Raw genomic sequence first — 44,688 nt, forward strand, 5'->3', positions numbered from 1 at the left:
AGTCGAGCACCAGCAGGTCGCAGGGATGGGCGCGGCACCACGCCAGCGCGTCGCGCGCCGACTGGAAGGCCACCGTCTCGACATCGGGGAGCTTGTCCATCAGGCGCGACATCAGTACCAGGTTGATGTGCGTGTCGTCGACGATGACTACCTTCATCGGGGCTCCCGCGCGGCTCAGGCCAGGCGCCCGGCGTAGGTCGCCAGGAACTTGCTGACCTTGGGGGCCACGACCAGGGCGCAATAGCCTTGCAGCGGATTGCGGCTGAAGTAATTCTGGTGCTCGTCCTCGGCCTTGTACCAGCTTGTCGCCGGCTCCACGGCGGTGACGATGGGCGCGTCCCAGACGCAGGCCATCTGGGCGATCACCTGGCGCGCGGTCGCTTCCTGCTCGGGCGAATCGACGAAAATGACCGAGCGGTACTGAGGGCCGGCATCGTTGCCCTGGCGGTTCAAGGTGGTCGGATCGTGGATCGTGAAGAACACTTCGAGCAGGTCGTGGTACTCGATGGCGCCCGGATCGAACACGATGCGCACCACTTCGACGTGGCCGGTGGCGCCGGCGCTGACCTGTTCGTAGGTCGGATGTTCCTCTGGTCCGCCCATGTAGCCGCACTCGACCTTGAGCACGCCGCGCGCTTCCAGAAAGACCGCTTCCAGGCACCAGAAGCAGCCGCCGCCCAGAATGGCCACCTGGGTCGCAGATTGGTTTTTCATTGCTCGCTCCGGTTACGGATAGATATAAGAATCACTGTAACGCAAAGCGTGCCCGCATGCACCTGCAATCGATGCGGCCGGCTGCGCGGGAAAAGCCGGAGGGCGCCAAAATTTGGCATAATGTCATAAACCACAGGGCAACAATGAACACTAGCTCACCCCGCGCCGATACGCGCGCATTCGACACGGCGCAGTTTCGCCAGGCACTGTCGCAGTTTGCCACCGGCGTGACCGTGATCACGACGCGCCTGGCCGACGGCACTTTCCGTGGCCTGACGGCCAGCTCCTTCAATTCGGTCTCGCTCGACCCGCCGCTGGTGTTGTGGAGCCTCGGCAACGTTGCCAACAGCTTGCCTATCTTCAGCGGCAACTCGCACTACGTCATCAACGTGCTGGGCGCCGACCAGGCGCACCTGGCGCAGCGCTTCGCCAGGCGCAGCGAAAACCCGTTCGGCGACATCGAATACGAGCTCTCGCGCACCGGCCAGCCGATTCTCAAGGGCGTCTCGGCATGGTTCGAGTGCCACAACCGCAGCCGCTATCCCGAGGGCGACCACGTGATTTTCGTGGGCGAAGTCGAAGAGTGCGCGGTGCATCCGCAAGCCTCGCTCATTTTTCACGCAGGGCAATTCGGCAGCACCCAAACGCGGTAAAATCCGGATCACCCAAAAAGCAGTCTATACAAGTTTGGTTTGTCCAGCCATTCCCACCATTCGCCAATACTAAAACAGAGACAGGAACCGCCATGACCCGATCCGATGCGCCGAGCAAAGCCAAATTTCACTGGGACGACCCGCTGCTGCTCAATCTCCAACTGAGCGACGATGAACGCATGGTGCGCGACGCCGCAGCCGCGTACTGCCAGGACAAGCTGGCGCCGCGCATCCTCGAGGCCTTCCGCCACGAGCGCATGGACACGAGCATCTTCCGCGAAATGGGCGAACTGGGCCTGCTCGGCCCGACCATTCCGGAACAGTACGGCGGCCCGGGCCTGAACTACGTCGCCTACGGCCTGATCGCGCGCGAAGTCGAGCGCATCGATTCGGGCTACCGCTCGATGATGAGCGTGCAGTCGTCGCTGGTGATGGTGCCGATCTATGAATTCGGCACCGAAGAACAGCGCCAGAAATACCTGCCGAAACTGGCCACCGGCGAATGGATCGGCTGCTTCGGCCTGACCGAGCCGAACCACGGTTCGGACCCGGGCTCGATGATCACGCGCGCCAGGAAGGTTCCAGGCGGCTACGCCCTGACCGGCTCGAAGATGTGGATCACCAATTCGCCCGTGGCCGACGTGTTCGTGGTCTGGGCCAAGGACGATGAAGGCGCGATCCGCGGCTTCGTGCTCGACAAGGGCATGGCCGGTTTGTCGGCGCCTGCGATCCACGGCAAGTTCGGCCTGCGCGCTTCGGTCACCGGCGAAATCGTCATGGACAATGTGTTTTGCCCGGAAGAAAACGCCTTCCCGGACGTGCGCGGCCTGAAGGGTCCGTTCACCTGCCTGAACTCGGCCCGCTACGGCATCGCCTGGGGCGCGCTGGGCGCGGCCGAAGCCTGCTGGCACATCGCGCGCCAGTACACCATGGACCGCGTGCAGTTCGGCCGTCCGCTGGCCGCCAATCAGCTGGTGCAAAAGAAGCTGGCCGACATGCAGACCGAAATCACGCTCGGCCTGCAAGGCTGCCTGCAATTGGGCCGCATGAAAGATGCCGGCACGGCGGCGGTGGAAATCACCTCGATGATGAAGCGCAATTCCTGCGGCAAGTCGCTGGACATCGCCCGCGTGGCGCGCGACATGCTGGGCGGTAACGGCATTTCGGACGAGTTCGGCGTGATCCGCCACATGGTCAATCTCGAAGTGGTCAACACCTATGAAGGCACGCATGACATTCATGCGCTGATCCTGGGACGCGCGCAGACCGGCATCCAGGCCTTCCAGTAACTTCTCGCTCGCAGTGCCGACGCGCCGGACAGGCAGCGTCGGCGTTATCGCAGGCCGCCCGCGGCCCGTGACGCCCTTCCCCGCCTACGCGAACATCACCATTGTCCCCATCAGGACGATGACCGCCACCACCACAATCAGGATTCCCAAGATACCGCGCTGCCAGCCCTGCAGGCTGTCCCATTGCGTCGACACCTGCTGGAACGGCGCGCCGGTAATCACTTCGATCAGGCCGGCCAGCAGGAAAGCGCCCGGAACGGCCAGTGCCATCACCCTGAGGCGGGATCCCTGCCCCCCATCGCCCACCCCGTTCTTGAGGAGGGTCGCGTACAGAATGAGAAAGCCGATCAAGCCTCCCACCAGTTTCAACAGGGCTTTTGTGCGAACGTTCATCTCCCTCTTCCTTCATTCAAGCAGGGCAAAACCGCGCATGCTATCTGACGGCATATTTACGAGGCAATTGAAATATTCCATAAGCAACATTTTGCCAGAACACCGTCCGCATCGCTGCGGACCTTCGTCGTCTGGTCCAAGCGGTCCATGTGGACAGAGCGTGACGCAGATTAAGCGCTCGATGTCGTGCGTTTCTATGATTTGCTATCAGGGCCGGATCTGCCGGCCTGAACATTCCAATGGAGACGATATGGACACGATCATTGCCAAAAAAGATGCCCTGGAACGCTTGCAAGGCCTGCGCTTCGACGAGAAACACCTGACCATCTGGGTCACGTCGACCGGGTGCACCGGCAAGGAAGACTTCGAGATACGCGTGAGCAAGGGCACGACGGGGAAAATCACCTTGAGCATGGACATCTTGCGGATCACGCCGGATCTGTGCAAGACGACCACGCACGTCGTCGAACTCAATTTTTCGTGGGAAGAGATTGGCCTTGACCCGGCGCTGCTCAAGAATGCGTCGGTCAAGGTGGCGAACCCGTTTGGCGTCTTGAGGTAAGAACGGCCATGCCAGAAAAAACCCGCCGAAGCGGGTTTTTTTACATCAGAACTTGTAGCCAATCCCCACACTGATCACCTGCGGATCGAGCGTGATGTCCTGCGTCTGGCCGGACGAGAAGTCGACCTTGGTCTTCAGGAAGCTCTTGATGTACGCCACGTCAGCGAACCAGCGCTCGTTGATGTTGTACACCAGGCCGGCCTGCAGGCTGGTGGCCAGCTTGTTCTTGACCTTGAAGGTGGTCGCCGGACCGCCGATGTCGCTGATCGCGGTCAGGCGGCCGGAACCGGTCTCCTTGGCGAAATACGCGTACGTCACGCCCGCGCCCACGTAGGGACGCAGCATCGCTTCCGGCTTGAAGAAGCGGTACTGCACCAGAAAGGTCGGCGGCAGCGCCTTGACCGTGCCCAGCTTGCCCGTGCCCTTGATGGCGCCGTCGCCGTACAAGGTGTGCTTGAACGGCATGCCCAGGTCGAGTTCGGCCGAGACGTTATCGGTCAGGCTGTACGCGAATGAAAAGACCGGCTTGGTATCGGAACCGATGGCGGCCTTGGTGCCCGGCAGCGCGGGAGCGCTGACGTCGCCGCTCTTGACCTTGGGCGTGATTTCGGCGACGCCGACCTTGGCCGTCCACTGGCCGGCCGACTGCGCCGATGCGCCCGACGCGACTGCCATCACGGCCGCCGCGGCAACTGCCTTGCCGACACTACTCATACGTAATTTCATTTTTTCTCCAGATTCTTATTATGGGTGCGTGCGGCTTACAGCCAGCCTTTGACGATCATCTGCTCGGCCACGTATTTCGCGATCAGCGAATTTTCGAACGGGGTCGGATGGACGTCGTCGGCGAACATGTAGCGGCTGACATCGCCAGCGATCGTGTTGCTGCCGGTGCATGCCAGCGAGGTGTGGCCGAGGGCGTTGTCGCCGCAGGCCGCCTTGCCGGTTTCGCTCAGGCCGTACGGGGCCGGATTGGTGATCTGGTCGTGGCTGATGGCCCACAGATCCACGTACAGGATCTTGGCTTCGCCGGCCACGCCCGCCTTCAGCTGGGCGTTGAACTTGTCGACCATGGCGATCACCAGCGCCTGCGGCACGCCTTCCTTCTTCGAAGCAGGCGCATGGCCCAGGTCCGGCAGGTTGTTGACGACGACGTAATTGGCGCCTTTGCCCACCACCTGGGTTTTTGCCAGTGCCGCCATTTCGTCGCCGGCCACGCCCATCGCGGCAATCATTCTCGGTCCCTGGGCGGTGACGTACGCGGCGCCCGCCTTGGCGCCTTCGATTTTCGCGGCAGCCAGGGCCTTGGCGACCATCGGGCCGTACACGGCTTGCTGGCCGACCATCTGGTTGCCCGGCTGGGTAGCGGCGGCCTGCACGGCAGCGCCGACGATGCTTTCCTGGGTCGAACCGGTGCGCTGCGATTCCATCATGATGGCGCCGCCGATGGCTTGCGCGGCGGTGGCCGGATTGGTCGCGCCAGCGGCGAGCTGGGCGGTCAAATTGCCGGCGAAAAACTTGTTGCCTTCCGCCGTGGCGTAGGCCGACAACTCGCCCATCATGGCCAGCGCATCGTTGCCGCCGCCAATCATCAGCACCACTTCATCGCCCTTGAACTTGCCGCCGTTGCGCGCCAGGTGATTAGCGACCTGGGTCGTGATCGGCACGGTCAGCTGGCCGATGGCCGAACCGGTCAGTTTGTTGCCGGGTCCGACAGGATTGGTCACGCGCGCGCCGCCCTGGGCATAGCCCAGGCAAGCGTTGTTGTTGACCACGGGTACCGAGAAGCCTTTGCCGGCGTCGCCGTCCAGGCCGGTCTGGGCCGGGCACGGTGCGGGCAGGCCGAACTGGGCAGCCATGAATTCGGTCCAGTTCTTGCCGGTCAGGGCCGGGTTCTTGGCGGTGTTGTCGCCATTGATCGTGAACTTGCCGCCGCCCAATGTCTTGACCATGCCGACGTTGTAGGTACCCACGTCCGCCAGGCTGTCGCCGAACGAAACCTGGGAAGAGAATTTGGTTTTGAGGTCTTGATTGCCGGTCTCGCTGCCGCCGCAGGCAGTCAGGACGGCTGCGGTGAGCAAAGTCAGCGCAAAATTGATGTGACGCATTGTGTCTCCTGGTGAAATATAGTTTTTATAAACGAACGGCCGTGCTATTCCCTACCCAACTAATATGCCAGTCTTCCCACTACTTGTATAGGAAAACACCTTGGCAAAATGTCAGTTGAACGCAACAGATCGCGCCATAAAAAAGTTGCCGGATTATATCAATCGTATCCGGCAAGCGTGCGGCATTTTATGGTGGCCGCGATCAAGGCGCGAGGGCGGCGTTGAAGAAGCCGCGCACGGCGCTCAGGCAGAACGGCGGCACCAGGCCGGCGTGGTAGGTGTCGGCCACGGCGCGGTCGCCCGAGTCGCCGCTCTTGATGGCGTTGAGCTTGACGGCCAGCTTGGCGGCGGCGAAGTTGGTCTTGACCGAGCGGTAAGGATCGGTGCTGCCCGGGGTGTCGTCGACGTCGACTTCGGTCACCAGCGCACTGCCGCTGCCGGCGCGGAAGTAATCGACGGCGGCGCGCGTGTTGCTGTACGCGACGGTGCGGTCTTCATGGCCGCCGCACAGCAGCAGCGGCGCGCTCGGCACGAAGGTGCGCAGGTCGTTCTTGACGAACAGTTTGCGCAGCGGATGCCCGGGTGCGCAAACCAGCGGCGATGCGGCCGTGACGTTGCACGGACGGGCTTTGAGGTCGGCCAGGTAATTGTTGCGGTAGCTGGTCTTGAACAGGTTGCCGGCGCCGAAATAGTCGCCGTAGCCGTCCACCTGCGGCTGCGAATCCTTGGCGAACAGGGCGTTGTCGGGCCAGCCCGGGGTGTTCAGCAAGTCTTCCACGGTGATGGCGCCGCTGGCGAATTTGTCCACGGCGGCGGCGAACGGGGCTTCGTACAGCTCGCTTGACGCGGCATACACGCCGGCGTTGGCGCGCTGGCCGGCGTTGATCAGCGCCGGCAGGAAGCCGCTGGCGCCCTTGCCTGGCTTGCCGTTGAACATCTCGTCGCCGAACTGGGCCAGGGCGTACGGTCCGGACATGCCGGCCACGGCGCTCACTTTGAACTCGCCGGCCAGGCCCTGCATGGCGCGCTGGGTGGCCACGGCCACGTAACCGCCCTGCGAGTAGCCAGTCAGGAACAGCTTGCCGGAATCGGCCGTCTTGATGGCGCCGAACACGCTGCGCGCGGCGCGCAGGCCGTCGATCATGTCGTTCGATTGCTGGGCAGCATCAAGGTAAGGATGGTAGGCCAGCGAGGAATTGGCATAGCCGGCGTAGTTCGGGGCCACCACGACGTAGCCGCGCGCGGCGAACATGGCGGCGATCAGGCGCGATTCGGTGTTGGCCAGGGTCGACATGTCGTAGTTGCGTTCGGACGAGGTACCGTGCGCGTACAGCAGCACCGGGCGCGGTCCGCTGCATTCCGGGTCGCTGCCCGAAGGCACCATGATGGCGGCGCTGGCGTCGGTCGCTTCGTTGGCGCCGCCGACGGTGTTGTAGCGCACCTTCCAGGTCGTCACCGAGCACTTGAGCTCGCCCGTCAGGGCGGTGGTGCCGGTCTGGAGCGAGTCGAGCAGCTTGCCGAACACGGCCGGGTCGAGGGTGGTGACGTTGGCGCCGTTGGCGCTGACCGGCATGACGGCCGCGCCGCCGCCGATCACGCTGCCGCGCGCCGCCGGGGTCGGCGTCGGGGTCGGAACCGGCGTGGGGGTCGGGGTCGGGACTGGCGTCGGGGTCGGCGTGGGCGTCGGGGCGGGCGCGTCGTCGCTGCCTCCACAAGCCGTTAATGATAGGGTGAGGAGGGCGGCGAAAGCGAGGCGCATGGTGTAGTCCGTCAGGAAAAGGGTTCGTGGTTGAGCAGGCCGTGCACGATGCCGGTCGATCCATGCGCGGCGCGGCGCAAACGGTCGTTTACGCCCAGCCAGGCATGATCCCGCGGCGGCGCCTCGACCAGAATCAGGTCGGCACCGGCCGCATCCATCGCGCGCAACGCCGCATACAGTGCGTGTGCGAAACCTTCCGGGCTTGTGGGTAACTGACTCTCAGCGAACACATCCGGGAAGTGCGAGTAGTGTATCAAAGCCACTTTCTTTCCCGCATTCTTCAATCGTGCGAGGGTCTCGCCAATCTCGGCGCTGGCCTGCATCGCCACCGGCGTGTGCGGCGCGTAGTGCGATTCCAGGGTGCCGGAAGCGCGCGGCGCGGCCGCGTCGGGAGCGGCCGGCATGGCGTCGATGACGGCGGCGATCGCTTCGGCGCTGATGTGGCCGGGGCGCAGCAATACCGGGCCGTGGGTTGCCAGGCGCGACAGGTCGACGATGGTCGATTCGATCCCGACCGCGCTCTGTCCCCCGTCGAGCACGGCGTCCACCGTGCCGTCGGCGCCGAACTCGTCGATGACGTGCCGGGCCGTGGTCGGGCTGACGTGGCCGAATTTGTTGGCCGAAGGCGCCGCCACCCCTCCCCTGCCGCCCTTGAACGACCGCAAGAGCGCAATAGCGACCGGATGCGAGGGGCAGCGCAGGCCGACCGTATCCTGGCCGCCCGAGACGGCGTCCGGAATGTTGGCGGCGCGCTTGAGGATCATGGTCAGGGGGCCGGGCCAGAAGGCGGCCGCCAGTTGCCCGGCTTCGGCGGGGATGGCCGTCGCCCAGTAGCCGAGGTCGGCGTCCGGCGCCACATGCACGATCACCGGGTGGTCTTGCGGACGGCCCTTGGCCTGGTAGATGCGGGCCACGGCGTCCGGGTTTTCGGCGTCGGCGCCGAGGCCATAGACGGTCTCGGTCGGCAAGGCCACCAGGCGGCCCTGCTCCAGCAGGCGGGCGGCCGCCTCGATGGCGGCCAGGTCGAGCGGGGCCTGGTCGAGCGCAACCCCGCTCATGCCGCGATCCCGAGAATGGCGCAGGCGGCGGCCAATTGGCTTTGCGCTTGCGCCAGGGTCGGGGCGATGAAGGTCACGTGGCCCATCTTGCGGCCGCGCCGCGCCGCTTCCTTGCCGTACAGGTGCAGGCAGGCGCCCGGCAGCGCCAGCAGCTCGGCCCAGGCGGGTTCCGCCGGGGTGTCCGAACCATCGGCGAACCAGATGTCGCCGAGCAAGTTGAGCATGACGGCCGGCGAATGCTGGCGCACCTCGCCCAGCGGCAGGCGCGCCATGGCGCGTACCTGCTGCGCGAACTGGCTGGTGACGCAGGCATCCATCGTGTAGTGGCCGCTGTTGTGCGGACGCGGCGCCATTTCGTTGACCACCAGCGAACCGTCGGTCAGCACGAAAAATTCGATGCACAGCACGCCGACATAGGCGAGCTGGTCGACGATGACCCTGGCGGCCTGCTGCGCTTTGGCGGCGCTATCAAGCGACACGTTCGGGCCGGGAACGGTGGTGGTGAACAGGATGCCGTCGCGGTGCACGTTTTCGGCGATCTGGTAGACCACCGACTCGCCATCGGCGCCGCGCGCGGTCAGGACCGACACTTCGTAGGCCAGCGGCAGCATTTTTTCGAGCAGGCAAGTAACGCCACCCATGGCATTGAATGCCGCGCGCACATCGTCGCGCGAACGGACCACGGCCTGGCCCTTGCCGTCGTAGCCCATGCGCACCGTCTTGAGGATGCCCGGCAGCAGCAGGTCGTCGATGCTGTCGATGTCGATCAGGGTGGCGATGGTCTTGTGCGGCGCCGGAGGAACCCCGGAACGCGCCGCGCAGCCGGCCAGGAAGCGCTTTTCGGCGATCCGGTCCTGGGCAATCGCCACGCAGTCGGCGCCGGGGGCGACAAAGGCGTGGGTGGCCAGCAGGCGCAGGCTGTCGGCGGGCACGTTTTCGAATTCGGTGGTGACAGCCACGCAGGACTGGCCGAGCTGGGCCAGCGCCTGGGGATCGCTGTAATCGGCCGCGATCAGGCTGTCGGCGGCGTGCCCGGCAGGACTGTCGGGCGCCGCTTCCAGCACGGCCACCTTGAAACCCATGGCCTGGGCGGCATGCACGAACATGCGGCCGAGCTGGCCGCCACCCATGACGCCGAGCCGGGCCGGAGGCAAAAATGCGCCTTGCGACGGAGAATGCTGTTGCGTCATACCGGCAATACCGAAGCCTTGGCGGCGGCCGTCTGGCGCGCGCGGAATTGTTCGAGCTGCGCGGCCAGGGCGTCGTCGGTGCAAGCCAGCATGGCAACGGCGGCCAGCGCCGCGTTGGCCGCGCCCGCTTCACCGATAGCGAAAGTGGCGACTGGAATGCCCTTCGGCATCTGCACGATGGACAGCAGGGAATCCTTGCCCGACAGATAGCGCGACGGCACCGGCACGCCGAGCACCGGCACGATGGTCTTGGCCGCGATCATGCCCGGCAAGTGAGCAGCACCGCCGGCGCCGGCGATGATGGCGCGCAGGCCGCGCGCACGGGCGCTGTCGGCATACGAGAACATCTCATCGGGCATGCGGTGGGCCGAGACGACCTGGGCTTCGAAGGGCACGCCGAAGTCCTTGAGCATGTTGACGGCGTGCTGCATGACTTCCCAGTCCGACGAGGAACCCATGACGATGCCGACCAGCGGCTTGGTTTCTTGAGTGCTCATCATCAAGCCTTCAAGGTGTCGCCGGTCAGGCGCTCGAGCGCTTCGACGTATTTGGCGCGGGTGTTGGCGATGACCTCATCCGGCACGGCCGGGGCCGGTGCGGCCTTGTTCCAGTCGGTCAGGGTTTCCAGGTAGTCGCGCACGAACTGCTTGTCGTACGACGGCGGCGACATGCCGACCTGGTAGCTCGACATCGGCCAGAAGCGCGAGGAGTCCGGCGTGAGGATTTCGTCGATCAGGTGCACGGTGCCGTGCTGGTCCAGGCCGAATTCGAACTTGGTGTCGGCGATGATGATGCCGCGCGTGGCCGCGTATTCGGCGGCGGCGGTGTAGAGCGCGATCGCATAGTCGCGCACCTGGGTGGCGATGTCGGCGCCGACGATGTTCTGGGCTTCTTCGAAGGAAATGTTCTCGTCATGGGCGCCGGCCGGGGCCTTGGTCGATGGCGTGAACAGCACGCTCGGCAATTTTTGCGCTTCCCGCAGGCCGGCCGGCAGGTCGATGCCGCAGACCTTGCCGGTCTTCTGGTAATCCTTCCAGCCGGAACCGATCAGGTAGCCGCGCACGATGGCTTCGATGCCCAGCGGCGTCATTTTTTTCACCACGATGGCGCGCCCTTCGACCTGCGCGCGCTCGTCAAGCGAGACCAGCGAAACCGGATCGATGCCGGTGTCGTGGTTGGGCATCAGGTCCTTGTACTTGGCGAACCAGAAATTGGACATGGCCGTCAGGATCTTGCCCTTTTCGGGGATCGGCTCATTCAAAATGACGTCGAAGGCGGACAGGCGGTCGGTCTGGATGACCAGCAGTTTGTCGTCGCCGACGGCGTAAATGTCGCGTACTTTCCCACGGTGCAGGAAAGGCAGGGACTTCAGGTTTGTTTCGAGAACGCCAGACATGTGAATCCTTGAGGTGGTTAGGGCAGCCAGCCCGGCTTGCTATCGGTGTGCAATTCATGCGTCACCCGGCCTTCGTAGGGCGTGTCGAAGGTGCCGAGGGTGACGGCGATACGGTCGCTGTGCTCCGCCATCCGCCAGGTCAGGTTGGACCCGCACACGCCGCAGAACGCGCGCTCGACACCGGGCGAGGACGCGTAGCGCGTGATCGCCTCGGGCCCGGCGACGATGCGCAGGGCGCCTGATGCCACGTTCGCATACGGGCCGTTGGCGGCGCCGTGCTGCTTCTGGCACATGGAGCACCAGCAGAGACTGGTACGATCGACGTCGCCGTGGATTTCGTAGCGGACCGCGCCGCAGAGGCAGCTGCCTGTGTACATGATGAAAGATGGTCAAAAAAACAGCAATAATGACAGGGCAAAAACACGCGCGCCCAAAAGGCGCGTGCGGGTACTACCTTGGTTCGGCCTACAGTTTACTTGTTTACTTCACGATCTGTGCCAGCTCGCCTTTTTTGTAACGCTCGGCCATCTGGTCCATGGTCATGACCTTGATCTTGGCGGCCTGGCCTTCGCAGCCGAACGACAGGAAGCGCGCCTTGCAAATCTCGGTCGCCGCTTCGCGGGCAGGCTTGAGGAAGTCGCGCGGGTCGAACTTGGACGGGTTCTCGAACATGTACTTGCGCACGGCGGCAGTCATGGCCAGGCGGATGTCGGTGTCGATGTTGATCTTGCGAACGCCGTGACGGATGCCTTCCTGGATTTCTTCAATCGGCACGCCGTAGGTTTCTTTCATGTCGCCGCCGAATTCGCGGATGATCGCCAGCAATTCCTGCGGCACCGACGAGGAACCGTGCATCACCAGGTGGGTGTTCGGGATGCGCGCGTGAATTTCCTTGATGCGGTCGATGGCCAGGATGTCGCCGGTCGGCTTGCGCGTGAACTTGTAGGCGCCGTGCGAGGTGCCGATGGCGATCGCCAGCGCGTCGCACTGGGTGCGCTGCACGAAGTCGGCGGCCTGGGCCACGTCGGTCAGCAGCTGTTCGCGGGTCATCAGGCCGTCGGCGCCGTGGCCGTCTTCCTTGTCGCCCTTCATGGTCTCGAGCGAACCGAGCACGCCCAGTTCGGCTTCGACGGTCACGCCGATCGAGTGCGCGAACTTGACCACTTCACGCGAGACATCGACGTTGTATTCGTAGGAAGCGACGCTCTTGCCGTCGGCTTCGAGCGAGCCGTCCATCATCACCGAGGTGAAGCCGGAGCGGATCGCGGTCATGCAGACCGCCGGCGACTGGCCATGATCCTGGTGCATGACGACCGGAATGTGCGGGTAAGCTTCGACAGCGGCGTCGATCAGGTGGCGCAGGAAGGCTTCGCCGGCATACTTGCGGGCGCCAGCGGACGCTTGCATGATGACCGGGGAACCGACCGCGTCGGCGGCAGCCATGATGGCCTGCACCTGTTCGAGGTTGTTGACGTTAAACGCAGGCAGGCCATAACCGTTTTCGGCGGCATGGTCCAGCAGTTGACGCATGGATACGAGGGACATGGTAATACTCCAAACAATAGAAAACTGTGTGCCGCCAGAAGAGCGCAGACCGCGCGGGTAGCGCGCAACGCCCGGGGCGGCGGCGGCGGCTGTGATTCAGCGCGGGCCGCATAGTCGATGCTGGCCGCGCCCGCGAGGGGCGCGGCGAAATGTCAATTAACCAAATTCGCCGACGCGCACGATCTTCAGCGCATTGGTGCCGCCCACCTGCCCCATCGGCTCGCCCCAGGTGACGACGATCATGTCACCCTTCTTGACGATTCCCTTGGCGACCATCAAATCCTCGGCCTGCTTGAGCACCGCCGTGCTGTCGCCTTCCTGCAGCAGATTGTAGGCGCGCACATTGCGGTACAGTGCAGCCTTGCGGTGCGTGGTGGTGCTCGGCGTGAGCGCGTAGATCGGCGTGTCGATGCTGTGACGGCTCATCCACAAGGCGGTCGAACCGGACTCGGTCAGCGCCACGATGGCTTTCACGCGCAGGTGATGCGCGGTGAACAGGGCGCCGTAGGCGATCGACTGGTCGATGCGGGTGAAGGTCACGTTGAGGAAGTCGGCGTCGAGCTTGTTGTACTCGGACTGCTCGGCCTCCAGGCAGATCGCGGCCATCATTTCGACGGTTTCGATCGGGTAGCGGCCGGAGGCGGTTTCGGCCGAGGTCATGACGGCGTCGGTGCCGTCCAGCACGGCGTTGGCGACGTCGGACACTTCGGCGCGGGTCGGCACGGCGTTGACGATCATCGACTCCATCATCTGGGTCGCGGTGATGGCCAGCTTGTTGGAGGCGCGCGCCATGCGGATCATGCGTTTTTGCAGCGCCGGCACGGCGGCGTTGCCGACTTCGACAGCCAGGTCGCCGCGCGCGACCATGATGCCGTCGGAGGCGTCCAGGATTTCCTGTAGTACAGGAATCGCTTCGGCGCGCTCGATCTTGGCGATCATCATCGGCTTGTGGTGGAACGGTTCGCCGGCGATATTGGCCAGCTGGCGCGCCATTTCCATGTCGGTCGCGCTTTTCGGGAAGGAAATAGCCAGATAGTCGGCCTGGAAACTCATGGCCGTCTTGATGTCTTCCATGTCCTTGGCGGTCAGGGCCGGCGCGGTCAGGCCGCCGCCCTGGCGGTTGATGCCCTTGTTGTTGGACAGCTCGCCGCCGACCTTGACCACGGTGAAAATCTCGTGCGCCAGGATGCGCTCGACCACGAGCACGATCAAGCCATCGTTGAGCAAGAGCTTGTCGCCGGTGCGCACGTCGCGCGGCAAGGCTTTGTAGTCGAGCCCGACGCGTTCCTGGTTGCCCAGTTCGCCGTTCTCGCCCCACTTGGCGTCGAGGATGAACTTGTCGCCCGTTTCCAGGAAAATCTTGCCCTGTTCAAACTTACCTACACGAATCTTGGGACCCTGCATGTCCGCCATGATCGCCACTTCGCGGCCGCACTGGGCGGCGGCGCGCCGCACCAGGTTGGCGCGGTCGATGTGATCCTGCGCCTTGCCATGCGAAAAATTCAGCCTGACCACATCGACACCCGCCTCGATCATGCGGACGAGAATATCGAAGTCGGTCGAAGCCGGGCCAATCGTTGCGACGATCTTGGTACCACGAAACATAGAGAGTCCTTGAAGTGAAAGCGCAGCCGGGAGGGCTGCGCTGTGGGCTTACTGGGAACTGCGTTGTAACAGGATTTCGACTGCCGGCAGGGTTTTTCCTTCGAGAAATTCGAGGAAGGCGCCACCGCCCGTGGAGATATAGCCAATTTTATCGCTGATCGCGTATTTTGCAATCGCGGCCAGGGTGTCGCCGCCGCCGGCGATCGAGAAGGCATTCGAATCGGCAATCGCCAGCGCCAGCGTTTTGGTACCTTCGCCGAACTGGTCGAATTCGAACACGCCGACCGGGCCGTTCCAGACGATGGTGCCGGCCTTGGCGATCTGCGCGGCCAGGGTGGCGGCGGTTTTCGGACCGATGTCGAGGATCATGTCGTCATCCTCCACGTCGGCCACGTCCTTGACGGTGGCCGACGCCGTTGGCGAGAATTCCTTGGCACACACAACGTCCACCGGAATCGGCACCTGGGCGCCGCGCGCGGCCATCATCTCGATGATGGCTTTCGCTTCCGTGACGAGGTCGGCTTCGACCAGCGACTTGCCGATATTCAGGCCGACGGCTTTCATGAAGGTGTTGGCGATGCCGCCGCCGACGATCAGGTTGTCGACCTTGTCGGCCAGGGCTTTGAGGATCGACAGCTTGGACGAGACCTTGGAGCCGGCCACGATGGCCAGCAGCGGACGGTTGGGCGCGCCCAATGCCTTGCCCAGTGCATCGAGTTCGGCGGCCAGCAGCGGACCGGCGCACACGACCGGGGCGAATTTGGCGAGGCCGTGGGTAGTCGCTTCGGCGCGGTGGGCGGTGCCGAAGGCATCGTTGACGTAGATATCGCACAGCCTGGCCATTTTTTGGGCCAGCTCATCGGCATTCTTCTTTTCACCCTTGTTGACGCGGCAGTTTTCCAGCAGCACGATCTGGCCTGGAGCAAGGTTTTCCAAACCCACGCCATCGACCCAGTTTTGCTTGAGTTCAACCGGCTGGCCGAGCAGTTCTGACAGGCGCGCGGCGACCGGCGCCAGGCTGTCTTCGGGCTTGAATTCGCCTTCGGTCGGACGGCCCAGGTGCGAGGTGACCATGACGGCGGCGCCCGCCTTGATGGCGGCGGCAATCGCCGGCACCGAGGCGCGGATGCGGGTGTCTTCGGTGATGTTGCCGGCGTCGTCCTGCGGCACGTTGAGGTCGGCGCGGATGAACACGCGCTTGCCTTGCAGGGCGTGTTGGTCGATCAGGTCTTGCAAACGGGTGAAGTTCAGAACAGCGTGCATTGGCGATCCACGAGTCAAATGATGAAAGAACGCTATTTTACCGCAAGCCCAGCCCGAAAACCCTACTGTAACCAGATACGCAGGACCGTAAAGAACAGCATGCCGAAAATGATGGTTTCAAGCATATTTCTTCTCAGCAGGTAATAACCCGTCGCGGCAATACCGGCGATCAGTTTGTAGTTGTCCAGGCCCAGTTGCAGCTGGCCGGTATTGCCCAGCACCAGGTCGGGCGCGATGATGGCCGCCAGCGCGCAGGCCGGGGCGAAGCGCAGCATTTCCTGGACTTTCTTGGGAATGGTGATGTGATGGCCGATCAGCCAGAACGAGCTGCGGGTGGCGGCGGTGGCGAAGGCCAGCGCGATGATGGTGATCCAGATTTCGACGTCAGACACGCGGTTCTCCCTTGGCGGCGAGGCGTTTTTCGTTGAGTGCCTGGACCGCCATGGCGGTCAGCATGCCGAGCAGCACCGCAGCGAGCAAACCGAGCTTGTACGGCAGTTCGTAGGCCAGCACGGCGGTGGCGCCGGCCACCAGCACGCCGCACAGGGCCGCCCGGTTGATGGTCAGGGGAATCATGATGCAGAGAATGGCCAGGGTGCCGGCGAAGCCCAGGCCCCATTCGGTCGGGACCGCGCTGCCCAGGAACACGCCGGCAATCGAGCCGACTTGCCAGGATACCCAGTTAGGGTACAGCAAACCCTTCAGATACGACACCTTGCCCAGGGCCGGTTCTTCGCTCGGGAAACGTTGCAGGAACAGGGCCACGGTCAGGTCGCCCGCCGTGTAACCGAGCAAAAAGCGCTTTTGCCACGGCAAATGGGCAAAGTGCGGCGCCAGCAAGGCGGAAAAGATGACAAAACGTAAATTGACCACCAGCGCGGTGGCGAACACGACCCAGATGGGGGCGTCGGCCACGATCAGCGGGAGAGAGGCGAGCTGGGCCGAGCCGCCGAAGACGATCAGGGTCATGCCCAGCGCTTGCGGCACCGTCAGGCCGCTCTTGACCATCGCGATGCCCACCACCAGGCCCCACGCGCCGATGCCGAACAGGGTCGGCAAGCCGGTCTTGAAGGCTTCGCGCCAGATGGCCTGGTCTTCATCGGGAGGACGCAAGGCGGCCGGAGGCGGAGTCACGTCATTCATGTTGTTTTCTTGCCACAACAAGGTCGGGCGAATGGTGCGAATGAAACAATGCGGTCTGGCATGAAGCGCAATCAGTGTGGGCGCCGGCATGCCTGTTTTCATAGGGAAAGAAGCGAACGCGGCCGTAAGGTGGTGAGACTATTTTACCGATCATTTCGGCTAATTGCCCGAATCCGCTAAAATCGAGGTTTTGCATGCCTGACGGAGAATCCATGAACGCCACGAAAACGCCAGCGGTAGAACTCGGCGACAAAGACCTGCCGGCCCATTGCCCGAATCCGGCGATGACGCTATGGTCGTCCCATCCGCGCGTCTTCCTCGACTTCGGCCATGACGGCCTGGCCAAGTGTCCGTACTGCGGCACCGAGTACCGCCTGAAACCGGGTACGGTGATGGCGCATCACTAAGCGGTCCCCTTCCCCTACTTCGCCGAGGGCGCATGAAACGAGTCAAACAACTCAACGGTAGCGCGGCCGAGGTCGAAGCCGCGTTCTATGAAGCGCTCAACCGCGGGGACATCGACGCGCTGATGCTGCTGTGGGCCGACGACGAGGAAATCGTCTGCATCCACCCGGGCGGGCCGCGCCTGCACGGGCATGCGGCGATCCAGGCGTCGTGGGAAGCGATCCTCGAGCGCGGCGGCTTGCAGATCCGGCCGTCGCAGCTGCACGAGACCCACAATTTGATGAGTTCGGTGCACACCGTCATCGAAGGCGTGACCTCGAACGGCAGCGAGCCGGCGCACCTGGTCGCCACCAACGTGTATATCAAGACGCCGCAGGGCTGGCGCATCGTGCTGCACCATGTGTCGGTCGCGCCCGGCGTGGTACCGGCGCACGAGCATCCGAGTTCCAGCCTGCACTGATTCCACTTTGTCCACACTGTATACAGCACCGCTGTGGCTGCCCGGCGGGCACCTGCAAACCATGGTTCCGGCCGTGGCCATCGCCAAACCGGCGGTGGCGTTCCGGCGCGAGCGCTGGGAGGCGCCGGACGGCGACTTCGTCGATGTCGATTTTGTCGATGGGAAGCCGGGCCAACCGCTGGTGCTGCTGTTCCATGGGCTGGAAGGCTCGTCCGCCAGCCACTACGCGCGCGCCCTGATGGCGGCCGTCAGCGCGTGCGGCTGGTCGGGCGCGGTGCCGCATTTCCGGGGCTGCTCGGGCGAGCCGAACCGGGCGCCGCGCTTTTATCATTCGGGCGACGCGAACGAGGTCGACTGGATCGTGCGGCGTTTGCGCGCGCGCACGCAAGGCAGGCTGTACGCGGCTGGCGTCTCGCTCGGCGGCAACGCGCTGCTGCGCTGGCTGGGCGAATCGCAATCCCGGGCAGGGATCGTCGATGCGGCGGTGGCGGTATCGGCCCCGCTCGACCTGGCGCGCGGCGGCGAAGCGCTCTCTTCCGGCGTGAACATGGTGTACACGCGCATGTTTCTCAAAACGCTCAAGCCCAAGTGCCTGGCCAAGCTGGACCAGTTTCCGGGCCTGTTCGACCGTGACGCGCTGATGAACGCGCGCGACCTGTACGCCTTCGACAACGTGGTCACCGCGCCGCTGCACGGCTACCGCGATACCGACGACTACTGGGATCGCGCCAGCGCCAGGCATGTGCTGGGCGACATCGCCGTGCCGACCCTGGTACTGAATGCGCGCAACGATCCGTTTTTGCCGGGGAGGTATCTGCCGGCCAGCGCGTCGGACGCGGTGACGCTGGAGTATCCGGAACATGGCGGGCATGTCGGCTTTGCGGTGGGCAATCCGCCGGGACGGCTGGACTGGCTGCCGCGCCGCATCCTGGGATTTTTCGACGCCGCCGTTGCGACGCGCGCGCCAGACGCGGACGAACTATGCGAAGCTGCCGCCCATGGATGATATTGTCAAAAAAGCGATGGCCAAATGGCCGGACGTGCCGCATTGCTACGGCTGGCTGGCGCTCGACGCGCGCGGCAACTGGCGCATGCGCGACGAGCGCGCGCAGCATCTGAACCTGGCGGGCGACAAGGTGGTGCAGGTGGCGCTGCTGGGTTTTATCAATCGCAATTACCTGTTTGATGAGCGCGGCTGCTGGTTTTTCCAGAACGGCCCGCAGCGCGTGTTCGTGAACCTGGAAGCGACGCCGTACATTGCGCGCACCGATCCGGCGCAGGGGCTGGTGCTGCACACGGGCGAGCCGGTGGCGTCGATCACGCGCGCGTGGATGACCGAAAACGGCGAGCTGATCATCGAGAGCGCGGGCAAGATCGCCCAGGTCGACGACCGCGACGTGGCGCAGTTGATGGCGGCGCTCGCCATCGACGGCAAGAGCGCGTCCGACGAAGCGCTGATGGGATGGCTCGATGGCGGCGCCGGCCAGCTGACGCTGCGTTACAAGGACCAGGCGGCGCCGGTCGAGCGCATCGGGCGCGACGAGGTGGCGACGCGCTTGCGGTTTGTCCGGATGCCGGCGCCAGCGGGCGTTTAGCACTGGCACGAATTGCGCGCAGGCGGCTGACGGCACGCCCTGCGCACGACTGATGCAGCGCAAAGCCTGGGCAGGTTCGCTCGCTACAATGCCCCATGCCTACCCAACCACACGACCTTGGCTACCGCGCCCTGTTCGCGCACCCGGAAATGGTGCGCGAACTGATCACCGGCTTTACGCCATTCAAGCTGCTTGACGGGGTTGCCCTGTCGGCCTACGAACGCATCAACGCGGACTACGTGAGCGAGCGGCCATCGGCACGCCAGGGCGATGTGGTGTGGCGGGTCCGGGTTGGCGATCACGTCTTGGACGTGGTCATCCTGCTCGAATTCCAGTCGGGCGTGGACCGCTGCATGGCGCTGCGCATGCAGACCTACGTCGGCTTGCTGTGCCAGGATCTGGTCAAGCGCCATGAACTGTCACCGGAATTGCTGTTGCCGCCGGTGCTGCCGCTGGTGTTCTACAACGGCGCGCCGCGCTGGAGCGCGCCCATGGATCTGGCCGAGTTGCTGACGGCGCCGCCCGCCGAGCTGGCGGCCTTGCAGCCATCGCAACGCTACGCGCTGATCGACCAGAGGCGCCTGGACCGGGACGCGCTCGATGACAATGATGATTTGCTGGCGCTGCTGTTCCGGATTGAACTTTCGCTGTTCCCCGATGTCTTAACAACGCATGTGCCGGCGCTGAAGACCTGGTTCAGGACAACGCCCCTGACCAGCCTGCGGACCTCGGTCTGGGCGTGGTGGAAAGCGCTGCTGGCGCGTAAAGCGGACGATACGCAATTGTTTAACCTGGATAGTGCAGAGGAGGGCGACATGGACATAGAACTGGACCTGTCAACGTTAACCTGGGCCGAGCAGATGCAGCACCTCGGCTTTCAAAAGGGCTGCGCCGAAGGCAAGGCTGAAGGCAAGGCCGAAGGCATCGAGGAGGGGCAAGCCATCGCGCTACGAAGGGTACTGGGCAGCCTGTTGCGCGGGCGCTTCGGCAAGCTGCCGGAGCCGGTGGCGGAGCGTATCGGCCAGGCCTCGCAAGCGCAGCTTGAACATTGGTGCGAGCGCAGCCTTGCTGCGCCGAGCCTGTCCGCGGTATTTGACGAAGATGGCGGGACCGTCGAAGGCACGTCCGGCTGACACTGCCGCTGCGCAAAGGCAGCGATGACGGCTGCACAGGATGCCGCGTGCGGCTGCGGCGGCTCGTACCGCAGGGCCACAAAATGGTTTCGACCGCGTCGCGCCGCTACTTCTTCGCTTCTTTCATTTCTTCGCGCCGGCGCGCCTGCAATTCGCGTTCGCGCGCGTCGATCACGGCCATGTCGTAAAACGAGGCATCGCTGGCCTTGCGCGCAATGGTCAACTGGTCGAGCGCGGCCAGCATGCCACCGCTGAGCGCGTACGATTCGGCCAGCGCCAGGTGCTGCAAGGCGATCTTGCCCTGCGCAGCGTAGGTCTTGGCCAGCAACTCATGCAGTTTCGGCTCTTCGCGGTACAGCTGCGCCTGGTCGCGCAGGAAGCGCGCGGCATCGTCGAGCTTGCCATTGACAATCATCGCGTCGGCATACTGGCGCGCAATCCCGCGCGATAGCGGGTAGCGCAGATGCGCCTGGTCGGCCTCCTTGAGCGCCTGCTGCTTGACCGAGGCCGGCTGGCCGGGGGCCAGCTTGATTTCCAGCCCCATGCTGGCAAACATGGCGGCGCCGTCGGAACTGGCTTGCCCGGTCGAAAACACCGCGCCCTCGGTCGGACGCATGGTGCCGCGCGCCTTTTCAAACCAGCTCTGGGCCCTGGCCAGGTCGCCTTTTTTGAGCGCCAGGTAAGCCAGGCCGTACTGGGCACCGGCCTGTTGCTGGCGGCTTTGCTGGGTCAGCTGGGCGTCGAAAAACGCGGCCGCCTCCACCCGTCCCTGCGTGCTTTCATCCTGCAGCACGCGGGCGCGCGCGCGCACCAGGTGGAACTCCAGGCTGTCGACGCGCTGGCGGTACGGAATCTCGCGAATGCGCGCCTGGATGTCGGAAATGCGCTCCGAGGTCAGCGGGTGGCTGCGCAGGTAGGCCGGCATCAGGTCGCTGTAGACACGGCTGGCCGCCTGCATGCGTCCGAAAAACGCCACCATGCCGGAGGTGTCGTAGCCGCCCGCCCCCATGATCTGGAAACCGATGCGGTCGGCCTCGCGCTCGGCGTCGCGGCTGAAATTGAGCTGGCGCTGGATCTGCAAGCCCTGCCCGCCCATGAACACGCCAACGGCGGCGTCCGAGCCGCCCTTGGAGGCAAGCGCGGCCAGGATCATGGCCGCCAGGGGAATCAGCGCATCCTGCTTTTGCTGGCCCAGCATGCGCGCGATGTGGCGCTGCGCCACGTGGCCGATTTCGTGCGACATGACCGACGCCAGTTCGGATTCGCTCTGGGCCGCCAGCAGCAGCGCCGAGTGCACGGCGATGAAGCCGCCCGGCAGTGCGAAGGCGTTGAGCATCGGATCGCGCACGGCGAAGAAGTAGTAATCGGCGTTGGTTTCACCGCGTGCACCGGGATACGAGGCGACCAGGCCGCTGCCGAATTCGTTGAGGTATTCGAGAATCGGATCGTCGTCCAGAAAATCGTGGTCGCGCTTAATGTCGCGCATGATTTCCTCGCCAAGGCGGCGTTCGAGCACCGGAGAAAGGTCTTCGCGCGCGGTGTCGCCCAGGGTCGGCAGACTGGTGGCGTTCAGATTATTCTGGGCCGGGGCAGACGGCGCAAGCGCGCCCAGCGCCGTCGCCAGGGCGATCGACAGCAGCGCGCGCCGGTATCGGCGGCGCGGCGGGCGCAGGTCGGCTGGAGCGGTTTTGGATTTCACGGTGCTATGATAACCGCAAGTGCGCCGCCCTTGCAGCGGCGTCGCGAGCGCCACCGATAACCTGAATAGCCCCTACCTCCCTTTTCCGATGACAACCTCCCAGAACGACCAGCTTACCCACTTCGACGCCACCGGCCAGGCCCACATGGTCGACGTTGCCGGCAAGAGCGACACGCACCGCATCGCGGTGGCCGCAGGCACCATCCGCATGCAGCCGGAAACGATGGCGCTGGTGCTGTCGGGCAGCGCAAAAAAGGGCGACGTGCTCGGCATTGCGCGCATCGCCGCCATCATGGGCGCGAAAAAGACCAGCGAGCTGGTGCCGCTGTGCCATCCACTGGCGATCACCCGCGTCGCGGTCGATTTCGAGGTCGACCAGGCGGCCAACAGCGTGCACTGCCGTGCCCAGGTCGAAACGGTCGGCAAGACCGGGGTCGAGATGGAAGCGCTCACGGCGGTCCAGGTCGGCCTGCTGACCATTTACGACATGTGCAAGGCGGTTGACCGCGGCATGGTCATGACCAATGTGCGGGTGCTGGAAAAACAGGGCGGCAAGTCGGGCAGCTGGCACGCGGCGATTTGAGCGTAATCGGGACGATTAAAATGACCATCGGCCGGCAACCTGAAGGAAGTGCTCACTGACGGCGCATGGTTGACCGCCAGGTGTCGCACACTTGCCTCCTGCTACAGAAAATGCGCCGCGAGTGCATGCGCGCCGACTGCCGGAAAGTCTCCTAGGCGTCGCCCGGACACACGGGCGTCGAGTATTTGCCCTTGATGCCGGCCGCTGCACACTTCCAGATGCCGTTTTCGCTACGCGTCCAAGTGACTTTCTTACTGGCCACCAGAGCCGGGCCGCCTTTGATCGTGCAGGTAATGACCGACTTGCCCGCATCGGCGGGCGTGACGCTCAGGGTACAGTTCGGCGTTTCCGGATCGGCGAACCGGGTGGCCTCGAAGGTTTTGGCGGCGTCCATGGTAGGCGTCATGACGATCTCGGCATCGATGCCGGTTTTGCCGCCGGCCGCTTCGGCTACGGCGGCGCCCACTTTTGCCTTCGCCACATAGTCCTGGTACATCGGCAGGGCAATGGCCGCCAGGATGGCGAGAATGGCGACGACGATCATCAGCTCGATCAGCGTGAAGCCGGGTTGCGGACGACAATGGATCACTTTTCTTGATTTCATTTTGCTACTCCAATGAGATGAGATGCATTGAGTTACGGCGCCGCCGTCGCCATTGGCGAGCGGGAGCATCAGCAGTGAAACAAAGGATTGCGTTTGAGCGAGAGAATTGCTCAGGGAAAGCTGCCTGCGAAAAGCTACTCGACAGGCAGACTTGTTCGACCTGCGGCGGGCGCAGATAGTTCAGCGATAAACGAGGGAGTTTGATGCGACGGGCTACGGCACTGAACGCGGTACGTTGACAGGCCAGTCCAGTGCTTGCCGAAGCGGCGCACTGAACTTTGTGGAGCAGGCGTTTACGTCACGGCGGGCAATTCTGGCTCGTGTGCTCAACGGCAATAGCGATGGCCTTGCATGTCCATTGACCAGTAGCCGCCCGTGACCAGGTCACTGTTTTCGCCGCGACACTGGCAGGACCGCCCTTGATGGTGCAACTCAGATCGACAGCGCCGGCGTTGGCCGCCGTGGTGGAAATTTTACAATTGATGGATTCGCCCTGCAATTTGGACGCCTGCATTGTCGCTACGGCGTCCATATTTGGAACCAGAATGATGTCGGAATCGATGCCGGTTCTGCCGCCAGCCGATTCTTCCACAGCAGCGGCCACTTTGGCCTTCGCCGCATAGTTCTGGTAGGCAGGAAAAGCGACCGCCGCCAACACGCCGATGATGGCAACGACAATCATCAGTTCAATCAGCGTAAAGCCGGCCTGTTCATGGCTGCTGTCGTTTTTTCTTGATTTCATCATGCTAGTGGACTCGGGGGTGAACTGAAACTGGCATGGACGCAATATCGGTACAGGTCCAGGCGCTCTGAAAGACATGGTGGAGGATCACCGGCAAGGCCACATCGCCTCGTCGGCTCTGATCGCGGCATCTGACGCCGCCTTCTTGCAGGACAAGCAAATCGAAACACCTGTAACAAAGCCGCTTGCGGGAAAACCCGGAAGCGGCTCAGGAGAACGTCATCTCATTCATGTTGCATTCAACAGAGTGAAACAAGCGCTTTTGCAAGCCCCCGCAGCGTGATGGCTGCAGAGGCATGCAGTGCAAGAATTAGATCTCGCAATCTTTTGGTTTCAGTTTGGTGTCAACGGTGGTAACACATTTCCAAGTGCCAGCGGTACCATTGGCATCAGCCGTACGGTTCCACTTGATGGTTTTGGTTTTAACGTTACCGTTACCATCCAGGGTGCAGATGATGTCGCCAGCGCCGTCAACGGCGAAGACAGCTGCAATCGTGGTGCAACGCTTGGTCGGGGTGGTCAGGCCGATATCGGCAGGGGTGCCAACTGCAATGCCTTCAGCCAGTTTCGTTTCGACGTTGACTTTACCTGGGGTGATTTCAGCCAGGCCAGCTGCGATTTGCGACTTCGAGACATAGTCCTGGTAAGCTGGCAGTGCAACAGCGGCCAAGATACCGATAATTGCAACAACGATCATCAGTTCGATCAGGGTAAAACCGGCTTGCGCTTTTTTCATCATTTTCATCGATTTCATTTTTACTACTCCTAGTTGTGATTAATTCGGAACTTGTGAACCGCACTTGGGTATATGCAAGCGCCGTGCCAGCTCGTTTTCGGCCTTCCTTGCCCATCCAAGGGACCAGTTGAACGAGATCTTGATCAGATACTGACAATCTTTGTCTTGCAAGATGCCAATTTCTGTCAATCCACATAAAAGCCTGGTTTTTGTGACGCCCATCGTCACTGGCGACTCCATTTTCCGCCCAGAGGCGCCATCTGGCGCATGGCGGAGAGAAAACGCCCATCTCTACATGAAGGGAGCGCAGTGGCCGCACGGACTGGTGGCGCTCAGACTCTGGATCGCCAACCTGCCCATGAAACAGCGCAGCATGGTGGCTTCCGGGGATTGATCTGCCAAGGTACGATACGCCGTCCAGAAATCGGGATAGGGGCGGCCAGAGTACCTGACCGATCCCCTCCCACACCACCCGGCATGCGGGTCCGCACCGGGCGGTTCAAGAAGTTGAGGTTATGTGAGTCGAGGCATGCCAAGACGGTCAAAGTAGGCAATCGTGAGCACATTGTTGAGGGCCATAGCACTGTTGCGCCACCAGCGGCGGCTGTTCTTTGCCACCAGTAACGCCACTTTGGGTTTCGTCCCCAGACTCATCAGTTCACGGTAGATCGTCGTCCCGTGCCGCCATTGTTTTAGATGGATTGCCCGCATACGGTGACGCATCCATTCATCCAGCCTGAGCAGGACTCCCGGTGTTTGTGCCAGGCCGTAGTATGCTTTCCATCCCAACACATAGCTGCGCAGTTTGTCGATCACCTCGCTGATGCTGCGGCCACCGGAGCGGCGGGTAAGCTGCCTGATCCTTTGCCGGAACGTCGCGAGCGCCATCTTCGACACCGCACGTTTCACCTCATTTCCCCGTGCCATCCACATCGCATAGCCCAGAAATTTTCGGCCAAACGCACTGGCCACCGCACTTTTCGATTCGTTGATCTTCAGGTGCAGCACATCGTAGCGACGCTTCAGTAGCGCCATCACGCGCTCGCCCGCCTTTTGACTGCGCACGTACACATTGCAGTCGTCGGCGTAACGCGCAAAGCGATGGCCCCGCCGTTCCAGCTCCCGATCCACCTCGTCGAGCAACACATTGGCCAGCAGTGGAGAGAGGGGACCGCCTTGCGGCGTACCCTCCGACCGTTCGACCACCACCACGCCGCCATCCATGATTCCCGCGTTGAGGTAGGCGCGCACTAACCGGATGATGCCGATGTCGTTCACGCGTTTGCGCAAGCGTTCGATCAGGATGTCGTGGTTGACCCGGTCAAAGAATTTTGACAGGTCGACGACGACGCGGTAGCCCGCCTGTACGTACTGCTGTGCTGCGAGCACGGCGTCACGCGCACGGCGGCCGGGCCGGAACCCGTGGCTGTGTTCACTCAAGGTGGGATCGATCAGTGGTTGCAGCACTTGCAGCAGTGCCTGCTGAATCAGACGGTCGGTCACGGTGGGTATCCCCAGCTCACGTTCGCTGCCGTCCGGCTTCGGAATGCCGACGCGCCGTACAGGCAACGGCCTGTAGGTGCCTTCCATCAGCTGATGCCGGATGGTCGGCCACGCGTGCTTGAGGTGTTGTCCGGTCCGGGCAATGTCCAGTCCGTCGACACCGGCGGCTCCCTTGTTCGCCTTCACGCGTTTCCACGCGCGTTGCATGTTCTCCCTCGCAAGCGCTTGCCTGAGCAAGCCTTGCCCTGCGCCTCGCGCTCCTTGTCGCGGGAAACGTGTTTCATCGCTGGCTGCTTCGGACGAGGCTTCACCCCGCCTTACCGCGACCCGCCCCGCTGATGCGGGCATCTGATGCCGTACACGACTCATCGACAAGACGTTCGACGCTCCTTCTTGTTCGGCCCTTCGCCCAGAGTCGGACTACTATGGCCTCTGCTGACTTCTCGCTCCGGGTTGCCCCGTCGTCCTTTCAGACATCAGGCGAGATCTCCCCAGGTAAGAACGCACTCCTTCCCTGCACAACCGCCGGATTTACGCCGCTTCGCCTTGACCACAAGAGCTTCGCGGGTTCATGCCCGCTCGCCCTGCTCGGCAGCGCCTTTTATCCGATTCTTGTCCATCGGCTCGCAGTTTCGCTCCACGCTTCCTTTCCACGGTCGGTCACCCTTCCGCAGTTGCGCTTCACTTCGCTCGCTGTGGTCAGCTCGCGGCGGGACTTTCACCCACAAGAGTGCGCCCATGCTGGGCGCACATGACAAAAGCCCCTGAATCAGGGGCTCGACTGGTCAAGAGAGGCTTACAGGCAATCCTGAGGTGTGATTTTTGCTGCGAGCGTAGAAGAGCATGTCCAGCTTCCGCTAACGCCTCCGCTGTCGGCACTTCGCGTCAACGTAACGAAGAGACCCTCTACCATGGAGCCACCCTTTAGCGCGCACTGCAGGGTGCTTTCGCCCGACGCTGCGATTGAGACAACAATAGCGCAGCGCTGTGTCGTCGCTTGTATTCCCACCGCGTCTGGTACGGTGATCGTGGCATCGATTCCTTCGGCTATCTTCGATTCGACGACAATCTTGGCGGCCGTGATCTCCGCGAGGCCAGTGACGGCTTGGGATTTCGCCACATAGGTCTGATACGCCGGCAATGCGATGCTGGCTAAAATTCCTATGATTGCAACGACGATCATCAGTTCGATCAAGGTAAATCCGGCTACGGTACTCTTGAACCTGTTTGTCGATTTCATGCCATTTCCCTCGCGCAGGCATAATTGCCTATTCTTAACTTACGTAATGCTAAAGCAAGGGTCGTGCCAGAAATCTTTTTTGCGCGTGCGGTACGTCACCCAGGGACGAATCGAAGAATGCGCAATTTTTGTCGATGACGACAAAAATTGTCGTCTGTCACCGCCACTTTTTGCCAGTTTATTGAAGGAAGGGTTCCACCCTCTTACTTTCTTGCTTACTCAGCAATGAGGCAAAACACCATGTCCGCCCCCGCCAGTTCGATCGCGTCGCCATGTTCCAGCCGGCGCGGCGCCTTGCCCGGCGCGACGCCATTGATGAGCGGCGCCACATTGCCGTCCACATGCGTCAGGTAATACGCGCCGTTCTGGCGCGTAATCGCCACCACCTGCACCCCCGCCTTGCCCAAGGTCGACAGCGGCTTGGTCAAGGCCAGCCGCTTGCCGGCGTTCGGACCGGTCTTGACTTCGACCGAACCGAGCAGATTGGCCGTATCGGCCAGCGCGTCCGGCAGCGCGCGCCGCGGCCCGCCGATGAATTCGAGCTGAAAACGCGCCACGACGATGGTGTCGTGATCTTCCAGCATGTGTTTCGCCACCCGCTTGCCGTTCACATAGGTGCCGTTGGTGCTGCCCAGGTCTTCCACGAACACATCGTTCATGATGAAGTTGAACGCCGCATGGGAACCGCTCATGGCCGGGTGCGGCAGGACGATGTCGTTGTCGGGCTTGCGCCCGAGCGTCATGCGGTCCTTGTCGAGTTCGACCTCTCGAATCACCGCGTGATTGCGCGATATGATAATTTTCGCCACTCTTGCCCTCCGGTGGGTGACCCGCCAACGAGAACGGGGAGCTTGCGCTCCCCGTCATTATTCACTACCTTTGCCTTCGCTTACAAACTACAGCTTACAAATTACAGCATGGCTTTCAGCAAACGCGCCATTTCCGACGGGTTCTTGGTGGCTTTGATACCGCAGGCTTCCATGATGTCGAGCTTGGCTTGCGCGGTGTCGGCGCCACCGGAAATCAGTGCACCGGCGTGGCCCATGCGCTTGCCCGGAGGCGCGGTCACGCCGGCGATGAAGCAGACCACCGGCTTTTTCATGTTGTCCTTGATCCAGTAAGCCGCGTTGGCTTCGTCAGGACCGCCGATTTCGCCGATCATGATGACCGCGTCGGTATCCGGATCGTCGTTGAACATCTTCATGACGTCGATGTGCTTCAGACCGTTGATCGGGTCGCCGCCGATGCCGACTGCCGACGACTGGCCCAGGCCCAGCGCGGTCAGCTGGCCAACCGCTTCGTACGTCAGGGTGCCCGAACGCGAGACCACGCCGATGCGGCCCTTGCGGTGGATGTGGCCCGGCATGATGCCGATCTTGATTTCGTCAGGGGTGATCAGACCAGGGCAGTTAGGACCGAGCAGCAGGGTCTTGGAGCCGGCCTTGGCCATGCGGTCCTTGAGCGCCATCATGTCGCGCACAGGAATGCCTTCGGTGATGCAGATTGCCAGGTCGAGTTCGGCTTCGACGGCTTCCCAGATCGCGGCGGCCGCGCCTGCCGGCGGCACGTAGATGACCGACACGTTGGCGCCGGTTTCTTTTTTCGCTTCAGCAACGTTAGCGAAAATGGGAATGCCTTCGAAATCTTCGCCGGCTTTCTTCGGGTTCACGCCGGCAACGAAGCATTCCTTGCCATTCGCGTAATCGCGGCACATGCGGGTGTGGAATTGGCCGGTCTTGCCGGTAATCCCCTGGGTGACTACTTTTGTATCTTTATTGATCAGAATCGACATGTTTGTTCCTTCGAATTAGGCCGGATTAGGCTTTATGAGCAGCAGCAGCCGCTACCACGGCCTTGGCTGCATCTTCCATCGTATCGGCGGCGATGATCGGCAGGCCGGACTCGGCCAGCATCTTCTTGCCGATGTCTTCGTTGGTGCCCTTCATGCGCACAACCAGCGGCACGGTCAGGGAAACGGCCTTCGATGCGGTGATCACGCCTTCGGCGATCACGTCGCAGCGCATGATGCCGCCGAAAATGTTGACCAGGATGGCTTTCAGGCCTGGATTCTTCAACATGATCTTGAACGCTTCGGTGACTTTTTCAGCCGTTGCGCCGCCGCCCACGTCGAGGAAGTTGGCAGGCTCGCCGCCGAACAGCTTGATGGTGTCCATGGTGGCCATGGCCAGGCCGGCGCCGTTGACCAGGCAGCCGATGTTACCGTCGAGCGAGATGTAAGCCAGGTCGAACTTCGATGCTTCGACTTCGGCCGCGTCTTCTTCGTCCAGGTCGCGGTAAGCGACGATGTTCGGCTGGCGATACAGGGCGTTCGAATCGAAGTTGAATTTGGCGTCGAGCGCGATGACCTTGCCGGAACCGGTCAGGATCAGCGGGTTGATTTCGGCCAGCGATGCATCGGTTTCCCAGTAGGCTTTGTACAGGCCCTGCAGCTGAACGCGCGCGTCGGCGATCGATTCAGGCGGCACGCCGATCTTGGCCGAAATGTCGTCCGCTTCGGCGTCGGTCAGGCCGACCGATGGGTCGATCGCGATCTGGTGGATTTTTCCCGGGTTCGAGTGGGCAACTTCTTCGATGTCCATGCCGCCTTCGGAGGAAGCCATCAGCACCACGCGCTGGCTGACCCGGTCGGTGACCATCGACACGTACAGTTCTTTCTTGATGTCCGCGCCTTCTTCGATCAGCAGGCGGCGTACTTTCTGGCCTTCCGGGCTGGTCTGGTGGGTGATCAGCTGCATGCCCAGGATCTGTTCTGCGTATTCCTTGACTTGTTCCAGCGACTTGGCCACTTTCACGCCGCCGCCCTTGCCGCGACCGCCAGCATGGATCTGTGCCTTGACTACCCAGACCGGACCGCCGAGCGTCTCGGCTGCTTTTACAGCCTCTTCCACGGACAAGCACGGAATGCCGCGCGGTACCGTCACTCCATACTGCCGGAGGATTTCTTTGCCTTGATACTCATGGATTTTCATGCTGGCTTCCCTTCTTCTGATACTGATTTGTAGAAAATACGGTTGAAATGCGAGAAAAAACGGGAAAGCGGGGCTAACCCGGTACAGCTTTCGCCACCCAGCGCGGATAGTACACCGCGACGGCGGGACCCTCGGCACGCAGGGCATGGCATTTATCGATCTGGAACGGCCGTTCCGGCAAGGGATCGTGACCCGGCCCGTCGCGGGTCTGGATCACGTCGTTGGCGTAGGCCTGGATTGCCGCCGTCGGCAGGATCTGGGCCAGTTCGCTCAGGTGCGTGCAGCCAAGCACGCCGGACAGCCGCTCTTTGATGCCAAGGCGAAAGCCTTTCATCAAGGACAGACCGATCAATTTTTTGTAAGCGGGGCCTATGGTATCGCAATAGCCCGGGTACGGAACGGCATCGGACGCGGCTTCGGCATCGACAATGGTCAGTTCGCGGTTGATGGTGATGCGCAGGTGCAGGTTGTGCAAGGGTGTGCCGCCGGCCCGTACGCCGGACGCCAGGGTCACGTCGCGCACTTTGATGTCGCTGATGCGCGCGTCGAGATCCCACAAGCCATCATCGCGCGCGTACGCTGCGACTTCGATGGCGCGCGTATGGCGCAGGGCGCGAGGGACGGGAGAAGACAGGGGCATGAAGACAAGACCAATGCCGGAAAATGCGGCGTAAATAGTTGCAGCCGGTGTACACATCGTGCACGTTGCCGCAGCTTCTACGGCAACAACCGCTCATGCGGCGCTGCTTAAACCCCAAAAGTTTAGCACATGCCGGAGGCCAGTTGCGCTGCAACATGGTTTTTTGGGGCAAGATGCACGAAATTTCATCAGTTGGCGCGATTTTGGTATCGCTTGCGCGGGTGCGGCGTGCGGGTGCTGGGGCCTCACATATAGAGAGGCAGGCTTACTGCTCGGACAAACTTGTCGCGGCATAGGACGCTACGTTGTGATGTTGCGCCCGAACCAAACGACCACGGGGATGGGCAGGACGAAGCCGAGCCAGTGCAGCTTGACCAGCCAATTGCCGGCGGCGATTTCACGGCGGCACCAGAGGGCCAGCACGATCATGTTGAGCGCGACGGCGATGCAAGCGCCTTTGAGGATCCACCAGGTGGCTACGACCTCCATCATGTTGTGAAAGGCATCCGGGGAACCCTCGAAGTCGGAGTCGGGGGCGCTTTGCCAGTCCAGTGACATCTGGCCGAAGTGGATTGCCAAGGCGACCGTTAGCCATTGAGCAACTAACAACGCCCTCAAACATGCCGGACTTATCCTCGTTTCGCGCTGTTGCATGTTCCACCGTCACCTTTCACGATGCGATTGTTGGCTGTTGCGGTAGCTCGCTGCCGGGCACTCCCCCATCCGTCATGCCGCTGCTGATCTATCTAATGATATCAGATTGACAACTGAACAGCTACTAAGCTGCATGCCGTGTGTAGTACAAGGCAAGAGTTCCGTATCGGATTTTTGTGCACTGTACTCAAAGAGCGCGACTTTTCCCGAATTTGCATACCAAAAAGGTATCTGATGCCGTGCCGCCCCCTTGCGGTAAATGCAGTACCGGAACCCGCGTTCTTACGAGCAGCGGGTTGGGTACGGCTATAAATTAATGAAGAGCTTGGGAAGGGCCAATCCAACTACGTATCAGTCCGTGTCCGTTTGCCAGACCTGACGCCGTGCGACGGACGCCGTGCAACGACACCGTGCGACAGTGTCCGTTTGTCAGACCTGACACCGTGCCGACAGTCTCCGTTTGTCAGACCTGACACCGTGCCGACACCGTGCCCACGCTAACAGCGCCGCTCGGGACGGCTTAGCATAACGAATTGACTGGAAGATTTAGCATCCAAATGACCCATACAAATATCATAAATGTAAATACGCATAAAGTCAGAAGAATACCCGAGTATCGCGGTGATCGAATAAACGCAAGCAAACAAGCAAGTACCACCCCGAACAAAATCCACAACCAGTGCCTACTGGAAATTAAGATTGCAACCCAATACTGCGGGATCAAGCCAAAATCTTCATACACCTTCTCATACCTTGGAATTCCAAAGCTGCCGAAAATTCCTAAAAAGAAAGATAGAACCAAAGCCAACAACCAAAAAAAATATCTGCTCAAATTTCTATGCTTTTCAGTTAGCCTCGGCAGAAAAATAGCTTTTCCTAACCACAACAGCATGGCTGCCGAAAAGATTATTACAAGTTCGATCAGTAATATGAAAGTAGCTGATTTACTATCTACAAGCCCTTTCTCATCAGTACAAGCGATTGCTGGGATTGACCACAGCAATATATAGAGCGCTGTAATGTTTAAAACTCTCATATTCATTTTTACGGAAATGTCCTCCAATTTCCACTTGGGTTCCAGGGTTTAATCCCCCACCACGCAGGAGTCATACCTTCGGGCGTAACATTACCTGGCGACGCTCTTACTGTTGAGCCCGGAAAATTATCAGACATTGACTGTCCCGCAGATTTATCTCCATATCCACCGCCACATACGCGAAGTTCGATAGACATATTCTTTGAATAGCCTCGATTTTTTCGTACTGCCTCCGCAAGTTCCGCCAAATCCGCCGGTGACATTACCTTGCCATTTGCCCCAATAATATTTCCCTTATAATCTCCGTGCGCAATAATTACTACTTTCGATGGGTCATCACGAACTCTTGCGCCTTGTGAATAATCCGCCGGCGGAAGAAGGTTTACAATCAATAGCCCTAAAGGATCTACAAAACTCAGCGGGTTCGCCTCCACATAACCATAAGTATTGATCCCGCCCGCTAAGCCAATCGGATCAGACTGGATATACCGCCCCGTCTGCGGATCATAGTCGCGATGGTAGTTGTAGAACAAATTTGTATTCTTGTCGTAATACTGCCCCGGCATTCGTAGATTGAAGGTAAACGCACCAACACCGCTTGGATTTTCGTTCACAGGCGTCAAGCCGAACGGATCACCATTGTCCCAGCGCCAAACAATTTTATTGTCGGTCGAGCGCGTAATCATCCGGGGAGTTCCCAAATGATCCGTATGAACATGAGACACATTAATTGCCGTGCTTTGTGCAGGTGCGGTACCCGTGACTGTTTGCGTCAATACTGCCACGGGCAGATTGCCCAAGTACACTGTCTCGCGGGTCGGCTTGCCACCGGTGTAAGTGTACTCGCCAACCAGCTGTCCTTGCTCACCATAGACAAACACGCCGCCGGCGTAGCCTTGAAAAACACGCTGATCGAGTCCATTGAAGAGCTGGACAATGGTCATCGCACCATTCTGGAAGCTGTACGGGCGTCCTCGTCCACTGTAGTTCACGACAAGTGTCCCATCGCCAGTCAGATTGCCGGCACCGTCATACTTATTGGTCTTGGCTGGAACAGGGCCTGTGGTGGCAGTCAGCTTGTTACTGGCAGGATCGATGGTGTTGGTGTAGCTGTTCGCCCCGAACCCCGCTTTGATGCGATTGCCACTGGCATCGTAGGCGTAGGTCTGGGCAGCACCGTTGCCGCTGTAGCTGACCAGACGATCAAGTTCGTCGTAGCCGAAGGTCTGGTCAAGACTGGCAGGAATTGGCGCCGTGCCGGTGCCCGTATGCGTGTACCCTTTGATGCGGTTGGCGGCGTCGTAATTGACCGTACGAACGATGCCGTTAGCCGAAGGGCTTCCCAAGCTATAGCTGCTGGTGCGGCCATTGACGTCATAGGTGCGCAGATGCGTGTACTGGTTTGCCGGTACGCTGTTGCCCCACGTCCAACCCGTGGGTCCACCAAACGGTGCATAGGTAATATTGTCCAGCAAAACGATGCTGCTGCCCGTGTTTGTGCCGGTACCGCTGGCCTGAACGGGATTGAGCACAATGCTGGTGACTTGCCCCGCATTGTTATAGCCATAATTGAGACGGTTGCCGCTCGGGTACGTCATGCTGGCTAACTGGCCGGCAGCATTGTAGGCATAGCTGAGCTTGTGGGTGGTGTTGTAGACCCCACCGATCGTATTCTGGATCTTGGTCGCCAGCCGCCCAAGTTCGTCGTAGGTATAGCTGGTATTCCCCGACTCATCCGTCATCCGGCTCATTTTGCCGATCGCGCTGGGGATTGGGGTAGCCCCGCCATCGTATTCAAATGCGGTGCTGACCGTACCGGTATAGTCGATCCGGGTCAGGCGGTTGAGCGCGTCGTAGGTGTACGTGTTTGTTTTTCCGCGCCCGTCCGTGCTCGTTTTCAGATTGCCGGCGGCATCATAAGTCGACTTGGTCAGGCCCGTGTCGGGGCTGCCCAGCTCGGCTTGATTGCCCAAGCCGTCGACCGCATAGCGCGTTTCCAGGTTGCGTGGATCGGTTACCGTCGCAAGCTGGTCGATGCCGTCATAGCCAAACTTGATGGTCGGGCGGGCGCCGTTGGTTGCCGGCTGCTGGATCTGCTTGACGCGATCGAGCGGATCGTAGGCCTGGTTGGTCACCCGCCCCAGCGGATCGGTGACCTCGGTCAGGTTGCCGCCAAGGTCGTATTGGTAACGGGTAGGCGCGTCCGGTACCGTCTGCGCGGCGGCCACGGTTCCGGTATAGGCGCCGAGCAAGGGCGTGTAGGTCATCACAACGATCATTGCGCCCGACGTCAAACGGCTGAAAATACTGCGGGTCATTGCGCTGCTCCGGTTTGGCTCGTCAGACGGCCGGTAATGTCATAGGTGCGGGTAATCTGGCGCGCCAGGTTGCCATTGGGGTCGCGCACTTCTTCCTTGATCCTGTTGCCGGTAAGGTCGAGCGTGTAGGTGATGCTCTCGCCGCGGTTGTTGGCGATAGACGTCAGCCGCTGCGCCACATCGTAGTTGTAGGTCGTGACGCTGTTGTCGGGCAGCGTGACCGTTTTGACCTGGCCCGAAGGGGTATAGTCATAGCTGGTCGTCTGCGTGGAGGTACCGTTCGATACGGCTTGCGACGCAACCCATCCGCGCGGCGTGTAGCTCAGCGTCGTCGTCACGCCGTTCGGTGCGCGAATCATGCGAACTTGGCCATGCGCGTCGTAGTCCGAGAACGTGGTCGCCTGGTTGGCGGCGTTGATCACCGTGATCAGGTCGCCGGTGGACGGATCGTAATCGTAGGTAGTACGGTCGACGATGTCGGTACGCGGACCGGTGACGGTTTTCAACTGGCCGAGATTGCTGTACGTGTATGTCGAGGTACGGATGATGCCCGTCACGGGCGCGGCCAGGCCCTGCGCACCTGTCAAGTCGGTGGTGGCCTGCTCGGACTTGCTAATCAGGTTGCCGGACGCATCGTATTTGTATTTCGTAATACGCTTGGGTTCGGAGATGACTTCAGGCAGGCGGAACTGCGCGTGCCATGTGGTCGTGGTTTTGCGTACAGGCAGCGCGAGCGTTTGCGCAGTCAGCATCGGAGTGCAATCAGCGCCAACAACGCCTTCTACACGCGCGGATTCCAGATTGCGCAAGGTACCGTAAGCGAAGCAGCTAAAGTTGCTGTTGAAATCCTTGGTCTTCGTGACATTGCCAATGCTGTCATACGTATGTTCAGCGATCGTGCCGCACTCGACACACGGAGCATCGATAGTCGTCGGTTTCGCAATGCCCTGTACATATGTTTTCTTGAAAGTTCGCACTGACGTTACTACTTTGTCGGCCGGACCGACGTAGTGGGTGACTTTCGTTGAAGCGTCATTACCATCCGCATAGGCAAGCGTAACTTTTTCGATACCGTTACCAAGTTCCGACAAGGTCGCCCTGCCTTCGCAGTCATATGCCCAACTGATATGGCGTTCTTCGTTTTCATCGACCAGGCCTGTCATTAAATTCATAAATTTTTCAGGGCCGAAGCCGTTTCCCATCGGAAAAGACGATGGGCATCGTATGCCCCCGTTAATCTTGCTTTCTTCATTGTAGAAATATGTTTGGCTCTTTCCATCAGGGTAAGTGACCTTGGTCAGATTGTTCGCTTTACACGCCAAGGTGTTTTCATTTCCAGCAACGCAACCTCCTGAAGGCCCATCGTATTCGTAGAGGTAGGCTTGACTGGCCGGATCGATCACTTCGACCAGTCGTCCCTTAGCGTCATAGTTAAATTGAAGCTGACGCCCCCAGTGGTTGGTAACACAGAGCAAACGCCCAACGGGTGGCACCTCGTCAGAGTGGGTGCCCGGGCAAGCGGGAGCGTTCGCCGGGAACCGACCAATTTTGTTGTCTTTGTTTATGCCATCAGTATAGGTCAAGACTTGTTGAAGACCATTGCGCTCAGTTATCGAAAGCAAAACGCCTGTCTTATCAAAACGCTCGGTACGGTCGTTCTTGGCATCGTAGAGAATCCATTCCAGCACCGAGTCGTTATTTACTGACATGATCGGGGAAAGCCGATCATTCACGTCAGCGCCGCTAGTATAGTTTCCAAGCTGATCACCGACAAAGCTAAAGTATTTCCCATCAGGATGCATGATTGACACCTTCGATGGAATGCGTTCCTTGCTCAAAAACCCGGATGAACACTCCCATTCACCCGAAACAAATCGCCAGCACTTACCAACCGGCGGTTCGATATCTTTTAGTTCCGCACGCAGCGATTTATTGAAGGAGTGGGTCCACCGGACGCCAAAACCGCGAATCAAGTACGGGTCAGACAGGCTCGTAGAACTGTTGTACATGCGTCGGAGGTTCAAGCTGCTTGATGATTTAGATGATGCGTAATCGGTGATGGAATGCCACATATTCCCGGTTGTCGGCGTGATGGGCTGACCGGTTTGGCATTTGGGACATTGCGGCCCAACATTGCCTCCCTTCGCATCTTTTTTTTCTTCATATCTACCCGAGCGACACGCTTTAATTGGCGTGAAATAGCGTTGGCCTTGCGACTCTATGCATACTGTCCGGCTACGGTAGATCAGCACGGCACCGCCTTCCGAACGGGGAACGCAGTTATCGTCCTTCATTGCCCACCCGGTAGGATGTGAACTACGTTCCCGCGTTGTTACCCCGCCCACAGACTCGTCAACAATCCATGGACTTGGCTCACCTCGCCAGAAAATTGAGCAATACGAAGCAGGCATCCCCTTATTCAATAACTCCAGATAAGCGGCTCTAGTTGAGGCGATGTCTGGGAATTTTGTCGGTCCCCAATGATATATATATGGACCGATATAGATGCGTTCTTGGGCATGTGCGTTACTGCAAAAAATGGAAAATAGCGCGGCGATGCAAGCCCATACAAGTCGATAGACAGAATGACGCGCATTGCCAAGAAGTGCTACGAAAGACGAAGACATTTGATTCCTAACGCAGGTAGACAAGACAAAATTATCTCATGTCCAACTGGAAAGAAATCTACTTTGGCAATATTATTAGCAGCGCAATACACAGTTGAAGATTCCCAACTTTGCATACGACGAGATTTAGCCAAAATACGCTTTTGTCGATTTGGGCATTTGATTCCGAACCCGGCAGGCTAGATCTGCAGCAAAATGGAAGAGGAAATTGAGCAGGGCGGAAAAGCGTAGCGCCTTCCACCGTTGAGGAGTATGACGGGCGTACCAGCCCGGCATACGGCGAAAGGCGCTCCGCTTTTCCGCCCAAGGGCGTGGCCCAGAGACGTGGCGCCAGCGTTGCGGCGCACTTGTAACAATCACCCGCAAACAACGGGATATATAGTTTAGCAATAATACCTATTCATCATCCGGATCGACTCAGTCGTCATCCGGATCGCGCCCCTGCATCGCCGCCTTGACCGCGCGCTGCGAAAACCCGCGCTGCATCAGGAACCGCATCTGCCTGTTGCGCTCGGCGGGATCGCTCGCCACCGTGCCGTACTTGCGCTCCCACACTTCGCGGGCGCGCGCCAGCTCGCTGTCGGCAAGACCCGCCTTGAGTTCCTGCAAGGCCTCGCCCTTGACCCCGTGACTTTGCAACTCGGCCATGATGCGGCTGTTGCCGAAGCGCGCAGAGCGGCGGTGAATCAGGGATTCGGAGAAACGTTCCTGCGACAGCCAGTTGTTTTTCTCAAGAAAATCGAGAAGGGCCTCGACATCGTCGCCCTCCTCCGCATGGCGCGCCAGCTTGCGCCCCAGCTCAAGCCGGCTGTGCTCGCGCATCGACAGATAGCGCAGGGCACGGCCTTTCAGGCTCAAATGGGGTGCTGCCATCGCCAAACCCGCCGATTACTCGGGGACAGCCTTCAGCTTGGCCGCCTTGACGGCAGGCTCCTCGCCAGCGACCGGCGGCAGTTCGCGCACGCCGAGAGCGACGCGTACCTTGTTTTCGATCTCGCGCGCCAGAGCCGGACGCTCCTTGAGGTAAATACGCGCATTATCCTTACCCTGGCCGATACGTTCGCCGTTATAGCTGTACCAGGAACCCGACTTCTCGACGATCTTGTTATCCGCACCCAGATCCAGAATCTCGCCTTCGCGCGACGTGCCTTCGCCATACAGGATGTCGAAGTGCGCTTCCTTGAACGGTGGCGCGATCTTGTTCTTGACGACCTTGACCTTGGTTTCGTTACCGATGACTTCGTCGCCGGACTTGATCGAACCGGTACGGCGGATGTCCAGGCGCACCGAGGCGTAGAACTTGAGCGCGTTACCACCGGTGGTGGTTTCCGGGCTGCCGAACATGACGCCGATCTTCATGCGGATCTGGTTGATGAAAATGACCAGGGTGTTGGTGCGGTTGATCGAACCGGTCAGCTTGCGCAGGGCCTGGGACATCAGACGGGCCTGCAGACCCGGCAGGGAGTCGCCCATGTCGCCTTCGATCTCGGCGCGCGGGGTGAGCGCGGCCACCGAGTCGATGACGACCAGGTCGACGCTGCCCGAACGCACCAGCGCATCGGTGATTTCCAGTGCCTGTTCACCCGTGTCCGGCTGCGAAATGAGCAGTTCGGACAGGTTGATGCCCAGTTTTTGGGCATAGCCGACGTCGAGCGCGTGCTCGGCATCGATAAAGGCGCAGGTGCCGCCCAGTTTTTGCATTTGCGCGATGGTCTGCAGGGTCAGCGTGGTTTTACCCGACGATTCAGGACCGTAGATCTCGACCACGCGGCCGCGCGGCAGGCCGCCGACGCCGAGCGCGATGTCCAGGCCGAGCGAGCCGGTCGAGACGACCTGCACATCTTCAACCGGCGCGTTGGCATCCATGCGCATGACGGAGCCCTTGCCGAACTGCTTTTCAATCTGCGCCAGGGCAGCGGCCAGCGCTTTGCCCTTCTCGCCAGCATTTAATACGGTTTTTTTATCGTCCATAACTTTCTTTCAGTCCAGAGAGTGGTCCAGATCAAGGGCGGGTAGCACGTCACAGGCACTACTGTACAAATAAACAGTGGTTTATGCAAGCGGCACACGCCCGATTTCAAAAAAATTCCCGGCGTTGCGGCAAATGAAACACAATAGCCTTACTTAGACGTCCCGGTGCCACCATGCGTATTTTACTTGCCGAAGATGATAGCGTGCTTGCCGATGGATTGACGCGCTCCTTGCGCCAGTCCGGCTACGCCATCGATTGTGTGAAGAACGGACAGGAGGCCGATACCGCCCTGTCCACCCAGGAATTCGACCTGCTGATCCTCGACCTGGGCTTGCCGCGCCTGTCCGGGCTGGAAGTGCTGCGCCGCCTGCGCGCCCGCGCTTCGCTGCTGCCGGTGCTGATCCTCACCGCGGCCGACTCGATCGAGCAGCGGGTCAACGGCCTCGACCTGGGCGCCGACGATTACATGGCCAAGCCGTTCGCCCTGTCCGAGCTGGAAGCGCGTGTGCGCGCCCTGACCCGGCGCGGCGCCGGCGGTGGCGCGGCGGTGGTGCGCCACGGCCCGCTGGCGTACGACCAGGTCGGCCGCAGCGCCTATATCAACGACCAGATGCTGGACCTGTCGGCGCGCGAACTGGGCCTGCTCGAAATCCTGCTGGCGCGCGCCGGACGCCTGGTGTCGAAGGAACAACTGGTCGACCATTTGTGCGAATGGGGCGAGGAAGTGTCGAACAATGCCATCGAAGTCTATGTGCACCGCCTGCGCAAGAAGATCGAGGTGGGCGGGGTGCGCATCGCCACCGTGCGCGGGCTGGGCTACTGCCTGGAAAAATTCCTCGACGGCAGCCGCGCCGCGCCGGACACGGGCGTGGCATCGAAGTGAGCGTGCGCGACGCCGCCCTGGCGCCGCCGGACGCGCCGGACGCCCTCGACACCCTGTATGTGCCGCCCGGCGCCGAGCTCGAAGAAAACATCCAGCATTCCCTGTTCGGCGAAATCCTCGACTGGATGCTGGCGCCCCTGCTGCTGCTGTGGCCAATGAGCATCGCCATTACTTACCTGGTGGCCAAGTCGATTGCCAACCAGCCCTTCGACCATGCGCTGGAAGACAGCATCACCGTGCTGGCCCAGCAGGTGCGCGAGGTCGACGGCAAGGTGCTCTCGCGCCTGCCCGGCAGCGCGCGCGACATGCTGCGCGCCGACGATGTGGACCAGGTGTTCATCCAGATCACCGGTCCGCGCCGCGAGCACGTCGACGGCGACCGCGACCTGCCGCTGCCGCCCGATGACGAACGCCTGCGCAACGGCCGCGTGCATTTCCGCAATGAGCTGATGCACGGCACGCCGGTGCGCATCGCCTTTTCCTACGTCAACCTGCGCCCGCTGGCCAAGCGCGGCGACGAGCCCTGGGCCGCCCTGGTGCAGGTGGCCGAAACCCTGGACAAGCGCGCCCAGCTGGCCAACGAAATCATCAAGGGCGTGATCTTGCCCCAGTTCATCATCTTGCCGATCGTGCTGGCCCTGGTCTGGTTCGCCCTGGCCCGGGGACTGTCGCCGCTGGCGCAGTTGCAGGAGCGCATACGCGCGCGCCGCCCCGACGATCTCTCGCCCATCGATTCGCGCCAGGTGCCGGAAGAAATCTCGCCGCTGGTCGGGTCGCTGAACGACATGCTCGAGCGCCTCTCGCAAACCATCGAAATGCAAAAACGCTTCATCGCCGACGCCGCCCACCAGATGAAAACCCCGCTGGCCGGCATGCGCATGCAGTCCGAACTGGCGCTGCGCCAGCTCGACCCCGAAGAAATCCGCCGCTCGCTCGAACAACTGGCCAAGAGTTCGGAGTCGGCCACGCGCCTGGTCAACCAGCTGCTGGCCCTGGCACGCGCCGAAAACCAGCCCAACGCCGGCCTTGCCTACGAGGAGCTGGACCTGTGCGAGAGCGCGCGCGACACCGTGCAGGACTGGGTGCAAGCCTCGTTCGCGCAGCGCATCGACCTCGGCTTCGAGCAGCCGGACGAGCCGGTGCATATCGCCGCCAACGCCATGATGCTGCGCGAAATGCTCTCGAACCTGATCGACAACGCCCTGCGCTATACCCCGGCCGGCGGCAGCGTCACCGTGCGCGTGCGGCGCGAGCTTGATCTGGCGATCCTGGAAGTGGAAGACAGCGGCCCCGGCATCGCCCCGGCCGAGCGCGCCCATGTGTTCGAACGCTTCTACCGCATCCTCGGCAACAGCGCGCCCGGCAGCGGCCTCGGGCTGGCCATCGTGCGCGAGATCGCCCAGCAGCACGGGGCCGAGATCGACATTGTCAACAACCCGCGCAGCGGACAAAAAACCTCGCCCGGCTGCCTGTTCCGCCTGACCTTCCCGCCGCCGCGCATCACCGACGAGGACGACGCCTGATGCCGGCCGCGCTCGACTCCGTGGCCACCCAGCGCCGCCGGCTGGTTGCGGCGCGCCGCATCCACTGGCACCGCACGCGCCGCGTCACCGCACTGCTGCTGCTGGTCTGGCTGGCCTGCGGCTTTTGCACCGTATTTTTCGCGCGCGAACTGGGCGCCTGGTTGCTGTTCGGCTGGCCTCTGCCGTTCTATCTGGCCGCACAAGGCGCATCGCTGGTCTACCTCGCCATCATTGGCGTCTACGTGCTGGCGATGCGGCGCGCCGACCGCCAGTTCCTCGCCTTGCTGAAAGACACTGCATGAGCGCCCCCATCACCGCCTTGCGCCGCCTGAGCCGCTACTATCTGTGGTTCACCGCCTGCTTCCTCGCCTTCATCGTCTCGCTGGCCCTGCTCGAACGCGAAGGCATGCCGCGCGTCTGGCTCGGCTACCTGTACATGTTCGCCACCATCGTGCTGTACGCCGCCATCGGCGTGATCAGCCGCACGTCGAACGTGACCGAATACTATGTGGCCGGGCGCCGGGTGCCGGCCCTGTTCAACGGCATGGCCACCGCCGCCGACTGGATTTCGGCGGCCAGCTTCATCAGCCTGGCCGGCGGGCTGTACCTGCACGGCTTCGACGGCCTGGCCTACATCATGGGCTGGACCGGCGGCTATTGCCTCGTGGCGCTGCTGATCGCGCCCTACCTGCGCAAGTTCGCCCAGTACACCATCCCCGACTTCCTGGCGGCGCGCTACGGCGGCGGCGCCGGCGGGCGCGGCGGGCCGGTGCGGGTGATGGCGGTGGCAGCCACCATCATCGTCTCGTTCACGTACGTGGTGGCGCAGATCTACGCGGTCGGGCTGATCGCCTCGCGCTTTACCGGGGTCGATTTTTCGGTCGGGATTTTCCTCGGGCTGGCCAGCATCCTGGTGTGCTCGTTTTTGGGCGGCATGCGCGCCATTACCTGGACCCAGGTGGCGCAGTACATCATCATCCTGGTGGCGTTCTTGCTGCCCACCATGTGGCTCTCGCTCAAGCATGCCGACAATCCGGTGCCGCAGGTGGCCTACGGCGCCGTCATGCCCAAGCTGGCCGCGCGCGAAGCCGAACTCGAGCGCGATCCGCGCGAGCGCGAAGTGCGCGCCATCTTCGCCCAGCGCGCCGCCGCCTACGGCGCCCTCGCGGCCGCCCTGCCCGGCTCGTGGGAAAGGGGGCGCCAGGAGGTGCAGCACCGGCTCGACGCGGTGCGCCTGCGCAATGCCACCATGGGCGACATCCGCGCCGCCGAACGCGCCCTGGTGCTCTACCCCAGGACTGCCGAAGAAGCCGCGCGCCTGTGGAGCACGGCGCGCGCGGCCAACCTGGCCCGTTCCCTGCCGCCCCAGCCGCACGCCACCCCCTTTCCGGGGGCCGACCGCGCCGCATCCGACATCCGCCGCAACAATTTTCTGGCGCTGGTGTTTTGCCTGATGCTGGGCACGGCCGCACTGCCGCACATCCTGATGCGCTCCTACACCACCGCCTCGGTGCACGACACCCGCGTGTCGGTGTTCTGGACCCTGTTCTTCATCCTGCTCATCTACCTGTCGATCCCGGCGCTGGCGGTGCTGATCAAGTACGACCTGTACAGCGCGCTGGTCGGCACCAGGTTTTCCCACCTGCCCAGCTGGATCGGCTACTGGGCCAATGTCGACAAGCTCAATCCCCTGATCAGCATTGCCGACATCAACCGCGACGGCATCGTGCAGCTGGCCGAAATCGCCATCGACGGCGACATGCTGGTGCTGGCCACGCCCGAAATCGGCGGCCTGCCGTATGTGATCTCGGGCCTGGTGGCGGCCGGCGGGCTGGCGGCGGCGCTGTCGACCGCGGACGGGCTGCTGCTGGCCATTTCCAACGCGCTCTCGCACGACTTTTACTACAAGGTGGTCGACCCGGGCGCCTCGACCCAGAAGCGGGTCACCATTTCCAAGCTGCTGCTGCTGGCCGTGGCCTTCATCGCCGCCTACGCCGCCTCGCAGAAACCGGCCGACATCCTGTCGCTGGTGGGCGCGGCGTTTTCGCTGGCGGCCTCGACCCTCTTCCCGGCGCTGGTGCTCGGCGTGTTCTGGAAGCGCGCCAACCACGCCGGCGCGCTGGCCGGCATGGCCGCCGGTTTCTGCGTATGCCTGTACTACATGCTGCACACCAACCCCATCCTCGGCGGCAGCGCGGCCGGCCAGTGGTTCCACATCGCGCCGATGTCGGCCGGGGTGTTCGGCGTGCCGGCCGGGCTGCTGGTGCTGGTGCTGGCCAGCCTGCTTACAAAGGCGCCGGATGCGCGCGCGCGCGGCCTGGTCGACCATGTACGCGCGCCCGAATGACGAATTGTCGTAACAACGCAGCAGCGCCGCGCAAGGCGCTGGCAGCCGCGCGGGCAAGCCGCTAGGATTGATCGCAGGGCGGCACGGCGCCGCGCGTTTTCGTCTTCCGACAAGCGAGGTCTTATGTCCGGCCACCTGCCGCATTTGCTGCATCCGCTGCACATATTGCGTATCGCCTTCCTGTGCGCCTGCACCGTATGGATTGCCGCCGTCGGCGCGGGCCCGCCCGCCCCCCCCCCCCCCCGCGGCGCCGGCGTGGCCCCCCCCGGCGGGCGCGCCGCCCCGCGCGCGCCCCCCGGGGAGGGTGTCGCGGGGGGGGG

Annotated in this window: 45 protein-coding genes (1 of these 45 running past the window's edge); 14 read left to right on the top strand and 31 right to left on the bottom strand. The window is 61.8% G+C overall.

Annotation, left to right across the window (positions count from 1 at the left end; all coding sequences use genetic code 11):
• Together F2P45_RS17745 and msrA are read right to left on the bottom strand one after the other, a co-directional pair.
• On the bottom strand, positions 1-157 hold the beginning of the coding sequence (locus F2P45_RS17745) for an HD-GYP domain-containing protein (RefSeq protein ID WP_166877866.1). Its footprint begins 893 nt before the window's first position; 157 of the gene's 1,050 nt are visible here — the first part of the coding sequence; it begins with the start codon at positions 155-157; its stop codon lies off the left edge, out of view.
• A 17-nt stretch (positions 158-174) separates the two neighbouring features.
• Positions 175-714: a peptide-methionine (S)-S-oxide reductase MsrA gene (msrA, locus tag F2P45_RS17750; protein WP_166877869.1), complete on the bottom strand. Its 540-nt coding sequence runs from the start codon at positions 712-714 to the stop codon at positions 175-177.
• A gap of 143 nt (positions 715-857) precedes the next feature.
• Between msrA and F2P45_RS17755 the strand changes: the two genes are divergently transcribed.
• Entirely contained in the window at positions 858-1,367 is a 510-nt protein-coding gene (locus tag F2P45_RS17755; protein WP_166877872.1) for a flavin reductase family protein, read from the top strand.
• Positions 1,368-1,459: 92 nt separating this feature from the next.
• Entirely contained in the window at positions 1,460-2,656 is a 1,197-nt protein-coding gene (locus tag F2P45_RS17760) for an acyl-CoA dehydrogenase (RefSeq protein WP_166877875.1), read from the top strand.
• Between the two features lie 84 nt (positions 2,657-2,740).
• Here F2P45_RS17760 and F2P45_RS17765 read toward each other — a convergent pair whose 3' ends face one another.
• Positions 2,741-3,049: a hypothetical protein gene (locus F2P45_RS17765; protein ID WP_166877877.1), complete on the bottom strand. Its 309-nt coding sequence runs from the start codon at positions 3,047-3,049 to the stop codon at positions 2,741-2,743.
• 250 nt (positions 3,050-3,299) lie between these two features.
• Between F2P45_RS17765 and F2P45_RS17770 the strand changes: the two genes are divergently transcribed.
• Entirely contained in the window at positions 3,300-3,611 is a 312-nt protein-coding gene (locus tag F2P45_RS17770) for a hypothetical protein (RefSeq protein WP_166877880.1), read from the top strand.
• Between the two features lie 45 nt (positions 3,612-3,656).
• Here F2P45_RS17770 and F2P45_RS17775 read toward each other — a convergent pair whose 3' ends face one another.
• The 13 genes from F2P45_RS17775 to F2P45_RS17835 form a co-directional block, all read right to left on the bottom strand.
• On the bottom strand, positions 3,657-4,337 hold the full coding sequence (locus F2P45_RS17775) for an OmpW/AlkL family protein (protein WP_187367185.1): 681 nt from the start codon (positions 4,335-4,337) through the stop codon (positions 3,657-3,659).
• Between the two features lie 35 nt (positions 4,338-4,372).
• Positions 4,373-5,719: an SGNH/GDSL hydrolase family protein gene (locus F2P45_RS17780; protein ID WP_166877883.1), complete on the bottom strand. Its 1,347-nt coding sequence runs from the start codon at positions 5,717-5,719 to the stop codon at positions 4,373-4,375.
• 202 nt (positions 5,720-5,921) lie between these two features.
• On the bottom strand, positions 5,922-7,478 hold the full coding sequence (locus tag F2P45_RS17785; protein ID WP_166877886.1) for an alpha/beta hydrolase family protein: 1,557 nt from the start codon (positions 7,476-7,478) through the stop codon (positions 5,922-5,924).
• Positions 7,479-7,489: 11 nt separating this feature from the next.
• A complete protein-coding gene (locus F2P45_RS17790) occupies positions 7,490-8,536 on the bottom strand; it encodes an L-threonylcarbamoyladenylate synthase (protein ID WP_166877889.1) in 1,047 nt (348 codons plus the stop codon).
• Positions 8,533-9,726, bottom strand: coding sequence for a 5-(carboxyamino)imidazole ribonucleotide synthase (locus F2P45_RS17795; RefSeq protein WP_166877893.1), 1,194 nt, complete (start codon positions 9,724-9,726; stop codon positions 8,533-8,535). The genes F2P45_RS17790 and F2P45_RS17795 overlap by 4 nt, the downstream gene beginning before the upstream one ends.
• Positions 9,723-10,223: a 5-(carboxyamino)imidazole ribonucleotide mutase gene (purE, locus tag F2P45_RS17800; RefSeq protein ID WP_166877896.1), complete on the bottom strand. Its 501-nt coding sequence runs from the start codon at positions 10,221-10,223 to the stop codon at positions 9,723-9,725. Before purE ends, F2P45_RS17795 begins: the two co-directional genes overlap by 4 nt.
• 2 nt (positions 10,224-10,225) lie before the next feature.
• A complete protein-coding gene (locus F2P45_RS17805) occupies positions 10,226-11,122 on the bottom strand; it encodes a phosphoribosylaminoimidazolesuccinocarboxamide synthase (RefSeq protein WP_166877899.1) in 897 nt (298 codons plus the stop codon).
• 17 nt (positions 11,123-11,139) lie between these two features.
• Positions 11,140-11,499, bottom strand: a complete 360-nt coding sequence (locus F2P45_RS17810) for a GFA family protein (protein WP_267877356.1) — start codon at positions 11,497-11,499, stop codon at positions 11,140-11,142.
• A gap of 103 nt (positions 11,500-11,602) precedes the next feature.
• Positions 11,603-12,667 carry a class II fructose-bisphosphate aldolase gene (gene fba, locus F2P45_RS17815; RefSeq protein WP_166877905.1) on the bottom strand — a complete coding sequence of 355 codons (1,065 nt, stop codon included), beginning with the start codon at positions 12,665-12,667 and terminating at the stop codon, positions 11,603-11,605.
• 156 nt (positions 12,668-12,823) lie between these two features.
• Complete coding sequence (pyk, locus tag F2P45_RS17820) at positions 12,824-14,272, bottom strand: pyruvate kinase (RefSeq protein WP_166877909.1); 1,449 nt, start codon at positions 14,270-14,272, stop codon at positions 12,824-12,826.
• Between the two features lie 48 nt (positions 14,273-14,320).
• Positions 14,321-15,535, bottom strand: coding sequence for a phosphoglycerate kinase (locus F2P45_RS17825; protein WP_166877911.1), 1,215 nt, complete (start codon positions 15,533-15,535; stop codon positions 14,321-14,323).
• Between the two features lie 62 nt (positions 15,536-15,597).
• The gene (locus F2P45_RS17830; protein ID WP_166877914.1) at positions 15,598-15,927 is read right to left on the bottom strand and encodes an AzlD domain-containing protein; all 330 of its coding nucleotides are present in this window, start codon (positions 15,925-15,927) and stop codon (positions 15,598-15,600) included.
• Complete coding sequence (locus tag F2P45_RS17835; RefSeq protein ID WP_166877917.1) at positions 15,920-16,678, bottom strand: AzlC family ABC transporter permease; 759 nt, start codon at positions 16,676-16,678, stop codon at positions 15,920-15,922. Before F2P45_RS17835 ends, F2P45_RS17830 begins: the two co-directional genes overlap by 8 nt.
• 212 nt (positions 16,679-16,890) lie before the next feature.
• Here F2P45_RS17835 and F2P45_RS17845 point away from each other — a divergent pair, with 212 nt between their 5' ends.
• The 5 genes from F2P45_RS17845 to F2P45_RS17865 all read left to right on the top strand — a co-directional run bounded on the left by F2P45_RS17845 (position 16,891) and on the right by F2P45_RS17865 (position 20,271).
• Complete coding sequence (locus tag F2P45_RS17845) at positions 16,891-17,085, top strand: zinc-finger domain-containing protein (protein WP_099874977.1); 195 nt, start codon at positions 16,891-16,893, stop codon at positions 17,083-17,085.
• A 32-nt stretch (positions 17,086-17,117) separates the two neighbouring features.
• On the top strand, positions 17,118-17,543 hold the full coding sequence (locus tag F2P45_RS17850) for a YybH family protein (RefSeq protein WP_166877921.1): 426 nt from the start codon (positions 17,118-17,120) through the stop codon (positions 17,541-17,543).
• 61 nt (positions 17,544-17,604) lie between these two features.
• Positions 17,605-18,549 (top strand): YheT family hydrolase, encoded by a 945-nt coding sequence (locus F2P45_RS17855; protein ID WP_229505141.1) that lies wholly within the window; start codon positions 17,605-17,607, stop codon positions 18,547-18,549.
• Positions 18,542-19,138 (top strand): DUF2946 family protein, encoded by a 597-nt coding sequence (locus F2P45_RS17860; protein WP_166877928.1) that lies wholly within the window; start codon positions 18,542-18,544, stop codon positions 19,136-19,138. The genes F2P45_RS17855 and F2P45_RS17860 overlap by 8 nt, the downstream gene beginning before the upstream one ends.
• 95 nt (positions 19,139-19,233) lie before the next feature.
• Complete coding sequence (locus tag F2P45_RS17865) at positions 19,234-20,271, top strand: Rpn family recombination-promoting nuclease/putative transposase (RefSeq protein WP_166877931.1); 1,038 nt, start codon at positions 19,234-19,236, stop codon at positions 20,269-20,271.
• Between the two features lie 106 nt (positions 20,272-20,377).
• Here F2P45_RS17865 and F2P45_RS17870 read toward each other — a convergent pair whose 3' ends face one another.
• A complete protein-coding gene (locus F2P45_RS17870) occupies positions 20,378-21,970 on the bottom strand; it encodes a beta-barrel assembly-enhancing protease (protein ID WP_370663269.1) in 1,593 nt (530 codons plus the stop codon).
• An 88-nt stretch (positions 21,971-22,058) separates the two neighbouring features.
• On the opposite strand from F2P45_RS17870, the gene moaC reads away from it, so the two are divergent.
• Complete coding sequence (gene moaC, locus F2P45_RS17875; RefSeq protein WP_166877934.1) at positions 22,059-22,553, top strand: cyclic pyranopterin monophosphate synthase MoaC; 495 nt, start codon at positions 22,059-22,061, stop codon at positions 22,551-22,553.
• Between the two features lie 151 nt (positions 22,554-22,704).
• On the opposite strand, the gene F2P45_RS36240 is transcribed toward moaC, so the two are convergent.
• The 10 genes from F2P45_RS36240 to F2P45_RS17930 form a co-directional block, all read right to left on the bottom strand.
• Positions 22,705-23,157, bottom strand: coding sequence for a pilin (locus tag F2P45_RS36240; protein WP_166877937.1), 453 nt, complete (start codon positions 23,155-23,157; stop codon positions 22,705-22,707).
• Between the two features lie 298 nt (positions 23,158-23,455).
• On the bottom strand, positions 23,456-23,902 hold the full coding sequence (locus tag F2P45_RS36250; protein WP_166877939.1) for a pilin: 447 nt from the start codon (positions 23,900-23,902) through the stop codon (positions 23,456-23,458).
• Between the two features lie 307 nt (positions 23,903-24,209).
• The gene (locus tag F2P45_RS17895; RefSeq protein WP_308613606.1) at positions 24,210-24,653 is read right to left on the bottom strand and encodes a pilin; all 444 of its coding nucleotides are present in this window, start codon (positions 24,651-24,653) and stop codon (positions 24,210-24,212) included.
• A gap of 495 nt (positions 24,654-25,148) precedes the next feature.
• Positions 25,149-26,507, bottom strand: a complete 1,359-nt coding sequence (gene ltrA, locus F2P45_RS17900; protein ID WP_370663271.1) for a group II intron reverse transcriptase/maturase — start codon at positions 26,505-26,507, stop codon at positions 25,149-25,151.
• A 427-nt stretch (positions 26,508-26,934) separates the two neighbouring features.
• Entirely contained in the window at positions 26,935-27,378 is a 444-nt protein-coding gene (locus F2P45_RS36265; protein WP_166877945.1) for a pilin, read from the bottom strand.
• A gap of 215 nt (positions 27,379-27,593) precedes the next feature.
• On the bottom strand, positions 27,594-28,187 hold the full coding sequence (locus F2P45_RS17910; protein ID WP_166877948.1) for an FHA domain-containing protein: 594 nt from the start codon (positions 28,185-28,187) through the stop codon (positions 27,594-27,596).
• Positions 28,188-28,288: 101 nt separating this feature from the next.
• Positions 28,289-29,170, bottom strand: coding sequence for a succinate--CoA ligase subunit alpha (sucD, locus tag F2P45_RS17915; RefSeq protein WP_099874964.1), 882 nt, complete (start codon positions 29,168-29,170; stop codon positions 28,289-28,291).
• Between the two features lie 25 nt (positions 29,171-29,195).
• Complete coding sequence (gene sucC, locus F2P45_RS17920; protein ID WP_166877951.1) at positions 29,196-30,368, bottom strand: ADP-forming succinate--CoA ligase subunit beta; 1,173 nt, start codon at positions 30,366-30,368, stop codon at positions 29,196-29,198.
• Positions 30,369-30,441: 73 nt separating this feature from the next.
• Positions 30,442-31,008: a DUF2889 domain-containing protein gene (locus F2P45_RS17925; protein ID WP_166877954.1), complete on the bottom strand. Its 567-nt coding sequence runs from the start codon at positions 31,006-31,008 to the stop codon at positions 30,442-30,444.
• 300 nt (positions 31,009-31,308) lie between these two features.
• The gene (locus F2P45_RS17930; RefSeq protein WP_166877957.1) at positions 31,309-31,662 is read right to left on the bottom strand and encodes a hypothetical protein; all 354 of its coding nucleotides are present in this window, start codon (positions 31,660-31,662) and stop codon (positions 31,309-31,311) included.
• A gap of 557 nt (positions 31,663-32,219) precedes the next feature.
• Between F2P45_RS17930 and F2P45_RS17935 the strand changes: the two genes are divergently transcribed.
• Entirely contained in the window at positions 32,220-32,672 is a 453-nt protein-coding gene (locus F2P45_RS17935) for a hypothetical protein (protein WP_166877960.1), read from the top strand.
• A gap of 34 nt (positions 32,673-32,706) precedes the next feature.
• Here F2P45_RS17935 and F2P45_RS37010 read toward each other — a convergent pair whose 3' ends face one another.
• The 4 genes from F2P45_RS37010 to recA all read right to left on the bottom strand — a co-directional run bounded on the left by F2P45_RS37010 (position 32,707) and on the right by recA (position 39,614).
• Entirely contained in the window at positions 32,707-35,016 is a 2,310-nt protein-coding gene (locus F2P45_RS37010; protein ID WP_166877963.1) for an RHS repeat-associated core domain-containing protein, read from the bottom strand.
• Positions 35,013-37,310, bottom strand: a complete 2,298-nt coding sequence (locus F2P45_RS17945; protein ID WP_166877966.1) for a DUF6531 domain-containing protein — start codon at positions 37,308-37,310, stop codon at positions 35,013-35,015. The genes F2P45_RS37010 and F2P45_RS17945 overlap by 4 nt, the downstream gene beginning before the upstream one ends.
• Positions 37,311-38,060: 750 nt before the next feature.
• Positions 38,061-38,516 carry a recombination regulator RecX gene (gene recX / locus F2P45_RS17950; protein ID WP_166877969.1) on the bottom strand — a complete coding sequence of 152 codons (456 nt, stop codon included), beginning with the start codon at positions 38,514-38,516 and terminating at the stop codon, positions 38,061-38,063.
• 15 nt (positions 38,517-38,531) lie between these two features.
• Entirely contained in the window at positions 38,532-39,614 is a 1,083-nt protein-coding gene (recA, locus tag F2P45_RS17955; protein ID WP_166877971.1) for a recombinase RecA, read from the bottom strand.
• A gap of 173 nt (positions 39,615-39,787) precedes the next feature.
• Here recA and F2P45_RS17960 point away from each other — a divergent pair, with 173 nt between their 5' ends.
• Genes F2P45_RS17960 through F2P45_RS17975 form a run of 4 tightly spaced genes read left to right on the top strand, consistent with a single transcriptional unit; the run spans position 39,788 to position 44,368 of the window.
• On the top strand, positions 39,788-40,498 hold the full coding sequence (locus F2P45_RS17960; RefSeq protein ID WP_166877974.1) for a response regulator: 711 nt from the start codon (positions 39,788-39,790) through the stop codon (positions 40,496-40,498).
• Positions 40,495-42,021 (top strand): sensor histidine kinase, encoded by a 1,527-nt coding sequence (locus F2P45_RS17965; protein ID WP_370663270.1) that lies wholly within the window; start codon positions 40,495-40,497, stop codon positions 42,019-42,021. The genes F2P45_RS17960 and F2P45_RS17965 overlap by 4 nt, the downstream gene beginning before the upstream one ends.
• Complete coding sequence (locus F2P45_RS17970; protein ID WP_166877977.1) at positions 42,021-42,323, top strand: DUF4212 domain-containing protein; 303 nt, start codon at positions 42,021-42,023, stop codon at positions 42,321-42,323. The genes F2P45_RS17965 and F2P45_RS17970 overlap by 1 nt, the downstream gene beginning before the upstream one ends.
• Entirely contained in the window at positions 42,320-44,368 is a 2,049-nt protein-coding gene (locus F2P45_RS17975; RefSeq protein ID WP_166877980.1) for a sodium:solute symporter family protein, read from the top strand. The genes F2P45_RS17970 and F2P45_RS17975 overlap by 4 nt, the downstream gene beginning before the upstream one ends.
• Positions 44,369-44,688 lie beyond the last annotated feature (320 nt).

This window comes from Massilia mucilaginosa, from assembly GCF_011682145.1.
In the GTDB taxonomy this organism is placed as follows: Bacteria; Pseudomonadota; Gammaproteobacteria; order Burkholderiales; family Burkholderiaceae_D; genus Telluria_A; species Telluria_A mucilaginosa.

Bases quoted from the DNA above. Each gene is read 5' to 3' on its own strand.
- msrA (WP_166877869.1), bottom strand. From the start codon at position 714: ATGAAAAACCAATCTGCGACCCAGGTGGCCATTCTGGGCGGCGGCTGC.
- F2P45_RS17755 (WP_166877872.1), top strand. From the start codon at position 858: ATGAACACTAGCTCACCCCGCGCCGATACGCGCGCATTCGACACGGCG.
- F2P45_RS17760 (WP_166877875.1), top strand. From the start codon at position 1,460: ATGACCCGATCCGATGCGCCGAGCAAAGCCAAATTTCACTGGGACGAC.
- F2P45_RS17765 (WP_166877877.1), bottom strand. From the start codon at position 3,049: ATGAACGTTCGCACAAAAGCCCTGTTGAAACTGGTGGGAGGCTTGATC.
- F2P45_RS17770 (WP_166877880.1), top strand. From the start codon at position 3,300: ATGGACACGATCATTGCCAAAAAAGATGCCCTGGAACGCTTGCAAGGC.
- F2P45_RS17775 (WP_187367185.1), bottom strand. From the start codon at position 4,337: ATGAAATTACGTATGAGTAGTGTCGGCAAGGCAGTTGCCGCGGCGGCC.
- F2P45_RS17780 (WP_166877883.1), bottom strand. From the start codon at position 5,719: ATGCGTCACATCAATTTTGCGCTGACTTTGCTCACCGCAGCCGTCCTG.
- F2P45_RS17785 (WP_166877886.1), bottom strand. From the start codon at position 7,478: ATGCGCCTCGCTTTCGCCGCCCTCCTCACCCTATCATTAACGGCTTGT.
- F2P45_RS17790 (WP_166877889.1), bottom strand. From the start codon at position 8,536: ATGAGCGGGGTTGCGCTCGACCAGGCCCCGCTCGACCTGGCCGCCATC.
- F2P45_RS17795 (WP_166877893.1), bottom strand. From the start codon at position 9,726: ATGACGCAACAGCATTCTCCGTCGCAAGGCGCATTTTTGCCTCCGGCC.
- purE (WP_166877896.1), bottom strand. From the start codon at position 10,223: ATGAGCACTCAAGAAACCAAGCCGCTGGTCGGCATCGTCATGGGTTCC.
- F2P45_RS17805 (WP_166877899.1), bottom strand. From the start codon at position 11,122: ATGTCTGGCGTTCTCGAAACAAACCTGAAGTCCCTGCCTTTCCTGCAC.
- F2P45_RS17810 (WP_267877356.1), bottom strand. From the start codon at position 11,499: ATGTACACAGGCAGCTGCCTCTGCGGCGCGGTCCGCTACGAAATCCAC.
- fba (WP_166877905.1), bottom strand. From the start codon at position 12,667: ATGTCCCTCGTATCCATGCGTCAACTGCTGGACCATGCCGCCGAAAAC.
- pyk (WP_166877909.1), bottom strand. From the start codon at position 14,272: ATGTTTCGTGGTACCAAGATCGTCGCAACGATTGGCCCGGCTTCGACC.
- F2P45_RS17825 (WP_166877911.1), bottom strand. From the start codon at position 15,535: ATGCACGCTGTTCTGAACTTCACCCGTTTGCAAGACCTGATCGACCAA.
- F2P45_RS17835 (WP_166877917.1), bottom strand. From the start codon at position 16,678: ATGAATGACGTGACTCCGCCTCCGGCCGCCTTGCGTCCTCCCGATGAA.
- F2P45_RS17845 (WP_099874977.1), top strand. From the start codon at position 16,891: ATGAACGCCACGAAAACGCCAGCGGTAGAACTCGGCGACAAAGACCTG.
- F2P45_RS17850 (WP_166877921.1), top strand. From the start codon at position 17,118: ATGAAACGAGTCAAACAACTCAACGGTAGCGCGGCCGAGGTCGAAGCC.
- F2P45_RS17855 (WP_229505141.1), top strand. From the start codon at position 17,605: ATGGTTCCGGCCGTGGCCATCGCCAAACCGGCGGTGGCGTTCCGGCGC.
- F2P45_RS17860 (WP_166877928.1), top strand. From the start codon at position 18,542: ATGGATGATATTGTCAAAAAAGCGATGGCCAAATGGCCGGACGTGCCG.
- F2P45_RS17865 (WP_166877931.1), top strand. From the start codon at position 19,234: ATGCCTACCCAACCACACGACCTTGGCTACCGCGCCCTGTTCGCGCAC.
- moaC (WP_166877934.1), top strand. From the start codon at position 22,059: ATGACAACCTCCCAGAACGACCAGCTTACCCACTTCGACGCCACCGGC.
- F2P45_RS36240 (WP_166877937.1), bottom strand. From the start codon at position 23,157: ATGAAATCAAGAAAAGTGATCCATTGTCGTCCGCAACCCGGCTTCACG.
- F2P45_RS36250 (WP_166877939.1), bottom strand. From the start codon at position 23,902: ATGATGAAATCAAGAAAAAACGACAGCAGCCATGAACAGGCCGGCTTT.
- F2P45_RS17895 (WP_308613606.1), bottom strand. From the start codon at position 24,653: ATGAAATCGATGAAAATGATGAAAAAAGCGCAAGCCGGTTTTACCCTG.
- ltrA (WP_370663271.1), bottom strand. From the start codon at position 26,507: ATGAGTCGTGTACGGCATCAGATGCCCGCATCAGCGGGGCGGGTCGCG.
- F2P45_RS36265 (WP_166877945.1), bottom strand. From the start codon at position 27,378: ATGAAATCGACAAACAGGTTCAAGAGTACCGTAGCCGGATTTACCTTG.
- sucD (WP_099874964.1), bottom strand. From the start codon at position 29,170: ATGTCGATTCTGATCAATAAAGATACAAAAGTAGTCACCCAGGGGATT.
- sucC (WP_166877951.1), bottom strand. From the start codon at position 30,368: ATGAAAATCCATGAGTATCAAGGCAAAGAAATCCTCCGGCAGTATGGA.
- F2P45_RS17925 (WP_166877954.1), bottom strand. From the start codon at position 31,008: ATGCCCCTGTCTTCTCCCGTCCCTCGCGCCCTGCGCCATACGCGCGCC.
- F2P45_RS17930 (WP_166877957.1), bottom strand. From the start codon at position 31,662: ATGCAACAGCGCGAAACGAGGATAAGTCCGGCATGTTTGAGGGCGTTG.
- F2P45_RS17935 (WP_166877960.1), top strand. From the start codon at position 32,220: ATGACCCATACAAATATCATAAATGTAAATACGCATAAAGTCAGAAGA.
- F2P45_RS37010 (WP_166877963.1), bottom strand. From the start codon at position 35,016: ATGACCCGCAGTATTTTCAGCCGTTTGACGTCGGGCGCAATGATCGTT.
- F2P45_RS17945 (WP_166877966.1), bottom strand. From the start codon at position 37,310: ATGAAGGACGATAACTGCGTTCCCCGTTCGGAAGGCGGTGCCGTGCTG.
- recX (WP_166877969.1), bottom strand. From the start codon at position 38,516: ATGGCAGCACCCCATTTGAGCCTGAAAGGCCGTGCCCTGCGCTATCTG.
- recA (WP_166877971.1), bottom strand. From the start codon at position 39,614: ATGGACGATAAAAAAACCGTATTAAATGCTGGCGAGAAGGGCAAAGCG.
- F2P45_RS17960 (WP_166877974.1), top strand. From the start codon at position 39,788: ATGCGTATTTTACTTGCCGAAGATGATAGCGTGCTTGCCGATGGATTG.
- F2P45_RS17970 (WP_166877977.1), top strand. From the start codon at position 42,021: ATGCCGGCCGCGCTCGACTCCGTGGCCACCCAGCGCCGCCGGCTGGTT.
- F2P45_RS17975 (WP_166877980.1), top strand. From the start codon at position 42,320: ATGAGCGCCCCCATCACCGCCTTGCGCCGCCTGAGCCGCTACTATCTG.